34 protein-coding genes and 1 tRNA gene are annotated in these 45562 nt (G+C 43.6%); 17 read left to right on the forward strand and 18 right to left on the reverse strand.

Features of this window, described 5'->3' with window-relative positions; translation table 11 throughout:
• Positions 1–57: 57 nt before the first annotated feature.
• Together cytX and ahpC are read right to left on the reverse strand one after the other, a co-directional pair.
• Entirely contained in the window at positions 58–1257 is a 1200-nt protein-coding gene (cytX, locus tag RTL34_RS02085; protein ID WP_312114171.1) for a putative hydroxymethylpyrimidine transporter CytX, read from the reverse strand.
• 139 nt (positions 1258–1396) lie between these two features.
• Positions 1397–1963 carry an alkyl hydroperoxide reductase subunit C gene (gene ahpC / locus RTL34_RS02090; protein ID WP_076774574.1) on the reverse strand — a complete coding sequence of 189 codons (567 nt, stop codon included), beginning with the start codon at positions 1961–1963 and terminating at the stop codon, positions 1397–1399.
• Between the two features lie 570 nt (positions 1964–2533).
• On the opposite strand from ahpC, the gene RTL34_RS02095 reads away from it, so the two are divergent.
• The 10 genes from RTL34_RS02095 (at position 2534) to RTL34_RS02140 (ending at position 19313) form a co-directional block, all read left to right on the forward strand.
• Positions 2534–3499: a hydrogen peroxide-inducible genes activator gene (locus tag RTL34_RS02095; protein WP_312114172.1), complete on the forward strand. Its 966-nt coding sequence runs from the start codon at positions 2534–2536 to the stop codon at positions 3497–3499.
• Positions 3500–3505: 6 nt separating this feature from the next.
• Complete coding sequence (locus tag RTL34_RS02100; RefSeq protein WP_312114174.1) at positions 3506–5041, forward strand: exonuclease SbcCD subunit D C-terminal domain-containing protein; 1536 nt, start codon at positions 3506–3508, stop codon at positions 5039–5041.
• Positions 5038–8823 (forward strand): SbcC/MukB-like Walker B domain-containing protein, encoded by a 3786-nt coding sequence (locus tag RTL34_RS02105; protein ID WP_312114176.1) that lies wholly within the window; start codon positions 5038–5040, stop codon positions 8821–8823. The genes RTL34_RS02100 and RTL34_RS02105 overlap by 4 nt, the downstream gene beginning before the upstream one ends.
• A gap of 435 nt (positions 8824–9258) precedes the next feature.
• On the forward strand, positions 9259–10173 hold the full coding sequence (locus RTL34_RS02110) for a bifunctional enoyl-CoA hydratase/phosphate acetyltransferase (RefSeq protein ID WP_309593290.1): 915 nt from the start codon (positions 9259–9261) through the stop codon (positions 10171–10173).
• Between the two features lie 40 nt (positions 10174–10213).
• Entirely contained in the window at positions 10214–11443 is a 1230-nt protein-coding gene (locus tag RTL34_RS02115) for an acetate/propionate family kinase (protein WP_312114178.1), read from the forward strand.
• A gap of 310 nt (positions 11444–11753) precedes the next feature.
• On the forward strand, positions 11754–12350 hold the full coding sequence (locus RTL34_RS02120; RefSeq protein ID WP_312114179.1) for a phasin family protein: 597 nt from the start codon (positions 11754–11756) through the stop codon (positions 12348–12350).
• A gap of 199 nt (positions 12351–12549) precedes the next feature.
• On the forward strand, positions 12550–14688 hold the full coding sequence (phaC, locus tag RTL34_RS02125; RefSeq protein ID WP_312114181.1) for a class I poly(R)-hydroxyalkanoic acid synthase: 2139 nt from the start codon (positions 12550–12552) through the stop codon (positions 14686–14688).
• Positions 14689–14863: 175 nt separating this feature from the next.
• Positions 14864–15526: a 2-polyprenyl-3-methyl-6-methoxy-1,4-benzoquinone monooxygenase gene (gene coq7 / locus RTL34_RS02130; protein WP_312114183.1), complete on the forward strand. Its 663-nt coding sequence runs from the start codon at positions 14864–14866 to the stop codon at positions 15524–15526.
• 245 nt (positions 15527–15771) lie between these two features.
• A complete protein-coding gene (locus tag RTL34_RS02135) occupies positions 15772–16815 on the forward strand; it encodes a tetratricopeptide repeat protein (protein WP_312114185.1) in 1044 nt (347 codons plus the stop codon).
• A 182-nt stretch (positions 16816–16997) separates the two neighbouring features.
• Complete coding sequence (locus RTL34_RS02140) at positions 16998–19313, forward strand: esterase/lipase family protein (protein ID WP_312114187.1); 2316 nt, start codon at positions 16998–17000, stop codon at positions 19311–19313.
• A 104-nt stretch (positions 19314–19417) separates the two neighbouring features.
• Here RTL34_RS02140 and RTL34_RS02145 read toward each other — a convergent pair whose 3' ends face one another.
• The 5 genes from RTL34_RS02145 to ndk all read right to left on the reverse strand — a co-directional run bounded on the left by RTL34_RS02145 (position 19418) and on the right by ndk (position 24842).
• Positions 19418–20317, reverse strand: coding sequence for a LysR family transcriptional regulator (locus RTL34_RS02145; protein ID WP_007116438.1), 900 nt, complete (start codon positions 20315–20317; stop codon positions 19418–19420).
• A gap of 228 nt (positions 20318–20545) precedes the next feature.
• On the reverse strand, positions 20546–22636 hold the full coding sequence (gene dnaX / locus RTL34_RS02150) for a DNA polymerase III subunit gamma/tau (RefSeq protein WP_312114190.1): 2091 nt from the start codon (positions 22634–22636) through the stop codon (positions 20546–20548).
• A 64-nt stretch (positions 22637–22700) separates the two neighbouring features.
• Positions 22701–23039 (reverse strand): Grx4 family monothiol glutaredoxin, encoded by a 339-nt coding sequence (grxD, locus tag RTL34_RS02155; RefSeq protein ID WP_007116440.1) that lies wholly within the window; start codon positions 23037–23039, stop codon positions 22701–22703.
• Between the two features lie 171 nt (positions 23040–23210).
• Positions 23211–23711 carry a 2-C-methyl-D-erythritol 2,4-cyclodiphosphate synthase gene (gene ispF, locus RTL34_RS02160; protein ID WP_312114194.1) on the reverse strand — a complete coding sequence of 167 codons (501 nt, stop codon included), beginning with the start codon at positions 23709–23711 and terminating at the stop codon, positions 23211–23213.
• A 699-nt stretch (positions 23712–24410) separates the two neighbouring features.
• Positions 24411–24842, reverse strand: a complete 432-nt coding sequence (ndk, locus tag RTL34_RS02165; RefSeq protein ID WP_050323952.1) for a nucleoside-diphosphate kinase — start codon at positions 24840–24842, stop codon at positions 24411–24413.
• 299 nt (positions 24843–25141) lie between these two features.
• On the opposite strand from ndk, the gene RTL34_RS02170 reads away from it, so the two are divergent.
• The 3 genes from RTL34_RS02170 to RTL34_RS02180 all read left to right on the forward strand — a co-directional run bounded on the left by RTL34_RS02170 (position 25142) and on the right by RTL34_RS02180 (position 27105).
• A complete protein-coding gene (locus RTL34_RS02170; protein ID WP_284035234.1) occupies positions 25142–25957 on the forward strand; it encodes a phosphodiester glycosidase family protein in 816 nt (271 codons plus the stop codon).
• A 150-nt stretch (positions 25958–26107) separates the two neighbouring features.
• Positions 26108–26184: transfer RNA gene (locus RTL34_RS02175), tRNA-Ile, on the forward strand.
• Positions 26185–26496: 312 nt separating this feature from the next.
• Positions 26497–27105, forward strand: coding sequence for a TetR/AcrR family transcriptional regulator (locus RTL34_RS02180; RefSeq protein ID WP_312114197.1), 609 nt, complete (start codon positions 26497–26499; stop codon positions 27103–27105).
• Between the two features lie 220 nt (positions 27106–27325).
• Here the strand turns inward: RTL34_RS02180 and RTL34_RS02185 are convergent, their stop codons facing one another.
• The 3 genes from RTL34_RS02185 to RTL34_RS02195 form a co-directional block, all read right to left on the reverse strand.
• Positions 27326–27625 carry a DUF1330 domain-containing protein gene (locus RTL34_RS02185; protein ID WP_007116445.1) on the reverse strand — a complete coding sequence of 100 codons (300 nt, stop codon included), beginning with the start codon at positions 27623–27625 and terminating at the stop codon, positions 27326–27328.
• A gap of 3 nt (positions 27626–27628) precedes the next feature.
• Positions 27629–28312, reverse strand: a complete 684-nt coding sequence (locus RTL34_RS02190) for a type 1 glutamine amidotransferase domain-containing protein (RefSeq protein ID WP_050323949.1) — start codon at positions 28310–28312, stop codon at positions 27629–27631.
• Positions 28313–28993: 681 nt separating this feature from the next.
• Positions 28994–29296, reverse strand: a complete 303-nt coding sequence (locus tag RTL34_RS02195; RefSeq protein ID WP_007116447.1) for a putative quinol monooxygenase — start codon at positions 29294–29296, stop codon at positions 28994–28996.
• A gap of 541 nt (positions 29297–29837) precedes the next feature.
• On the opposite strand from RTL34_RS02195, the gene RTL34_RS02200 reads away from it, so the two are divergent.
• Positions 29838–30836 (forward strand): zinc-binding alcohol dehydrogenase family protein, encoded by a 999-nt coding sequence (locus RTL34_RS02200; RefSeq protein WP_312114200.1) that lies wholly within the window; start codon positions 29838–29840, stop codon positions 30834–30836.
• Between the two features lie 262 nt (positions 30837–31098).
• On the opposite strand, the gene bfr (RTL34_RS02205) is transcribed toward RTL34_RS02200, so the two are convergent.
• The 8 genes from bfr (RTL34_RS02205) to RTL34_RS02240 form a co-directional block, all read right to left on the reverse strand.
• On the reverse strand, positions 31099–31569 hold the full coding sequence (gene bfr / locus RTL34_RS02205) for a bacterioferritin (RefSeq protein WP_224053457.1): 471 nt from the start codon (positions 31567–31569) through the stop codon (positions 31099–31101).
• A gap of 35 nt (positions 31570–31604) precedes the next feature.
• Positions 31605–32084: a bacterioferritin gene (bfr, locus tag RTL34_RS02210; protein WP_007116451.1), complete on the reverse strand. Its 480-nt coding sequence runs from the start codon at positions 32082–32084 to the stop codon at positions 31605–31607.
• Positions 32085–32299: 215 nt separating this feature from the next.
• A complete protein-coding gene (locus tag RTL34_RS02215) occupies positions 32300–32503 on the reverse strand; it encodes a (2Fe-2S)-binding protein (RefSeq protein WP_007116452.1) in 204 nt (67 codons plus the stop codon).
• 76 nt (positions 32504–32579) lie between these two features.
• A complete protein-coding gene (locus RTL34_RS02220) occupies positions 32580–32981 on the reverse strand; it encodes an ExbD/TolR family protein (RefSeq protein ID WP_138018842.1) in 402 nt (133 codons plus the stop codon).
• Between the two features lie 47 nt (positions 32982–33028).
• The gene (locus tag RTL34_RS02225) at positions 33029–33694 is read right to left on the reverse strand and encodes a MotA/TolQ/ExbB proton channel family protein (protein ID WP_312114206.1); all 666 of its coding nucleotides are present in this window, start codon (positions 33692–33694) and stop codon (positions 33029–33031) included.
• 506 nt (positions 33695–34200) lie between these two features.
• Positions 34201–36225, reverse strand: coding sequence for a TonB-dependent receptor domain-containing protein (locus RTL34_RS02230; RefSeq protein ID WP_312114207.1), 2025 nt, complete (start codon positions 36223–36225; stop codon positions 34201–34203).
• 222 nt (positions 36226–36447) lie between these two features.
• Positions 36448–39219, reverse strand: coding sequence for a nitrate reductase (locus RTL34_RS02235; RefSeq protein WP_312114209.1), 2772 nt, complete (start codon positions 39217–39219; stop codon positions 36448–36450).
• 39 nt (positions 39220–39258) lie between these two features.
• Positions 39259–40584 carry an NAD(P)/FAD-dependent oxidoreductase gene (locus RTL34_RS02240; protein WP_099833569.1) on the reverse strand — a complete coding sequence of 442 codons (1326 nt, stop codon included), beginning with the start codon at positions 40582–40584 and terminating at the stop codon, positions 39259–39261.
• Between the two features lie 496 nt (positions 40585–41080).
• Between RTL34_RS02240 and RTL34_RS02245 the strand changes: the two genes are divergently transcribed.
• The 3 genes from RTL34_RS02245 to RTL34_RS02255 form a co-directional block, all read left to right on the forward strand.
• Positions 41081–42553, forward strand: coding sequence for an MFS transporter (locus RTL34_RS02245; protein WP_312114212.1), 1473 nt, complete (start codon positions 41081–41083; stop codon positions 42551–42553).
• Between the two features lie 132 nt (positions 42554–42685).
• On the forward strand, positions 42686–44617 hold the full coding sequence (locus tag RTL34_RS02250; RefSeq protein ID WP_312114214.1) for a bifunctional protein-serine/threonine kinase/phosphatase: 1932 nt from the start codon (positions 42686–42688) through the stop codon (positions 44615–44617).
• Positions 44618–44805: 188 nt separating this feature from the next.
• A partial coding sequence (locus tag RTL34_RS02255; RefSeq protein WP_312114216.1) for an FAD-dependent oxidoreductase occupies positions 44806–45562 on the forward strand: 757 nt, incomplete at its 3' end.

Consider the following 45562-nt stretch of genomic DNA (forward strand, 5'->3'; position numbering starts at 1 on the left):
CCCTACTATAAAAAAAATTGGACTGTAAAAAAACTGTTTTAAGCGTGGCTGACGGCATTATTTTTTTGTGAATACATTAACCAAGAAGCATAACAGCATCGTCACCATAATCACCGGCAAGGTATTGCCGATATCGAGTGGATGGGCAAGCCAATAACGGTACAAGCAAAAACCAATCGCCCAGACAATCAAATTTTTGACATTAAAACGCTGTTTGATACCGGTATTTTTTAAAATAAAAAAGTCCACAATTTGAATGGCTGCCATTGGCGCAAAAACTGAGCCTAAAAAGTATAAAAATTCAGTGATATCATCCATGGGAAACAACATAGCTGCGATAGTACAGATGAGGGTAATGCCAATTGCCAAGCCTTTTTCTGGAAGTTTTTGCCACAGCGAGACACCCGACACGCCTGCCGAGTACGCATCCAAAAACGTGGTTGTCACCGTCGCGAGCACAATCAACAATAACCCAGTCATGCCCAATCCAAGCTGTAACAGCATTTGGGCAAAATCCGACGTTTGGGTATACAACGCCATGCCCAGTCCAATCGCATACATCCACGCACTCATCACCCCATAGCTCACGGTGCTCACAAGTGTCGCTTGCAAAGGTCTTTGCGCATTGCGAGTATAATCACTCACCAGTGGCAACCACGACAACGGCATAATGACCGCGAGCTCCACCGCTGCCCCAAAGCTCATCGCTGCTGCCACGTCTTTTGTCGCTGCCACATCCCCAGCGCCTAACTTAAATAATTTAAACGACAAAATAAGCGTTAACATAAATAACCCAGCTACCGCCAACGCATTGATTTTGCCAAAGAAGCGGTTGCCCATCCACAGCCACAACACAATCAGCGCACCAATCACGCCACACCATGCCGCTTGTCCGATAGCCCAAATCCCATTGACCGCCAATGCCCCATCATAAATCATGATGGCTGTCCAGCCGACCAACTGCACAACATTTAGCAAAGCAAAAAGCATCCCACCTTGAAAACCAAAACTACCCTTCACCGTTTCCATGGCGCTTTTGCGTTGGGTTGCCCCAATATAGCCGACTAAAAAAAATAGCACGCCGCCTATCATATGCCCAATGACGATGGCTAACAAGCCACGCTCCCACCCCAATGGCGCAAGGTAGGTGCCCGTCAAAATCTCAGCGATTGACACAGCTGCCCCTGCCCAAAGCAAGGCATAATGGCTACTTGTGGTCTGACTGCCAGTTTGGTGAGTGGTTTGTGCGCTATCCATGGTTATTTTCTCAAGCTTCAAAGAAGCTGATTTTATCATTGTTAACAACAGTAGTTGAATAAAAAAAACCCCAAATCTTTCAATTTGAGGTTTTTAACTTTATCTAATTGTCAGTCAATAAAACATTAGACCATCAAGATTAGATTTTACCTACTAAATCTAGGCTTGGTTTTAAGGTTTCTTTACCTTTTTCCCATGCCGCTGGACATACTTCACCGTCGTTGTCACGCACGTATTGAGCGGCTTGGATTTTACGAATTAAGTCTTTGGCAGAACGACCGATACCTAAGTCATGAATTTCTGCCACTTTGATTTTACCGTCTGGGTCTACCAAGAAAGTACCACGAAGCGCAGCGTTGTCTTCTTCAATCATCACGTTGAAGCCGCGAGTGATTTTACCAGTACCATCGCCAAGCATTGGGTATTTTACTTTAGCGATTGCAGGTGACGCATCTGCCCATGCTTTGTGTACAAAATGGGTGTCTGTCGATACCGCATAAACTTCCGCGCCTAATGCTTTGATTTCTTCGTAATGGTCTGCCATGTCTTCAAGTTCAGTTGGGCAAACAAAAGTAAAGTCATGTGGGTAGAAGAAAAACACTGCCCATTTGCCTTTAACGTCATCTGATGATATTTCTTTGAATTCACCATTCACATATGCTTGAGTTTTGAATTCTGGAATGGTTTGGTTGATAATTGCAGCCATGGATTTTTCCTTATATAAGCTATTGTTGTGATTAAAATTTAGCAACATCACCACTTGGCAAAACCAAATCAGTGAGTGCTATATTGATAACACAAATTTGATGTCATTGGCAACCTAGCTTTTTAGGCTTCTAGCTTGTTAGGCTATAGTCGGTTGCTGTTTTTTACCCATCAAACGTTGTTATCGATGGGTTTATCTTAGTACAATTTAAGATTGAGTCTAGTTTAAAGTTTTTAATTTATTGATTAATTTTTTAAATTAACCTTGATAATTTTGCCTTATAGTTTCAATCTTTAGGCTATCTTGTAATTATTTTGAAAGACTCGATAATGAATTCAATACCAAAACCAAATTAATGATAGATTAAAAAATATTCCACTCGTAAAAGCACACAAAAATGGTAAACTAAATTTGAAATGATTCGGTTGATTGAAGTTTTTAGCATGCATCTTTTGCGTGTTGTTTGCTAGGGTAGCCGTCAGTTTTTTTACCTTTTTATCTTTTTATTTATCTTTAACTAAAACGCGTTAGCGAAAATTTTACGCTATTTTAAAGGTTAAAATTCAAACCATGATTACATTACGACAATTAGAATTTGCATTGGCAGTTGCCAAATACAAGCATTTTAAACGGGCAGCAGAAGAGTGTAATATCTCACAATCTGCGTTAAGCTTAGGGATTGCAGAGCTGGAAAAGCAGCTTGATACCCAAATTTTTGAGCGTAACAACAAACAAGTGCTAATCACCCCGATTGGGGAGGAAATTCTTGAGCGAGCCACGCGGATATTTGCCGAAGTCAATGATTTGGTGACCCGCGCCCAGACGCACCAAACCCCACTCGCCTATCCGATGACAATTGGTATCATCCCAACCATTGCGCCGTTTTTGCTGCCCAAGGTATTGCCGCTACTGCGCCAACAATTCCCACAGTTTCAGCTCAATGTGGTAGAAGAACAAACTGAGCGACTGCTTGAAAAAGTCCGTTATGGCGCGATTGATACCGCCATTATTGCGCTGCCTTACAATACTGACGGCATGCTATCATTTGAGTTTTGGTCAGAGACGTTTTTGGCGGTATTTGCTAAAGACAGTAAACACGCCAACTTACCCAGCATCAATGCTGATGAGTTAGCTAACAGTAACTTGATGCTGCTAGGCGAAGGACATTGTTTGACCGATCATGCGCTATCGGTGTGTCATCTGGATAAAAGCCGCGTCAAACACGCCTTTAGTGAAGCGAGCCTACATACGTTAATTCAAATGGCTATCAGCGGTATGGGCACCACGCTAGTCCCGCAAATGGCAGCTGGGCAAGTGCGCCAGCAAACTGCCAATGTGTCGTTAGTGCCGCTCAATGAAGCCGGTCCGCATCGCCGCTTGGCGTTTGTCACCCGTCTCAACTATGCGCGGGTCGATGATGTTAATCTATTGGGTCGCTTGTTTGCCCAAGGGTTACACGATAGCGAATCGGCGTCTGCGCTAGCCACCGCAGACTCTGAGTCCATGACTTCAGCGAAGCCCGCCACAGAGGCATAATTTTTTATGCTCACTTTATTACATACATCAGATTGGCATTTGGGGCGTAGGCTTTATGGTAAGCCACGCTACGATGAATTTAAGCAGTTTTTAGACTGGCAGTTACAGACGCTGCGTGAGCAAAAAGTCGATGTGCTACTGATTGCAGGGGATATTTTTGATACCACCGCACCCAGTAACCAAGCGCAAAATTTATATTATGATTTTTTAAGTCAAGTTTGCGATACCGATTGCCGCCATGTGATTATCGTAGCGGGCAACCATGATTCAGCCAGTTTTTTGGAGGCACCCAAACAGCTACTCAAAGCCTTTAACATCCATATCATCGGTAGTATGACAGATACGCCGACTGATGAAGTGATTACGTTATCAGATAAAGCAGGGCAACCTGAGCTCATTGTCATGGCAGTGCCCTACTTGCGTGACCGTGATGTGCGAACCGTCGGGCATGGCGAACGATTGGATGATAAAGAACGCAAACTTGCCCAAGGCATCAAAACCCATTATGCACAGATTGCCGATATTGCCATTGCGCAACAAGCGCAGCTGCAAGCCAAATATAAGCGTACCATCCCGATTGTGGCAACAGGGCATTTATTTACCGTCGGCGGGCAAACGATGGAAGGCGATGGGGTGCGTGATTTGTATGTCGGCTCACTCGGTAGTATCGGTGCAGAGATTTTCCACCCACAGATTGACTATGTAGCGCTTGGGCATTTACATATCCCGCAAGTGGTTGGCGGACAACCACACATCCGTTACGCTGGCTCACCCATTGCCATGGGTTTTGGTGAAAGTCGCCAGCAAAAACAAGTGCATTTGCTGCGATTTGATGCCAAGCCTGACTTACTGTCTCAGCCATTACAGACTTTAACCATTCAAAAAAAACCGCTTGTCTCTGCGCCAACCCCTGTCAAAAAACGCAAAAGTGTGAGCCATACGTCGATGGATTTATTTGCAGATGAAGCGTTGCCTGAACCATCCATGCTTGGCGCGATAAATACAGAGGCTGATATTGAAGTAGCTATTGACGCACAAGCGAGCTATAAAGCAGGATATGATACACCCAGTGCTCATCTAAGTGGGCAACCTAATGGACAAATTATTGGGCAACCTTACAATATTGCCAAGCTTAGCGATACTACCCTCTTGCAATCGCTGCCTGTTCCTGTGTTCCAACCCATACACACGCTCAAAGGCGATTGGCAAACCATCAAAACCAGTTTATACAGCCTAAAAAACGCCCAACAATCGGTTTGGCTTGAAGTGGTGTATGATGGGCAAGAAGTCGTGGGTGATTTATCAGAAAAAATTGCAGAACTGGTTAAAGACTCTAGGCTTGAAGTACTACGCATCAAAAATCAGCAAAAACGCGATCAAGTGATGCAAAGCCAGCGCATGGATGAGTCACTTGAAGAGTTAAACCCGACACAAGTATTTGAACGCTGCCTAATTGCCCATCAAGTGCTAGAAGAGCAAAAACCCATGCTATGGTCAAGATATACTGAAGTGCTTGAAAGCTTGCAAGGGGGGCAGCAATGAGAATCTTAAAGCTACGCTTTCAAAACCTTAATTCATTGCAAGGCGAATGGGAAATTGACTTTCGTCATGCCGCGTATGCCGATGAAGGTATTTTTGCCATTACAGGCTCGACAGGGGCGGGTAAAAGCACTATTTTAGATGCCATTTGTCTTGCCTTATACGGTGCGACGCCACGCTTGGGTGAGATTACCCAAAGCAAAAATGACCTCATGTCACGCCATACCGGCGAATGTTTGAGTGAAGTGATTTTTGTCACCAAAAGTGGCAGTTATCGCTGTACTTGGCTACAAAAGCGCGCTAGAAAAAACCCCGAAGGCAACTTGCAATCGCCGACGCACGAAATCGCCCCTTTTACCGATGATGCTGCAGATTTGCCACCGCTTGAAACCCAAACCAGAAAAACTAGAAAACTGGTCGCTGAATTCACCGGCATGGATTTTGACCGTTTTACCCGTGCCATGCTACTGGCGCAAGGCAGTTTTGCTGCTTTTTTGCAAGCCAATAGCGATGAGCGCTCCAACCTGCTCGAAGAAATCACCGGCACTGAAATCTATGGCGATATCTCAAAAAAAGTACACGAGTTTAAAACCCAATCAGATGCTGAACTTAAGACGCTTACCGATCGCTTATCAGGCATGACGGTGTTATCTGATGAAGAAGTACAAAGCCTAACCTCACAAAAAAACGCCCTAATTGACATCGTCAATGAAACCCAAACCGCCTTGACTAAAATCGAGTCTGATAAGCTATGGCGACAAAACCTTGACGCCTACACGCACCAAATCCATAAGCTTAAGCAGGAAGCACGCGACCTTGCCGAGCAAGAAAGCCAATTTGCTCCACAAAAAACCCGTCTACAGCGCGCACTAAAAGCCCTTGAAGTGTCGGGTGATATTAAAAAACTTGATTATCAGCGCGATTTATTGACTGCACAGCTCAGTGAGCTTGCGGGTTACCAACACCAACTACCCACCGCCGAACGCAATTACCAGCTTGCTCAAAAAAACCAAGATGAGCGTCAAGCACAAGCCCAGCAAACCGAAAACGACTGGCAACAGGCCCAAATGTTATTAAACCAAGTGCGCAAGCTTGACACTACCCTTGGGCAAAAAAATCAGTACGCTCAAGAGATTGCGCAGCAGTTGTCACAGCTTAGTGAGCAATTGGCGCATAATGCCCAAAGCATTGATAGTCAGCAGCAGCAGCTTGTTAGCCAGCAAACACAGCGTGAGCAGTTCATCCAAGCGCAGCAGCAAATCCCCCAGGCAACAACCTTGCCTCAAACATTGGCCTCCCTTACCCAACTACAGGAATCTAGCCAAGCACTCAGTGAACAAGCGCAGGCTTTAGTCAGCCAGCAGCAGCAGCTACAGGGTGATTTTCAGCACAATGAGCAGCAAGCCAGCGCTCTGCAATCACAGCTCACGCAGTTGCAATCACAAATTTCTGAGCATCGACAAAACTTAGAGAGCCAAACCAGTCACTTACATCATCTGACACAAGGGCAGTCGGCAGCAGCATTGCGACAGCAGGTTGAAATTTATTGGCAAACCGACCAGCAGCTTGCCGCCATGCAAAGCGATGTGCAGACTTGGCAAACCAACCTACAACACTATCAGCAATTTGTGCAGCAATTAGCCGATGGTCAAACTCAATTGGCTCAGATTGCTAGCCAACGACTAACTAGCGAGCAGCAGCAACAAGCCGCCGAGCAGACTGTCGAATTATTAAATCGCAACTTGATTTTATTGGCAAAAATTCAAAATTTAACCGAGGAGCGCGATAGATTACGCCATGGCGAACCTTGCCCGCTGTGTGGCTCAACCGCACATCCTTTCGCCACCCATAAGCCCTACACGCCCGATGATACAGAGCAACAATTAGCGATTGCCAAACAACGGCTTGATGACATCAATTGCCGATTACAGCAGTTATTGCTTGAAGAGCATGCACTCACAAATAACCAGCAACAGCTCAATGAGCATTTACAGCACTTAGAGGCACACAACCAACGTTTATTAAATCAATTACAGCTTGCCAGCCAATACCTTATACATGCTAAGCCTGTACAACAGGCAATTGAAACATTACCGTCCGTTACAGCCTCTAACGCTGATAATGATATAGACCACCAAGCCGTTCAAACATTGGCGACGACAATCCAGACTGAAAAAACCAACAATCAGCAGGCTTTGGTAGCACTGCAAGAGTCACTGACGCAAATCGAAGCCGTACAATCCGAGCAGCAGCAAACCCAGCAGCGATTAGCCACATTAACCGAGCAATACCATGATGTTTTGCAGCAACAAACCCTGCTACACAATCAGCAGCAACATCGCCAAGACAGAATCCGCGATATTGATGCCCAGCAATTGGTTATCGCCGATAAGCAACATCAAGTAATGCAGCGCATTGACACGTTGCTGATGCCGTTTGCAACGCGCGAACGCACTTTTAGCTTTGATACCACACAGGATGCGAATGCCCAATTAAATCAGCATATCGATACCCTTGCGCAACTTTTACAGCGCTATCAAGGATTAGAAACTAAGCTTAGCCATATCAATGACACCATCACAGGAATTGAGCAAGCGCTCACCCGATTGGTGGCAGACCAGCAACATCTAACCCAAAATCAACGCCAAGTCCGTCAACGACAGCAAGCATTGGCGCAAGAAATTAGCGAGCTACAGGCGCAGCGATATGCCTTGTTTGGCGAACAAGCGGTAGACATCGTCTCTCACGCGTTAATCCAAGCAAAAAATCAGGCTTTGCAGGATTATCAAGCCAGCCAAACCGCCTTTCATGAGCAGCTAAGTCAGCTGCAGATTTTGCAACAACAGATTGCATCTTTGACCACTAGCACCACCCAACTAAAAATTGCCCAGCAAACGCTACAAGCCGATATTCAGCAGCGTTTTGCGACATTGGGTTTTGTAGATGACGCCGATTATCGCGCTGCGGTGTTGGTTGATACCGAGCGAGAACGCTTACAACAGCTTGCCAGTCAACTCCATGATAGCCAGCAGCGCAATCATAACCTACTCTCTGAAGCCAAACGCATACAGCAGCAGTTACTCGATCATCCCCAAACTGCGCTGTCACTTGAACAATTGCTCGATGCGCTTGGGCAATTGCAACAGCAATTTAGCGAGCAGCAAAAACAATTGGGCGCCGTTGAACAGCAGCTAGCAGCCAATGAAGCCCTTAAACAAAACCAACAGCAACTATTAGATGCCATCAACCAACAGCGCAACCATACCGAAGAATGGAAGGTTTTGCATCAGTTGATTGGTTCAAGCGATGGCAAAAAATTCCGTAACTTTGCCCAAGGCTTGACCTTTAATATCATGGTTGCCCATGCCAATGAGCAGCTCAAAAAAATGAGCGACCGTTATTTGCTGATAGCTGATAGCGAGCAGCCCTTGATGCTCAATGTGATGGACAATTACCAAGGCGGGCAAATCCGCACCAGTAAAAATCTATCAGGCGGTGAGAGTTTTATTATCAGCTTGTCGCTTGCATTGGGACTGTCAAATATGGCCAGTCACCGCATGCAAGTAGATTCGCTGTTTTTGGATGAAGGCTTTGGTACGCTGGATGAAGAAGCACTCGATGTAGCGCTCGACACCCTAACCAACCTACAGCAATCGGGCAAGCTAATTGGGGTGATTTCCCATATTCAGGCGCTGAAAGATAGAATCAGCAGTCAAATCCAAGTAGTGCCGCAAATAGGGGGCATCAGTAAAATTATCGGTGCCGGTATTACCAAGATTAGTTGACGCAGTCTAGGTTTGGTTAAGCTAAATTAGAAGCTAATATAGTGAAAACTAAATTATAGTTAACAAGGACGTTCGTGGTAAGCTTATTGAACCTATAAAAAATGATACCTGAAGAGATAGGCTCAGGGCGAACAACGGTTATTATAGTAAAAACTGAATTATATCGAACAGGATCGTTCGTGGTAGGCCTGTCGAACCATAACGACCGTTACCCTTAGACAAGCTCAGGGCAAATGGTGCTTGTTATAATTTAGGATTCACTATATAATGTCAGATTCACTATAAGCTAAGCGGCGCGGCAAAACCATCATAACAACCGATTCATCTTGCTGTCATGTCATGGGTTCATACTACTGTTTAGATCAATATTTACCGCTCGCTTAATCAAAACCTAAGTGCGCAGTGTTATTTATGTCAACTCATAAGGGCAACACGATGTTAACCAAACTTTCGCAGCTTTTAGCACAAGGGCGCTTTGTTTCCCCTGTCCCTGCCGTGGTGGTGCACCCTACTACCGATATCATCTTGCAATCTTGTATCCAAGCACATCAGCACCACATCATCACCCCGATTTTGGTCGGTCCAAAACATAAAATCGAAAAAGCCGCTACTGACGCCAATTTAGATATTTCAGGCTTTACGTTAGTGGATGCTGAGCATAGCCACGACGCGGTTGAAATCGCCGCAAAAATGGTTCGTGAACAGCAAGCCGACTTTATCATCAAAGGTTCAGTGCATACCGATGAGTTAATGGGTGTGCTGATCGATAAAACCCAAAACCTACGCACCGAGCGCCGTATGAGCCACGTGTGGTTAATGGAAAGTCCCACGTATCACAAGCTTTTGACCTTGACCGATTGTGCACTCAACGTGGTGCCAGATTTGCTGACCAAAAAAGACATTTTGCAAAATGCGATTGATTTTGCGCACGCGCTAGATATTGAGCAGCCTAAAGTAGCCATCTTGGCAGCGGTTGAAGAAGTCAAACCGCAAATGCAATCGACCATTGATGCCGCCGCGTTATGCAAAATGGCAGACCGGGGGCAAATCACCGGCGCCTTGCTTGATGGACCACTAGCATTTGACAATGCGATTAGCCAACATTCTGCGGATATCAAACATATCCACTCACCTGTCACGGGCGATGTCGATATTTTACTGGTACCTGACTTAGAAGCGGGCAATATGCTAGGTAAACAGTTAATTTATTTGGGCGAAGCCAAAGCCGCTGGTATTGTCATGGGTTCAAAAGTGCCGATTGTGTTGACCAGCCGTTCGGATGACGAACTCGACCGCCTGTATTCTATTGCCCTTGGCGCCTACGTTGCGCAAAAGCGTAAACAAGCTTGATGTTAATTCAGGTTACTTGAGATTAATTGAGATTACTAGCATGAACGATTCTGTCATGAGGCATATTGACTTAACTCACCCGATCGCGGTGACTTTCAACGTGGGTTCAGCGACTATCAAAATGGCGGCGTACGACACGGCTAAGGCAGTCGACTCATCCCCCCTTGCGTGGTCCCCCTTGTTTGATGTCAATATCAACCTAAAAACCAAAAACAAAGTCTGGCACTCCATGCCACAATCTTTGTCTGACTGGGAACCCCAAGATAGCCTGACAGACACCGCGGTAAGCCTGTTTACTCGTGTTAGACAGGCCTTTCCCGCGCGTGACATTGTCTGTATCCACCGAGTGGTTCATGGTGGCAAACGCTATCATGTTCCTGTGGTGATCAACGAGACAGTGATGGCGCATTTGGTGGAGTTATCACCGATTTGTCCGCTACATCAGCCTCCTGCCCTATCTGTGGTCAACGCGCTGCAAGCCATGGATAAAAACCTGGTGCACATCGCTGCCTTTGATACCGCCTTTCACTACCATCGCCCAGAGATTTGGGCTAGCTATGCGCTGCCAAAATCTCTGCGCGATCAAGGCGTGCGCTGTTATGGCTTTCATGGTTTATCGTATCAGGCGATTATGCGTAAACTTGAAACTTATCTCCCAAAGATTGCCAAAAAACGCTTAATCATCGCGCATTTGGGTAGTGGCTGTAGTATCACCGCGGTCGACAATGGCGAGTCGAAAGACAGTACCTTTGGCTTTAGTGGATTAGATGGCGTACCAATGGGTACCCGTCCGGGTCATTTGGATTCTGGGGTGATTTTATATATGGTCGAGCAAGGTTGGACGCTCGAGCAAATGAACCAATGCCTATATAAAGAGTCGGGCTTGCTCGGTTTATCTGAAATTAGCAATGACGTGCGTGATTTGCTGGCTAGCGATGACCCACGCGCCAAATTTGCACTAGCGTATTTTGCCACGCATGCCGCCAAAGAAATCGCAAGCCTGATGGTTAGTATGAAAGGCTGTGATGCGCTTATCTTTACCGCAGGTATAGGTGAACAGTCAGCGATTATCCGTCGGATGATTGTCGAACAACTCGATTTTTTAGGTTTTAGTTTGGATGCGGATAAAAATATCGATGGCCGTATTGATGTTCCGATTTTACGAATCAACTCAGACGATGACAAACAAATTTATGTCATATTGACCGATGAGCAACTTGAATTAGCTTTATCACTTGAGCATGCAATCACGATCGAAACTGATGCGTAAAAGCTACTAACTCTTTACTTATGTCCACAATAGCGCATCAGATATAACCGATTTTTATCTATTCCCTACTTTCATTGTAGGTTTGATTATGTTATTACAAATATTAACATAAATTATGATTGTTTTTTACTTTTAAGCGAGTAATAAGGTTTAATTTAGCATTTTTTCATGATATTGTAATATCAAGCAAACATACTATGCTTAAAGCTTATCACATTCATTTTAGTGATATTTTTGATTAAAAGATGGATTGTAATTTGGTGGTGTTTAAACCTTTCTTGTTTTTTCTGATAGCCTAATGAGGTCAATTATGAACAACGATTTTATGGATAAAATGAAAGATAGTTCACGTCAACTGTATGCACCATGGTCACGCTTCAACCAAGCGATGTTACGAAATGCAGAAAAAATGACAGACTTTTCTTTAGAAACAATGCGTCATTACTCAGAAATGGGTTTGGAGCAACTTCGCAATGTTTCTTCTGTTGATTCTCCAGAAGCAGCTTCAAGCTTCAACCAAAAACAAACTGAACTGCTCAATCAATTGGGTCAAAAAATGTTGTCAGATGCACAACGTTTGACTGAGCTTGGCAACGAAATCCGTAATGAAGTCATGTCAGCGATGAACGAAATCTATAGCCAAAATGCATCCAGCATGCAAGATGCCATGCAAAGCGCTGCTAGCAACGCATCAAAAACGGCAGAAGACTTTAACCGCAAAGTAAACGAAAACATGCACAAAGCGGCAAACCAAATGTCAGAAGCGGTTAAACAAACCACCCAAAACATGAACAAAGCTGCGACTAACGTGACTGCTGCGGCAACTCGCACCGCTAATGATGTAGCACAAACACAAAATAGTGAAGCGGTAAAACCTGCAGCAAAAACAAACCCTGCGGCAAAATAATTAGTTTGATGCATCGTAGTCATTCTTAAAACTGTATCATTTATAAATAGCTATTTATGTTTTACCTGATAGATGAATGGCGGCTTATGAATCTATAAAAGTGGTGGATTAGACAGATGCCTAATCCACCATATTTTTAAGTAAGCGTGCGTATTCACAGCGAATTCTTATCAAGAACATTATAATAACGGGATTTATCATGGCAGACAATAAAGACACCCAATATCAAGGAGCGAACGCCCATTCCTCAAGCGACAATGCTTCAAATAGCGCTTCAAATAGCAATACTTCCAACACCCAAGGCGCAGAGAATAACAATACCAATGCTTTTGGCTACACGCCATTTGCCAATTTTCCCTTTGGCAATAATGTATTTGGTTTGGGTAGCAATCCTTTTAACAACTTTGGAACCAACGCCTTTAATCTGCCGCAAAATCCGCTGGATTTTTTGAGTAAAACCAATCCGTTTGCTCACATGGCCTCTAGTATTCCGCCTTACAATCCTGCGGTTGGTGAATTCTATAGCGAATTTTTTGGCAATATGACCAAACTGAGCCAACAGATTGCACAGCAATCGATGCGTGCCAACCAAGCGCCGCAGTATACCAATACCTCCATCATGATGGATTTAATGGATGGCTGGCGTAAAATGGGTCAAATGGTAACCAATCACCCAGGCACGATGGTCGAAGACCAATTGCAGTTGTTTAGAGACCAAATGCACTTGTGGCAAAACACACTGCAACAATTTGCCGGTAAAAAAATCGACCCAGTGGCAAGCCCGGAAAAAGGCGACAAACGGTTTAGTGATGAAGAATGGGAAGACAATCCTATTTTTAACTTCCTAAAACAGTATTATTTATTAACTACCCAAGCGATGATGGATGCGATTGATGGGGTTGAAGGCATTGATGAAAAAACCCGTCAACGTTTGGCTTTTTTTACCCGCCAATGGATCAATGCAGTAGCCCCAACCAACTTCTTATTGACCAACCCTGAAGTACTACGTTTGACCATCGAAAGTCGGGGTCAAAACCTGGTTCAAGGTATGAAGCAGTTGGCTGAGGACATGGGTAATAGCGCCGATACACTCAACATCCGTATGACTGACCAAAGCGCGTTCCGGGTGGGCGATAACATCGCTACCTCAAAAGGCAAAGTGGTATTTGAAAACCATATGATGCAGCTCATTCAGTACGAGCCTTCAACCGAAAAAGTAAAACAACGTCCGTTGTTGATGGTGCCACCATGGATCAACAAATTCTACATCATGGACTTACGTGAGAATAACTCGTTTGTGCGTTGGGCAGTCAATGAAGGTCATACGGTTTATGTCATCTCTTGGGCCAACCCGACCCCAGAGTACAAAAATGTTGGCATGAGCACTTACATGAAAGACGGTGTGCTTGCAGCGATGGACCAAATTGAAGCCATCACGGGTGAAAAAACCATCAATATCACAGGTTACTGTATTGGGGGTATGTTGACCGCATTGACACTAGGCTACCTTGCCGCGACCAAGCAAGAAAGCCGCATTGCCAGTGCGACACTTTGGGCCACCATTATTGATTTCTCAGATCCAGGTGATATCGGCGTCTTTATCGATGACAAAATCGTTGCGGCGATTGACAAGCAGAACGCCGACAAAGGCGTGTTTGATGGGCGAATGATGGGCGTGTCATTTAGCCTACTCCGTGAGAACAGCCTATACTGGAACTACTATGTCCAAAACTACCTCAAAGGTGAGCGTCCTGTACCTTTTGACTTGTTATACTGGAACTCAGACTGTACCAACGTGACTGCTGCCCTGCACCATTTTCTACTGCGTGAGTTCTATATTAACAACTTGCTGCGTAAACCGGGTGGGGTTGAAATTGACGGCGTGAAAATTGACTTATCAAAAGTTAAAACCCCTGTGTTTATGGTCGCAACCTTGCAAGACCATATCGCAAAATGGAAAAGCTGTTACCCAGGCACGCAAGTATTTGGCGGTGAAAAAGTATTTGTGTTGGGGGAATCAGGTCATATTGCGGGTATCATGAACCCCCCAGGTAGTAAATATGGCTATTACACCAATGATAACTACACTGCGGACGCTGACCAATGGTACAAAGACGCCACCTATGTTAAAGACACCTGGTGGACAAGATGGCATGACTGGATCAAACCGTTTGAGGGCAACGAACTCAATGCCCGTGTTGTCGGTCAAAATAGCCAAGGTAAAGAAATCCCAACCTATGGCGATGCCCCTGGAAGCTATGTCACGGTCAAAGCGACTGAAGCCTTAACCGGTCATAACTTTGCAGAAGCTTACCGTTCACAATTACCACCGGTATAATATCTCGTTATTACACAACATCCCGTGATTGCCTAGCCTCTCACGGGCTTTTTATAAAATAGTCAAATCGCCCATCAGCTACATAGATTTGCTAGTCAAAAGTTGTGATATTGAGTAGAATGAACGCCATATTCTGCGCATAATAGCGATTAGAAACACTTTGAATAGAGCGCCTATGTCGATTGAACCAGCACAAAACAACCTATCACTCAGTAAGCTAGACCGCAATATTGTCTTCTTTGATCGGGCGATTCGCTCGTTTATTCCAAACAGCAATCTTAGCACCCGTCCTTTGCCTGTCTCTAGCCCCGATGTGCCAAAACTATCCGTGGAAGAAACGCGTCATGTCGCAGGTCTCATGCGTATCAATCACACGGGCGAAGTATGCGCGCAAGGACTGTATCACGGTCAAGCATTTACCGCCAAACAAGCAACGGTCAAAAAAGCCATGCACCAATCTGCGCTAGAGGAGATTGACCACTTGGTGTGGTGTGAGACGCGGTTAAATGAATTGGGTAGCCATCCCAGTATCTTTAGTCCGCTTTGGTATGGGCTATCGTTTGGCATGGGTGCGGTAGCGGGATTGATTTCTGATGAGTTTAGTTTGGGGTTTGTCGCAGAGACGGAAACCCAAGTCAGCGAGCATTTGCACAGCCATCTTGGCAAGCTGCCTGCACACGATAAACGCAGCGCTGAGATTTTAAGCCAAATGGATAAAGAAGAATTACATCACCGTGATAAAGCAGTCGAGTCAGGCGCCAGCCCATTGCCACTGCCCATCAAAACCACGATGCGCTTTTTGGCTAATTGCATGAAAACGGTGGCGTATCATATTTAACTGAGAATCTTTAACTAAGCGTGCTTAACCGAGCGTGTTTAAATGAGCGCGACTGACAGCCTCAATCGTTGGCTGGCGTGTTTATTGCTATAACCTTGCTTAATCGCGCTTTTTTCGCGTAAAAATATAACAATAACTTTATTTTTTTTTGATAGTATTTTTACATTATTGCTTTACATTGTTGCTATGGGATAATCTGACTGATTTTTGCAATCCATCCCACCCAATTTTTTAAGGAAATTTCAATGACTCACATGGTAAAACCCCTAACATATACCTTAGCTATTTTGATGGCAACCAATGCCACTGTAGCGATGGCTGCAACGGCAACCGCAAAAACAACAACCAAGACGACCACCACCAAAACCACCACGGCAAAACCCGCTACCCAGACAACAGCCATTAAAAAAACCACGGTGACCAAAGCCAAAACTACCAACAAATCAACCGAAAAATCGGCTGATACGGTCAGTAATAGCGTGAAGAATACTACCCCGCAAACGACACCCCCGTCAGCCACCTCAAATACAGGTTCAGTGATAGTGCCTGTTTTGACCGCCCCAACGGTTGCCAACGTTATTTATCCATCTACCAACAGTGTACAATTGGTAGGCACGGATATTTCAGCGCAAAACTTTGCCAATATCCCGCTACCGACTTTAACGCTTAGTAATATCTCAACGGTAAAAACCGTTTTGATTCCACGAACCGCGGATAATAGTACACAGTTAGATGTCAGCGTGTTAGACGATTTTATTACTTATGTTACCCCAATGGCGCGTCATTACCCACCTGTTTTTTCGAGCCGTACTGAGCGCTACAATACCACTGAGCGACTCAAATCATTGACCGCATGGATTGAGACCTACGCACAAAATCCAAATGCCTCTTATGAGGTGCTACTGCGTGCAGCAAAACTCAATGCCATGGGTCGCAATCTGGATTTAGGTTCTGATTATGCCGTGCGTGCAGGCAATTATATCGCCCGTGCCGTGAGGCTCAATGACACAGCAGAAGCCAACTTCTTATATGGCGCAATGCTCGCTGAGGGTGGCGGTTTTAAAGAAGGTGCCAAATACTTAGAAAAAGCCGAAAAAATGGGCTATCTAGAAGCTACGCAAAGTTTGGCGCAAGCGGATTTATTGGATGACAAAAAAGACCGCGCCATTCAACGGTTAACGGAATTTAAAGCCAAAAACCCAGACAATCCGTATATCGATGAGCAATTACGCATCGTCAATAGCGGTAAATACTATATTTGGGATATCCCTGCAAAAGTCGTTCAATAATTTTTTGCGTTCATACCCTAGCCGTGGTTTAATATCACTGCTAAGTCACCATGCTAATTCACCATGCTAATTGCGTTTTAGCATGGTGATTTTTTTCATGCTGTCATTCAACGATATGTAACTTTTTTGCGCTAACCTTTTTTGCTGTCTCCCTTTTTGCTCTTTTAGCCGAGTAAATCATCATGCCGCTCACAAACCAATCGACTAGATTTTGTCAAACGCCTCTAATCACTGCAACGACATTGGTTGCTATCATCACCCTTACTGGCTGCGCCACCACCAAAATCGGTAGCCGCAATACTGCAAGAGCCATCATGGATCAGCGCGTCAGCGTGTTATCGGGCAGCCGCTTGAGTTCTGACACCAAAAGCCGTTTAGTGCAGGCAGGTTTAGATGAAGAAAAATGCTTGGCAAATATGCCTGCCTGTGTAGTGACGCTCAAGCAAGCAGATCTTAATACCGATAAAGGGATTTATGGCGCAATTAGTGAGCTGTTTTACGCCTCTGCCCAGCAGCGCCAGCAAGCCAAAACTTGTACCAATCCGCCAAAAGATTTGGCTACAGACTATGCCAAAGATTTGGTTGGCAAGACCGACGTTGTAGCGCCCAAACCCGATGAAATCTCTTGTACCACTGCCTTTCAAGACGATATGCTGCAATCGATTCGGTTTTCTTACATTTATTTGATGTACGATATCCTCAATCCAACTGTCGTCAATCAACAACCGTCACAATTGTATTATCTGCCAAAAGAACGCGACACCCAAATTCAGGATTTGTATTACGCTGCCATCGATGCGTTGGGGGAGCACTTGTATCATCAAAAAATAGCAGAAAATTATCAAATCACTCGCAACAACCTGCGTATCAATATCAATGGACAGCCGTTTACCCAAAGGTCAGCATCGATGAAGCTGATTTCAAGCTACCAGATTGATTTATCAAAATTTAATACCATCAGTCGCCGAGACGGCTTTGGCATCAATTACGTGGCGCTACTCAATAGTCGCATCAATACGGCGGTGATTATTGACTTGTTGCAACACTATGCCAATGATACACCGCTAGAAGAGCGTATCCACCAAACAGGACATTTGCCTATGACTGCGGTGATAGTGCCCAAAGGCAATACCATTGATGAGGTACAAAAAACCACCGATTTTTCGCTCAATATTTATGATCCCTATCAGTTTAAAAGCGTCTCTATACTCAACAAAGATTTTGCGCTATCGGCGAATTTTTCGGCAGCCTACGGCTTGTGGTCACAGGACAATCGCCTAGGCAATATCAGCTATTTTAGTATGTTTTCCTCGCCGTATCAGCAGACCCAGCCGCATTTATTTATGCTTGAGCCATACAATCCCAATAAACGCGTGATTATCATGATGCATGGGTTGGCATCGAGTCCCGAAACTTGGATTGGACTGACCAATGACATTTTTAATGACCCAAAACTACGCGAAAATTTCCAAGTTTGGCAGATTTTTTATCCAACCAATATCCCGATGCTGGAAAACCGCCACCAAATTTATGACTTGATTGAACGCGCTTTTAAAACCGTCGATCCTGAGCAGCAGGACGTTGCCAGTCAACATGCGGTGCTGATTGGTCATAGTATGGGTGGGGTGATTGGGCGTTTGTTGGTATCAAATGATGACTTGACGCCCAAAGTCGAATCGCTGGTTGCCAATTACTCACAGCTAAATAATTTTTCAGCGGACTACGCCGCATTTGTCCGTCATGCACAAAACAAAACGCTCAGTGACCGCTTTAAACTTCAAGCCCTGCCGCAAGTCGATCGCGCGATTTTTATCTCTTCACCATTTCGCGGTACCGATTATGCCGATCGCTGGTTTACTCGCAGTTTGCGCCGTATCATCTCGCTACCGGCAGGGTTTATCCGCACCGTGTATAGCAATTTAAATTCGTTATTTACTGAAGGGGTGGTTTCAAGCAATCCGCTGGCACAGCTATTTTTGGAAAATGGCGCCAGCCAGTTGAGCAGCCACTCTTACTTTAACCAATTAACGGCAGATGTCAAAATCGCGCCCAATGTTGCGGTCAATAACATCATCGCCACTGATGATAAGGATTTGTCCAATGCGCTCAATCAGTTTACCGCTAAGGCAGCCAATAGCACTACTGATGATGTATCCGCATCCATAACATCTTTGAAAAATGACAATACAACCGCGACCGTGAAACCCGCCACAGAGACCAATCTGTATAACACCACGAGTCTGGCGCAAGCCAAACAAAGTCTGGATGAGAAAAAGCAACTCTTAGAATCGGTGAAATATGGGGCAACCGACCGTGTCTCCGATGGTATTGTGCCGTACAACAGCTCGCATTTAGAAGGCGTGGAATCTGAAAAAGTGCTTACCGGTCGTCACAATGTCCATACCAGCCCGCAGGCGATTTTGGAGTTACGTCGCATCCTACATCAACAACTTACTCGCTATGGTGTCACCCAAGCGCCACCTGACAGACAGCCTTGATAGCCACTATCAGCATCAATAAAAAAGCGAATAGCCTTCACTATTCGCTTTTTTATTAAATTGTTTTTTGCTACTAATTATTGTTACTGCTGACAGTCCAACCGCTAAACTTTAGCAAAATACTTGGTCAACACTTCAAGACAGCGCGTCACCTTGGCAGGTTGTTGTTCATGTCTAGGTGTTACCGCATACAGCATATAACTTGGTAATTGGTAACCTGGCAATACTTCCACCAAATCGCCATTTGCCAATTCTTTTTGGATATCCAGTGACATGATGCGGGCAACGCCATGCCCTTCTTTAGCAAGGGTCGTGGCAAGCATAATGTTGTTGGTTTGAATACGCGTTGGCATACGCACGCGTGATTTTTTACCTGTTTCAACATTGATCATATCAACTTGATTGGGATCTTTGATAAGACTAATGCCAATCATATTGAGTTTGGCCAAATCTTTTGGCTCGGTCAATTTTTCATTTTGACGTAAAAAATGCGGTGAAGCCACCAGCAGCTGACGTATCTCGGTCAAAGGGAACGCTGATAAACTACTGTCATTAAGGTTTGGTGACATCCGAAGGGCGATATCGATACGCTCTTCAATCAAGTCAACATACTGATTGTCCGCTTCAAAATGGATGGTTAAATCATCATGCGCCGAAATCCAAGTCGACAGCGCCGGTAAAATATGATTCACACCCAATTCTGGCGTGGTCGCAATGCGTAAGTTCCCTGCTAACTCATCGCGTAATTGATTGACACGGATACGACCTTGTTCGGCTGCCGCAACCACATCTTTGGCACTCTCATAGAAACTAGTGCCTGCTTCTGTTAAGCTTAACTTACGAGTTGAGCGATGCAATAACACCACACCCATATCGTTTTCTAACGAGCGGATTTGTTGACTAACCGCACTTGTTGTTATGCCCAGTTCTTTTGCAGCACCACTAAATGAACCATGACGTACAACACTTGCAAAAACCGCCATGCCTCTTAAATTATCAAGCATATTTCACCCAATTTTATCACTTAATCAAAGTCACTTTTAAAAGCTGATGTATTATACGTTATTAGCAAGATAAATTAAACGACATCGGGATTTATTAACTAAAATTATTAATATTTTTTTCAATTATTTAATATTGTATTCTATTGATTTTCTTAACAAATATTGGTTTCCCTCAATTATTCGTCTGTTAAAAAAGTAAAAATTAGAATTTATATAAATTAAATTGACTTATTGAATTAACTTAACAGAGCTAATCGAGGCGTGTTGCTGCAACAGTGCCTGCGTAACTGCTTGTTGTTCAAGCTGGTGGGTAGCTTGTTGTAACGCTAGTTTTTCGCGAGCCGCTTGTAATGCTTCTGGTTTTAATTTCTCTAGCGCTTGAAAATTACTTGCCGACTCCGCCAAACGAATATCAATACCCTCAAAAAGCTGTCGAAGTTTTTGGCAAAAATTATCAAAAGTTGCGGTATGGGTCAAAAAGTTTTGTTCGGTGACAAATTGGCTGACCCCATGAATCTCGCCGGTCATGACTCCACGTTTGGCAAGCACTAATTCATCCTCATCGAGCCAGCCTTGCTCACGGGCATTAAACACCCAATAATCCCATTTGGCAGGTGTCCACTCGCCTTCAAGGGTTACATGAGTGGGTTTGAGTAATGCCAGGGGCGATACATTAGCAATATCACTCCCCTCTGCCGCCATAGTGTGGTGGGAATGGTCAACATTAACATTGGTAACTGGCGCTGGCGCATTGTTTTTTATCAATGCGCTATCTTCTGTGACAATGCTAGGCGTGTTGCCAGACGCTGCAACGATGTCTGGCGCAGTAATTTCATGATGACTATCGCTTGATTGCAAATCAGATAAGCGATTGGCATCGTCTAGTCTGGTTGGAGTTTGCCCTGCGGTGGTACTTGCCGCGGTTGTATCGTTAGATATTAAATGGGTATCATCAAATGTCTGTTGTTCAATGCCTTGTTCAATGCTTTCTTCAATGATTTGTTCAATGCTATCAACGTTTGGCGCAGATTTGAGCAGATTGTTATCCGATAAGTTGTTATCACTCTGCTCGGAGGTTACTTGTAAGCTATCTTCAGCCACCACTGAAGACTTTTCACCTTGCATGGATTCGCTAGGCGTTGTGTCAACAAGTTGAGAATCGGGACTTTGAGAATCAGGACTTTGAGAATCAGGGTTACTAGCGATTGGATGACGAAGCGGGATTTGATTACGATGCAGCGGCTTGAACGCCATCAAGCGGAGCAAACACATCTCTAGCGCTTGCATCGGCGTATTGGCTAATGCCAAGTTTTCACGGCTTTTTACCACAATGTCATAATATAGTTGTAATAGCTCTGCGGGTAACTGCTGAGCCAGTTGTTGCAATTGCTCGCTTTGCTGGCGATTGATTTGCAAATCAAAATTTGGCAAGGCCTGCAAAATAGCCAATTGATGCAGCGTCTCAGCCAACCTGTCAAATACGGCTTTGGCATCCACCACCTGCTCACGCAGAAGCTGAATGGCCTGCGTCAACTGTTGGGTATTTTGCTGATAAATATTGGCAAGGATAGCGATGACATCGGCTTGGTCAATTAAACCAAGCATCTGGCGAATCACTTCATCTGTGACATTGCCATTGCCAAACGCAATAGCTTGATCTGTCAGTGACAATGCATCGCGCACGGAGCCTTTGGCACTGCTCGATAGCTGCCATAAGGCATCAGGCTCGTAGCTAATTTGCTCTTTGTTCAGAATCGTGCCAAGATATTCAGCGAGCGCGACTTGCGGCAAAGGTTTGAGTACAAATTGCAGACAACGCGAGATGATGGTAATGGGCAGTTTTTGTGGGTCTGTGGTCGCAAGCAGAAACTTAACATGCGCTGGCGGCTCTTCGAGGGTTTTGAGTAGCGCATTAAAACTATGCGTCGATAGCATATGCACTTCATCAATTAGATAGACTTTGTAGCGACCTTGCGTTGGAGCATAGGGTACGTTGTCGAGTAATTCACGGGTATCTTCAACTTTGGTACGTGATGCCGCATCAATCTCAATCAAATCAATAAAGCGACCGCTATCGATAGATTGGCATACAGTACATACGCCACAAGGCTCGCTTGTCACCCCTGTCTCACAGTTAAGGCATTTTGCCAAAATACGCGCAATGGTGGTTTTGCCGACCCCTCGCGTACCCGTAAATAGATACGCATGATGCAAGCGCTGGTTATGGATGGCATTGATTAATGCTTTGGACACATGTTCTTGTCCCAGCAGCTCATGGAAGTTTTTTGGACGATATTTGCGTGCTAGGACTTGATACATGGTTATGGATACATGACAACAAAAACGTTAAAAAAGAAATAACCTTAACCCACTCGTAGTAAAACTAAACCGCTGGGCTATTGGCTTCAATTAGGGGTTGTAATTCACCGTCTTGGAACATTTGATAGATAATATCACTGCCGCCAATCAGCTCACCTGCCACCCATAATTGTGGGAAAGTTGGCCAGTTAGCAATTTGTGGCAAAGTTGCACGGATTTCTGGGTTTTCAAGAATATTGACAAACGCAAATGGGCGGCCAATTTGGGTTAGCACATCCACCGCACGCGCAGAAAAACCGCATTGTGGAAACTGTGGCGTGCCTTTCATGTAAAGCAATACGCTGTGTTGAGCGATTTGGTCACGGATGGTTTGTTCGATGTCAGTTTGGTTCATATCAGTCATATGAAATTCCTTTATCAAGCCCTTTAAAGTAGAGCGCTATCTTCGCAGCTAGAATTTGACTCACTAATAATGAGTGCAGGGTTGCTATTATACGCTATAATGGTTATTGAAAGTAAACATTCAAGATGCCCACCCCAAAAAAGTCAGCAGCAAAATCACCCGCAAATTCCATTAATTTGATGAAGTCACTTGTTCAAGCAACACCACACAGCTTACCATGATCCCTTCTTGACGACCGGTAAACCCAAGCTTTTCAGTCGTGGTGGCTTTGACGCTGATTTGGTCAATCGCGCAGCCCATGACACCGGCAATACGCGATTGAATCTCGGTACGATAAGGCAATAGTTTTGGACGCTCCGCCATGATAGTGATGTCGGCATTAATAAGCGCAAAGCCTTTTGATTGGATAAACTGGTACACTTGGTTTAGCAAAATGGTCGAATCTATATTGCGAAAACGCTCATCGGTATCTGGGAAAAACTGCCCAATATCGCCAAGTGCCAATGCACCAAGCAACGCATCACACAACGCATGTAGCACCACATCGCCATCAGAATGCGCAAGCAAACTGTGGGTATGGGGAATTTGTACCCCGCCTAATGTTATGAATTGGTTTTCTGTGCCGTCATTAACAAAGGCATGGACGTCAATACCCTGACCGATTCTTATCATGGTTAATCCTATTTTTTTATCTTACTGTCGTGATTTTGGTAGGCTATTCTGTTTGGTTTAATGGTGTCTATTTTATCGGTCTCTATTTTAACGGTTAAAGCATGATTTACAAGTAGCTAGGCAGCTTAGACTAGTAACTTAGGAATAGCAAATTGGGAAAAACAACTTGTGAATAGCAACTTTTAATACCCCATTGCTGGCGCTACCGCTACATAGCATAAAAATCGGCTATTAAACAAGTTAGCCTATATTATTTAAAAAAAATTGATAAATCCTAGTAAATTGCTATGGTATTTTATTATATAACGTTATATAATATAAAAATAAACCCATCAAGTGGGGAACTTGATGGGAGTGGGTAATGCACTACTTGTTTTTATTTTTATTGTTTCTTTCTTCTTCTTTGTCCTGCTTAGGTGAGCCATAATACTACATTATGGCTTTTTTTCTTTTTATCCTAATCAAAAAAATTTGTGTTTTTTATATCCTTCTGAATTTATTTTAGCGTATTTGCCCCGGTGCTCTATGTGCTCTTTGTTATGAATTGTTAAATTAAGTTTCTTTAGTTTCCTTAATAAAACTATTAATATTAATTTTGCATCCTTATTTTTGCATTGCTGCTTTTTAATGATAAATCATCTGAGTGATAGGCAATAAAAAAACGGCTTAAAATTTAAGCCGTTTTTTGTTATGTTAAGATTAACGCGTACGTGGGCAAACTTCATTGTCATTGAAAAAGTAGCTGATTTCACGGGCTGCAGATGTGGTTGAGTCTGAACCGTGAACCGCGTTTTCATCAATGCTGTTAGCAAAGTCACGACGAATCGTGCCTTCAGCGGCGTCTTTTGGGTTGGTAGCGCCCATGATTTCACGGTGGTGAGCCACTGCGTTTTCCCCTTCAAGTACTGATACCACCACTGGGCCTGAAGTCATGAAAGATACTAAATCGTTGTAAAATGGACGTTCTTTGTGCTCAGCGTAGAAACCGCCTGCTTTTTCGTTATCTAAATGCAACATTTTTGCTGCCACAACTTTTAAGCCTGCTTTTTCAAAACGGCTGTAGATTTCGCCAATGTGGTTGCCTGCGACTGCATCGGGTTTGATAATTGATAACGTGCGTTCAATGGCCATGTTAAATTCCTTTAAAATTGAAGGGGATTATGATTTTAAGTGTGAGAAAATGTAAAAACAGCCCGTACCCTGCCCGATGGCTCTGTCAAATCGCGATTTGAAGATTTGAATAAACGCGGGGGGCTGTTCTTAGTTGCCTATTATAATGATATTGAGGGCAAAAACTAGTTTAATTCATCACTGTTAAGTCGAAATTGCTAGAATATCAAGTTGAACAAGTTTTTTGTAATAAATGGCGGATATATTCTGTGATACGCAAATGGTATAATAGCCAATAGCTTAAATTTTTTCTCAATGGTATGACGCTCTCAAATATCACAAAAACACAAGTGGTTGTTGTCAGCCTATGCTTGGCGCTATTATTGGTGGCAAGTATCGGTTTGGCACGTCAGTTTACTGTCAAAGCCGTGCCAGATTGTCAGCGCAAAAACCAGCCGTTCGACTATAGTATCTGCGAGCTTGATGCTAAAAACGTGGCGAATTTTTCACTGCAGTGGCAAAATCCCTCGTCCACGAGCCACCCATTATTACTCACCTTTACTGCCCTGCACGATTATCTGGCAAGCCAGCAACCTGCCAAAACCTTGTTGTTTGCGATGAACGCAGGGATGTACGATGGTAACTTTGCGCCGATTGGGTACACGGTCATCAATGGCAAGCAAATCCGAGCCCTAAATCTCAAGCAGGGCGGCGGCAACTTTCACCTAATGCCCAACGGGGTATTTTGGCAAGACAGTCAAGGTTTTTATATCACTGAAAGTCAAAGCATGGCAAAAAAACTGGCAAGCGGTGCAAAACCGACCTTCGCCACCCAATCTGGACCCATGCTAGTCATCGATGGCAACATCCATGCAGCATTTGATGCCAATAGTACCTCGAGAAAGTACCGCAATGGTGTTGGCGTGTGTGGTCGCAATCCTAGCCGCGTCAAATTTGTGATAAGCGATACCCCTGTCAGCTTTTATGAGTTTGCCGATTTGTTCAAATCGCAATTGGGCTGTGACAATGCGTTGTTTTTGGATGGCGGTAGTGCCTCGGCATTGTATAGTCAGACGCTGTCACGCAATGACAATAAATATATGGGTGTGATGATTGCGGTGACACAAGACAAATAATGCGTATTCGGTGAGACAATTTTATGCTGATTTAATCAGCGTTTTGCATAAAATTATCCATTTCCACATTGCAAAAATAATTTTTTAAGGTATTATAATCAGCCTAGTTTTGACAAATTTGCTTGGCAATATTTGTGACACTACCCTTTCGGGCCTATAGCTCAGTTGGTTAGAGCAGAGGACTCATAATCCTTTGGTCCACAGTTCAAGTCTGTGTGGGCCCACCATATAAAACAACCACTTAGGTACATTAAACCTCAGTGGTTTTTTATTTTTTAGCTTGCAATGATTAAATAGCAATTAGCGTCAATCCCTATTTTAAAACCATACTTCTAAATCCATACTCATGTGATTGGGTTTTGACTGTTTGAATCAATCACCTAATCACTATCTAATTTTATATAAATACTTGTTTTATATTGAATTATTGATGTTAATAGTTAACACATTCAATGAAAACGTCTTTACATTCATTGTAGATAAGTTATAATAAAAACTATACGACTGGTCTATTTTTTATAATAGCGTACACAATAACTATGGAGTCTGCCCCTATCAAGAAGTCTGAAGCAAAACGCTTACACATTCTTAACACCAGTTCTGACCTGATTTTGCATAAAGGTTTTAGCGGTGTGGGATTACAAGAAATTTTACAAAGCTGCGAGATCCCTAAAGGTTCATTTTATCATTACTTCAAATCTAAAGAGTCTTTCGGCTGTGAATTGGTACAGTATTATGTAGATAATTACCAACGCCGTTTAGATGAACTATGGCGTAGCGACCAATCCGCTTATCAAAAACTAATCGGGTATTTTAACCTGTGGATTGAAGATCCTGATGCGCCATGTAGTTGGGCAGATAGCTGTTTAATTGTAAAACTTGCTGCAGAAGTCGCTGACCTATCTGAAGATATGCGCGCTATTATGTCCGATGGCGTCGATAAGTTAATTCAGCGGATTGCTGAAGTCATCGTTTTGGGCAAACAAGATGGGTCTATCCAAGCAGATACTGATGCCTTGACGGTAGCCCAAGTGACTTACCAAATGTGGATGGGTGCAGCGTTATTAAGTAAGCTGCAAAAAGATAAAACACCATTACATCAAGCGCTAAAAGCGACAGCGTTTTTATTAAAACGTGGACAGTCTTAAAAGTTAACTTTGCTGGCTCAATCCCACTAACCTAACCTCAATAATTTAGCTTCACTATCTTGGCTTCACGACAATGATAGCTGCAAAAATTGTAATGGTAGCCCAATCATTAGTATGACTGGGCTGCTATGACACCAACTTGATAGCAATGCGTATCACTCACGTACTAACTTGTAGGTTAGTACATCTGATAGCAGTGATTTTTCTTAAAGTGCTTTTTTTAAATAGCGTCTTCAACACCTTCAATGATAAAGGCACGATAATTCGCCCCTTTTAGGCGATGTTGTAATGCTTCTTGATAGACGGGACTGTTATACCAGTCTCGCGCGGCTGCCATATCAGGAAAGCGTAGAATAACAGCGCCTTCAATTTCATTGCCTTCAAGCACTTCTAATTGACCATAAAAAGCCAAGGGTGTTAGCTCACGACCTTCCCGAGCAAGCGGCGCTTTTTGTGCATATTGCGCCAGTTCCTCAGCGTCCGTAGTTTGCTCACGGGTAAATACCACATACGCAGACATGGGCTACTCCTTATTTAACAATTCAAGTAGTGCGCTGGCGGTTGCAGCAGAAGAGGCAGGATTTTGTCCAGTAATTAGCAAGCCATCTACTTGGACATACACTTGCCAGTCACCCGCCTTAGAATAATGACCACCTTTTTCTTTGAGCATATCTTCGACTAAAAACGGTACAACTTCGGTCAATCCTACCGCTTCTTCTTCAGTATTGGTAAAACCTGTCACAGATTTACCGCTGACCAAAGGCTTGCCATCACTGGTTTTTACATGACGAAGAACCCCTGGGGCGTGACAAACTGTAGCAACGGGTTTTCCTGACTCAATCGCTTGTTCAATCAGAGCAATTGAAATCGGATCTTCTGCCAAATCCCACAATGGACCATGCCCGCCTGGGTAAAACACGGCATCATAATCAGCGATAGAAATTTCGCTAAGTTTATGGGTCTGTGCCAATGCTTGCATAGCTACGGGATCTGCTTCAAAGCGATGCGTGGTTTCAGTTTGTGCATCGGCTAAGTTACTTTTTGGGTCTAGCGGTGGCTGCCCACCTTGAGGTGATGCTAGGGTAACTTCAACACCCGCATCAATAAAGGTGTAATACGGTGCTGCAAGTTCTTCTAGCCAAAAACCTGTTTTCTTACCAGTATTGCCGAGTTTGTCATGTGAGGTCAGAACAAGTAAAATTTTCATGTTATTTTCTCTGATAGTTTTTAGAATTCGGGTTATTGCTACATGAGCACAGTAGGAATTCGTGTGCGCAATGTACAAGATGCCGAGCAAATCAATCCTTTATTTAATAGCATTGATTGGTAGCATTGACTAATAGCATTGAAAAAGATTGCGCGACTGATATCTAGGCAAACATTATCCGTCCAACAAACTTAAAAAATTACTCAATACTGCAAACATTGGTCAACGCTAGTCAACACTGGGATTTTGCTGTCATCATGCCGTCACTATACACAAAAATAGACCAGTCGTCTATTTATTTGTAGTGTAGATTTATTGATAGTGTAAATAATAAAATTTAATCCATCGGGAAAAGCAGTTTTTGTAAGTAAGATAGTTAGCTTAAAACCTGATTTAAACCTTGGTAATGACTAAAACAACAAAGCGGTATGATTAATTGCAGGGTAAATAGTTAAATAGCGCAAAGTCTAAATTTGCACATTGCTTGCTATCAGCAAGTTAAGAAAATATTGTAATTGAATATATATAGTCAAATAATCGTCAATGACACAGTATGGGATGACCGATTAGCTAAGTGACTGATTTAAGTGAAGTGATATAATCATAATAAAGAGCTGCTTCTTAATTAATATTTTAGGCAGCTCTTTAAGAGGCTTAGGCTCAAGAGAATTGGGCTTCAATCTAAGCTGGTAGTTTACTTGCCAATACATCTACTTTTTCAATAGAAGGCGGTTCTGAAAATAGTTCATCTGCTTGGGCCATCAAAGCGGCGGCAACCTTGCCCGATAAATGAGCCTCGCGACCTGCTTCATCAGGGAATGCATCAAAAATACCAAAGGTTGAAGGGCCAAGGCGTAGACCAAACCATGCAACTGTGGCAGGTTCTTCATTGACGATAGGCAGACCAGCTTTTAGGAAATCTTCTACTTGTTGTTCTTTACCTGGTTTAGCTTCAAGACGGACATATAAAGCGGTTTTAACCATCACTAATACTCCAATATTGACTAGCCGACATTGACTAGCATCAAAATTGAGTCTAAACCACTGTTATATTCATGTCAAACGGCTTTAGCGCATAGCTTTGTTGTATAAAGGTTACATAAACATTTATGCTTTAGGTCGTGGGGAATGTCTGTATCAGCTTAAATTTGATACTGATATTACTTCCTTTATGCTTGTGCTTTAACTATAACCTTGCTTTAACCATAACAAAGAAACAAGCATAAGTGATAAGGTGTAAATGATGTTGCACTCGCCACCTTTGATTGGGTACACTGGTACAACAATAAATGACGGCATTTTACCAACGGCTATTTTTGGCGAAAACACAGGCGCAAAAGCTATGACCTTAACTAGCGCCCTTGACCTTGCACCTTTAGCATAGACTCAGAATATCGACTATCTTTCATTAATTCTATCAGATTAGACTGACTGACCCAAGCCAGCCTATCTGCAATACACTAAAAACACTGCATTTAATTAAACTAACCCGCTATTAAATCCACTATTACAAAAGGACAAATCTATGAAAGCCGTATCGTATGTTATAAATAACCATGATGATTTTAAAAATTCATTGGTAGATATTGAAAAAGCGAAGCCTACGCTTAAGGAACGTGATGTACTGGTAAAAGTTCAGGCAATCTCTGTGAACCCCGTTGATACCAAAGTGAGAAAAAATTCGTCTGAAGCAAATAATCGTATTTTAGGTTGGGATGCCGTTGGGGAAATTATCGAAATTGGCTCAAAAGTTACCTCGTTTAAAGTAGGAGATTGTGTTTGGTATGCGGGCGATTTAACCCGAGATGGTAGTAATGCTGAGTTTCAAGCAGTCGATGAGCGCATCATCAGTCTTAAACCCATTACAGTATCTAATGCAGAAGCCGCAGCATTGCCATTAACTGCTATCACCGCATGGGAAATGTTATTTGATCGGTTTCAAATTTCAGAAACAGAAGTTGGCAGTATTTTGATTATTGGTGGTGCAGGCGGTGTAGGCTCAATCGCTATCCAACTCCTAAAAGCAAAAACCAATCTGACCGTGATAACCACAGCGTCACGTGAAGAAACGAAATCTTGGGTGGAATCACTGGGTGCCGACCATGTCATCGACCATAGCAAAGATTTAAACGAACAAATCGAAGCACTAGGCATTGAGAAACCCAAATATGTCTTCTCTACCAATCATACAGACACCTATATCAAGCAAATATTTTCTCTGATTGCACCCCAAGGTAAGCTTGGATTGATCGATGATCCACAAACCTTTGATATTATGCCGTTTAAGACTAAATCTATTTCTATCCATTGGGAGTTGATGTTCACCCGTTCAATGTATGAAACCGATGATATCGAAAAGCAAGGTGAACTGTTGCAACAGGTTGCCCAATTAGTTGACCAGCAAAAAATTAGAAGTACCCTCAACCAAAATTTAGGCAAAATTAACGCTGCAAACTTGGAGAAGGCACATAAGCTACTTGAATCAGGCAAGTCAAAAGGCAAAATTGTACTAGAAGGTTTCTAACACGCATTTTGTAGAACATATCTTGGGTAAAAAAGCCCCTTAAAGTAACTCACCAAACGGCTGGCAAAACGAAAACTGCTAGCCGAAATCACCCATCATCTTGGCTATGCTAATATGCCACACTCGACAACTAAAACGATAATCAATAAATCACTGCCACTAAGATGATGATAAGCCATGCCATCAGTATAGAGATGACAGAAATCAACGCGGCTTGGGCATATTGATGGTTCATACAGTTATTCCGACACGCTGAGACGCTTTATGAATCTAATAAACTTTGCGTATAATTTTCGATGCCCATCGAGGTCACTAGTTCCATTTGCGTTTCTAGCCAATCAATGTGCTCTTCACTCCCGTCTTTGAGTTTGACCAATAATTTGCGAGAGACAAAATCACGCTGCTGCTCACATAAAGCAATCGCATTTTTGATGATGTCAGTTTTTTGATACTCTAATTGCAAATCACAACGCAAAATTTCAGCGACATTTTCACCGATTAAAATTTTGCCAAGCTCTTGCAAGTTTGGCAGACCATCTAGCATTAAGATACGCTCAATGAGGTCATCTGCCCATTTCATCTCATGAATCGACTGATGATACAATTTTTCGTTAAGTTCACTTAGTCCCCAGTTTTTGGCGATACGCGCGTGTAAGAAGTATTGGTTGATAGCAATCAGTGCTTGACCCAAAACTTGGTTTAGCGCCCTTAGAATTTCTTTATCGACTTGCATAATGTTTACCTTAGTTGCCTTAGTGCTTGGTCGCCTTATTCAGAGATATCACCGAGCTGAGATTGCAGATAATTAGGTAGTCCCATCATATCAATCAGTCTTAGCTGCTGCTCTAACCAATGCGCATGGTCTTCTTCGGTATCGACCAATTGGGCGACCAAAATCTCACGGGTTACATAGTCTTGCTCTTGCTCACAAAGCGCAATGCCGTCTTTAAGATGTTGACGAACCGCATACTCAAGCTGAAGATCGGCTTTTAGCATACTTGGCACATCATGACCGATGTTGATATCGGCAACTTTCATATTGGGTGTGCCTTCTAGCATCAACACCCGATTGATTAAAGCACGCGCATGATCGCTTTCTTCTTCCATTTCATGATGCATACGCGTATGAAGTTTTGGATAATGCCATTCATGATACATTTGCGCATGAATAAAGTACTGGTCACGAGCCCCCAGTTCACCACTAATTAAGAAATTTAGATAATCAATAACAGCTTGGCTGCCTTTCATGGGTATATCCTTGAAAAATGAACAGAAACAAAGGTTGGGTATTATCTGAAATACTAAATTAAAGTGACGTTAAAAACAATTCACCGCAGCAAATAATTTACATTATTTACCAGACGCTCATGGACTAATCTAAGTTAATGAGCTTAATGAATAAGCTTGGGTGTGTACGCTAACAGCGCATTAGGCAACTTAATAAACTAGGCAACGTTAATACATTAGGCAACTTCAATAAATAGGTGCGTATAGTTATTGATGCTCTGGGCGTACTCTTCGAGATAACCTTCAATCATTGGCTGACAGCCGCCACAACAAGTAGCCACATCAAGCTCAGCTTGTAATGCCTCTAAGCTGTCATGACCTTGTTCAATGGCTGTTTTGATTTGACTTTCTTTGACAGCATTACAGATACACACAAACATACGCACCTCGTTGATAGATTTTCTTATATAATAATGATAATTATTCTTATTATCAATAAAAATTTTATCAATCAGGTTATTCACTGACAAACGCAATCTTGGTTAGCTTGTTTTCGCTCGCTGTTGCTAGGATTTGCGCGACGTTATCATATCGACTGTCTTTATCGACGCGCAGCTGAATGCTTGGGGTCTCGCTTAATTTGCCTTGTTCGGCAAAGCGCGTGTTTAATTGCGCCAAACTGATACTGGCATCATCCCAAAAAATCTTGCCATCTTTATCAATGCTTACTTGTATCACTTTGGGCGGGGCTTCATTGACTTGTGCTGAGGTTTTGGGCAAATTTAGCGGTACACTGGGATTGATTACCGTTGCCGTCACCAAAAAAATAATCATCAATACCAGCATGATATCAATCAGTGGAATCAGATTGATTTCATTCATGCCCGTCGAAGCGTCATCACCGAGTTGAAATGCCATAAGTTATTCCCTGTTTATTCATTTATCTGTTTAGCGATGGGTCAAGGTTAGGCGTTTTTCAGCATTAAGTCAGCGGCGTTAGTTTGTTGCTTGGGCTGCGAGCTGGTTTGCAAATGAGGTTGAGCGGCTAAACTAGTTTGCGTAACTTGGCTGGAAGAATTCATTAACACATTGGCAAGCAAGGTATGCGCCGTGTCATTCGCTTGGTGCATGGCTTTGCGATTGATTCGTACTATGACATTGTACATAATGACCGCAGGAATCGCTACCGCAAGCCCAAGCCCAGTCATAATCAAAGCCTCCCCAACCGGTCCTGCGACTTGACCAAGTCCGGCTTGACCTGATTTAGCAATGCTATCTAAGGCATGAAAAATCCCCCACACGGTACCAAATAGCCCAATAAAAGGGGCAATGGCAGCGGTCGTGCCAAGGATATTTAAGCCCTGCTCACTGGCAAAACGGTAGCGATTGAGCTGTTGCAGTAACTGCTGCTCAGTGACCAATTTTTGATTGTCTAGAGATAAGGTGGCGAGTTGAGATTGCTGTTGGTCAATTTGCTGAGTCAAATCTTGCGACACTGTCTTAGCAATTTTTTGGCTATTTAAGATACGTAAAATACCTGTAATCCAAGACAGCATCGATAAAACAATTAACACAAAAAATAACGTCTTGGTCACTACATCTGTATATTGCCAGTAATTTGCAAAATCCATAATCATTCCTATAACACGATAAATATAAAAACTAACTTTAAATGTTAGTATAAATGATAATCATTATCAACAAAAATATTAAAAATTAGGCTTAATTTAACCAGCGACTTTACAATAAAATCCAACGACTTTAATTTAAGCAAATTTAAAATCTAATAATTTTAAAATCAAATGACTTTAAGATAAAGTAACTTTAAAATTAAGTAACTTTAAAACCTCATACTTTTTTATCTTCGCTTTGTGTTAGCTTTACCTTGGGCAAAACTAGCACAAGGTTATTGATAACCTACAGTATCGAGTAGGATGACTACCTTACGCAAAATGCCGTTTTCGGTTACACCGATGAAGACCCTAGGCAATTGTCTTGATACCCCGCCAAACCTTGTGGAAGTAGGGCGAGTAAAAAATTGGATTTTAGACATAATTAAAATTTTTCTGCAATATTTTATGAAAATATTAAACCGCAATGGGCAATCCATCATGCTGATGGTTATCACCCATTGAGTTTAAAACTGATAACTTAGCGCTACTTTGACATTGCGTCCCATGGCTTTATCACCGGTATTGGATACGTGCTCATAGTAGTAGGCATCTGTAAGGTTATACACGCCAGCATCCACAGTTAATTGTGGTAAAGTGCTTGGACGATAGCTACCAAATACATCATAGGTGGTAAAACTTGGCAAATCAGCGACGGCAGTAGCGCTGGTGCGACGCGTTAAACCTTTGACATGGCGGATGGCGCTTCCAAGGCTGAATTTATCATTAATGTCATAATTAAAGCCAAGGTTTAACTGATCGCCTGAGTCTTTGTTGAGTTGGTATCCTTGCTCGGTGTCACTTTTGGCATGGGCGTAGCCTGCATTCAAGCGCATATTATTTAGCCGATATTTTGCGCTCAGCTCGTAGCCTTTGATGGTAGTTTCACCGGCATTGATGTAGCTAGCACATTGCCCGTCTGTCACTGAGTTACCTGTGGCACAGTCAACGCCTGTTATGCGGTCGATTTTATTGTCATACTGGGTATCAAAGACTTTCGCTGTCAGCGACATACTGTCTTGACTGTCAAACACCCCTCTAAAACGGCTACTAATCCCCAGCTCTGCGTTTGCGCCTGTTTCTGCTTCGAGGTCTTTATTGACGAAGGTTTGCCCAGATTGGTGAATGGTTTCTGGCAAGGGTGGTCCATTAAACAATTGGGTATAACTGGCAAATAAGCTGTGGTTTGGCGTTAGTTTAAATTCCCCTGCTATTGCGCCCGACAGTTGATTATAGTCGTCACTGCTTAAGCGCTCTGATGGCTTATAGTGGTCAAAGCGCACGCCAGGCGTCAGCGCAAATCGTCCCAATTCGATTCGGTCTTGTAAGTACACCCCTACGCTGGTAGCGTCTTCTGTGATATCACTACTCTCTAAGGTCGCTGATTTTTTATAGCCTTCTACCCCATAGTTGAGCGTATGGGTCAAAGCATGATCACCATGATGTTGCGTCAGTTGCTGTTTGATACTTGCCGTCATGCCATCGGTTTTGCCTGACGTGGCTATACGCATGGGGGTCGTTCCGCGTAGTCCTTGTGACAGCGATTCATTGGTTAAATGATAAATTTTGCTGTTTAGCTCAAAATTGCTATGCGGTTTATATTCATAGCCGAGTGCATAGGTTTCATTATTGGTGTAGCCAGGATGAATATTATCGGGTAAATTGGCTTGGTAGCCGATATTGGGGCGAAACGGATAGTTGCCGTCATTGTCATAGCTTTGGTAACTGGCAGTAATTTTGTGACCTTCTGCCGGCATCACATTGACTTTGGCTAGTATACTTTTGATAGTAATATCATCACCTTGGATATGGTTGCCTTTGCCATCTTCGCCGCCATCGCTGTCACGCTCACTATAAGACACAATCATGTCCAATTGCTCATTGGGTTTGGCATAGGTCGTTAGGCTTCGCTGAAATTGCTGATCGTTACTGGCATAGCCCAGTTTAACTTTTGCCCCCATTTTTTGATCTGGTAGTAGCAAGTCCTGTGCATCCACCGTGGTAAACGCCACACCGCCACCGATGGCATTATTGCCCAAAGTCACCGAGTTATTACCCACTGACACTTCTGTTGTTTTATACAAATCTGGGTCAAGTCCACTAATTCCGGCATGGTGAAAGCCGCGCGTTTCCGGTTGGCGCACCCCATCCACGGTAATTTTTAAGGCACTGCCTGCATTGTCTGAGCCCAAACCGCGAATATAAATATGCTGATCCATCCCCGAAGTGCCACCGACATTCACCCCAGCAACCGTCGGTAAATATTGATTGAGTAAATCAGCTTGCTGTACCTTGACTGAGCTGTCATGGCGGACGTTCTCAGTTTGTTTGGCTGGGGTATATTGACGGGCATTAAAAGTAATGGTCTGCAAAGTAGTGACGGGTTCTGGCTCACTCGCTGTTACCAACGGTGAATAAAGGGTGGTTAATACACACAGACTTAAATAGCGCAAAGCACCGCGCGGCGGTAAACTAGCATTGGCAGTATTCATAAAATCACTCAAATATAAAAAAAAGACAATTGTTACAAAGCAGCAAGAATAATAATATAAATGATAATCATTATCAATTAATATTTTCAATTCTTCTCCTCTTTTTTTGAATATCTAACGCTAGTTATCAATAAGTAACCAAGTAAAATCAGGCAACATCAAGCGAAATGATAAAGTGGCTCAAAGTTCGCCCAATAATCCTTTCAATAAGTTATAACAATGTCACCCCGCCAAAATCTTGCTAATCTCTCCTAGACAGGAGCCACAATTGGTGCCTGCTTTGCAATGTTTGCCAACCTCAACGACGGTTTTACAGTGATATTTTTTTATCGTTTCAACAATGGTATTTTCACCCACTGACATACAAGAGCAAACAATCCGCCCTGTATCAATAAAACCCGTGGCAGGTTTGCCCATTAGTAGCCATTTACGCGTATGGCTATCGAGCGTTGTGCCAAATTGGCTATTAAGCCAGTTATGGGTAGGTAGTTTGTGCTCGTGGGTGCTCAAAAATACTAGCGCATGGACTTGCCCGTTTTGCAATATCGCAAGTCGTAAATCTTGGCTGGTGTTATCGGTATCAATATGTTGATAATGGATAATATCAAAGTTGTAGGCTTGCGCTGGTTGATTGAGCCATACACTTAACTGCTGTTGCCAATATTGTTTATCAAACCAAGTGGTCATAAACGCAGACTGATTATCAATGGCAAAAAAATACTGGCTACTGTTTGACTGGCGATTACGCACCCAATAAGTCATATCTGGCGATTCGAGCCAAGTTAGCAGGTTTTCATCACAGTGTTTATCAATCAATAACCATCCAAATGCTTGCATGGTTAGCTTTTGCAGCCTGACAGGTTGGTGCTTGAGCTGCGGTTGCTGTGAAAAGGGGTCATGATGATTGCTGATAAGCTTACCGACACGCGCATTGGCGGCAAAGTGTTGATTCCAGTGCATAGGTATAAACACATCGCCTTGGCGTTGTTTTTCAGTCACATCTGCCCGCACTAAGATAGTACCATTGGGACTGTTAATTTGCACAAAATCGTTATTTTGTACACCCAAAGGTTTGGCGTCACTCGGGTGAATCGCAACCAGTGGGTGCGGTAAATGCTGATTGAGCTGTGGGGCAATCCCTGTACGGGTCATGGTATGCCATTGGTCACGCGAGCGACCTGTGTTAAGCACTAGTGGATATTGCTCATCAGGCAATGACTTGGGTACCGCAGGATTAACGGTGACAAAATGCAGTTTTTGGGTATCAGTATAAGTTGTGCCGATAGTGGTGTGTGCGTCTTGTTTTTGTAGTCCAAAATAATGCGGTTGACCCCATTGAAACGGTGCCAAATTATCATACTCGTTTTGGCTAATATTGGCTAAATGACTGATATTAAAACTTCGACTATCTGTATTTTTTTCACCGCCATTCTTCTCGCCACTAAGCCGAGCGTGTTCGGCAAACACTTGGTAGTCGTGGGTGTAATCAAAACCCACAAAACCCATTTTCTGTGCCACTTGGCTGACTATCCACCAGTCGGGCTTGGCATCAGCAAATGGGGTGACTAAGCGGCGCTGGCGAGAGATACGGCGTTCGCTGTTGGTGACCGTGCCTGATTTTTCACTCCAGCCTTGCGCGGGCAAAACCACATGAGCAAAGTCGAGCGTGTCGCTGTCTTTTGAGCAGTCAGACACGATGACCAGTGGGCATTGCTGTAACGCCATGGCAAATTTGTCTGCTTCTGGTAGACTGACTACAGGATTGGTCGCCATAATCCAAATCGCTTTAATTTGCCCCTCCAAAATAGCATCGGCACATTGGGTTGCCTTGATACCATCTTTACCACTAATACTAGTCGGTGCTTGCCAAAAGTTGGCTACTGTTTGACGATGGTCGCTGTTTTTGAGCTCAAAATGACTGGCAAGCAGATTGGCTAACGCCCCGACCTCTCGCCCACCCATGGCATTGGGCTGTCCTGTAATTGAGAATGCCCCTGCCCCTTCAAAACCCAGTTTGCCTGTATAAAGGTGGCAATTGATAATGCTATTCACCTTATCGGTGCCATTACTGGCTTGATTGACACCCATGGAGTAAAAACTCACGGTTTTCGTGGTAGTGGCAAACAATTGGTAAAACTCGGTTAAATCACTTTCGTTGACACCGCAGATTTTGGCAACTTTTTTAATCGTCCAACTGTCACTGGCTGCAAGCGCATCAGCAAGATTGTCACAATGCCTGAGATAATCGTGATTGGCATAGCCGTTTTGGTGCAAGTAATTGAGTAGTCCGACAAATAAATGGGTATCTGTGCCAGAGCGAATCGGCAAATGCAAGTCGGCAATCGCGGTGCTGTCAGTGGCTCGTGGGTCAATCACCACGATTTTTTTATTGGGATTGGCTTGTTTGCTGGATTTTAACCGACCAAATAAAATCGGATGACACCACGCCATATTCGAACCGATAATGATAAATAGGTCGCTGTTTTCGATGTCTTCATAATTACAAGGCACAGTGTCCGAGCCAAATGCTCGCTTGTAGCCAGCCACCGCTGATGACATACACAGTCGAGAATTGGAGTCCAAATTATTGGTACCCAAAAAACCTTTAGTAAATTTGTTTGCCACGTAATAATCTTCGGTGAGCAGTTGCCCCGATACATATAGCATAACGCTGTCGGCGCCATATTCATCAATGATCTGTTGCAATGATTTGGCAACAAAGTCGGTGGCGGTATCCCAATCGACTGGCTCGCCATGAATCATCGGATGTGCCAAACGGCGGTCACGATCAAGCGTATCGCCCAACGCTTTACCTTTGGAGCATAATTTGCCAAAGTTGGCAGGATGGGTTGGATCACCGTCAATGCTGACGTGTTGGGTATTCTCATCAATCGTCGCCAACACGCCGCAGCCAACACCGCAATAGGCACAGGTGGTTTTGACTTGGGTCAGGGGGGATTTTTGTGATGCTAAATGTTGTATAGTTGTTGTCACACGTTAACCTTTTACTATTTTTAATTTCTACCAGTCAGATCAGCCCGCCAGCAACTCTTCACAAAACGCTTTGCCAAACAGTAATTTATCTTTGATGGCTGAAATATCTTGTTGATTTTGAATCAGTTCAAAAAACCAACCGCCCTCTTGTACATCACCATATAGCACTGCAGATAAAATACGGTTGTCTTTTACGGTGATTTTTTGATAGATGCTATGGCTAGGGTCTTGATAAATCAATTGCTCGCAGTCGTGACTCACATCGATATCACCTGCCGAAAATAGCGCCACGCCCGAGACCTTTAGCTTGGTTGCCGTTGGTTGTACGCTAAACACGGGCGAGGTGCTACCTGGCTGCTCGTTTAAGGTATGTAGCAGAATATTGGCTTGCTCATACACAGGTGCGACTAGCCCAAATAGCTGGTTGTCAAACTGTACACACTCGCCAATCGCATACACGTCTGGGGTATGGGTTCGCATTTGGTTATCAACCAAAATCCCCCGCTCGCAACTGATACCGACCTGTTGCGCAAGGGCAATATTGGGTCGCACGCCGACGGTCATGATAATGCAATCGCTGTCAATGGTTTTGGCAGGGATGGATGTGTCGACATTATCCGTGTAAGTTAGTCCAGTAACCTGGTTATCCTTATCTACACAAATCGCTTGGGAGTTGGCATTGAGCACAAACTCAATACCTTTGTTTTCAAAGTAAGTTTGCAGTAAATCGGCAGCGGTTTTATCCAGTTGGCGATTGAGTAAATAGCCTGCCCCATGCACCACAGTGACTTTCGCTCCCTGTTGTACCAAAGCATTAGCAGCCTCAAGACCGAGTAATCCACCGCCGATAACCAGACATTTTGGAGATTTTTTGCCATTATGATTGTTTTTTGCGATATCTAGCATAGCATCCACATCGGCTTTGGTACGAAAGCCCATGACGCCTTTTGCGGTATGGTTGGGCAATGGCAAAATAAATGGCGTTGAACCTGTGGCAAACACCAATTTGTCATAGCCGATAGTTTCGCCACTGTCGGTGATGACCTGATGAGCAGCAAGATTGATATCGCTAACAGTGCAACCTGTCTTTACAGTGATGTTATGGTTGGCGTACTCCTCTTGAGAAAATAGATAAATCTCAGCGAAGCGTTTTTCCCCTGCCAATACAGGCGATAGCATAATACGGTTATAGCCTGCATATGGCTCGCTGTTGATAAGCGTGATGGCAAACTCATCTTGACTTTGTTCGCCTTGGCTATCAATCCCCAGTCCGCTGTGGGCACTCAGTCTGCTTTTGGCATACTGCATAGCAAAGCGTGTCCCTGCCATCCCTGCCCCTATGATAAGAATGTGTGTATGTTGCATTGCTTGGCTGACCTTGCTTATCCGACCCGATATTTAAATACTTTAAAATTTAGCACTTTAGAATCTAGCACTTTAAAATTTAATAATTCAAAATTTATGCCAACCGTTTTAAGCGGTTGTTTTTTACTGTTTTCTATGATGTTTTAAATTTTGGCTTTTATTTGCCGGACAGTGTGATGGATGTTAACCACTCTTTGAATTTAATCTCTTTAACTGTGCATGACTGTTTGACGGTTTTTAAAATATTTTTAGACATTTTTTTGCCTATTTATTTGCATTATTTTTTCACCTTATCGATTACTTACCAAAATAGTGCAGTACGGCGTCAAATTTTTATGATTCATACTAATCGGTGAAAGTTTTATCACAGCAAAAAATAGCTAATTGATGGGTCATCAAAAAAATTATTGTAAAAACAAAAGTTTATGATAATGGCATAAATATTGCTTTTGCCTTGTTACCGTGAACCGTACAGGCTTACTTAAAGGAGAAGCAGATGCCCCAACGTTTACCGCTGTTTGCTATGAAATTACCCCGTATCAAGGTGTTACATTACACCTGGTTTGCTTTTTTCGTCACCTTTTTAATTTGGTTTGCTCATGTGGCATTGATGCCAACTATCAAACAATATTTTCATTTGAGCGATGGACAAGTCAAAGCGATCTTGATGCTCAATGTGGCTTTGACCATTCCTGCCCGTTTGCTAATCGGCGCGATGGTCGATAGATACGGCCCCAAGCGTTCGTATAGTGCTGTGTTGTTGATTAGCGGTTTTTTGTGTTTTGTGTTTGCTTTTGCTCAAAGTTTCCAAATGCTGGCGATTGGGCGGTTTTTGCTAGGTTTTGTCGGTGCAGGATTCGTGGTTGGGATTCGTTTGATTTCAGAATGGTTTCCTGTCAATGAAGTCGGCTCGGCAGAAGGGGTGTACGGCGGTTGGGGCAATTTTGGGGCGGCAGTAGCGTCGATGTCGATGCCGATTCTTGCCTTAGTGTATGGCGGTGCAGATGGTTGGCGGTATGCGATTGCGACAACAGGCGTGATTGCGATTGTTTATTCGGTCATTTTTTATCGTGGTGTCAGTGATACACCCAAAGGCGCGACTTATTTTAAACCAAAAAAATCAGGCGGTTTGGAAGTATCAAACAAAGCAGACTTTTACTTTTATGCGGTGATGATTTTACCGGTTTATGCGATTTTGTTTTTGTTGGCGTGGCGTTTGTCACCTAGCGGATTAAAATTATTAACTGCTAATCAAACCATGCTGGCATATGCGGTGGTGGCGGTGCTTGTAGTCTATCAATATATCAAAATCTGGTCAGTCAATAAGCATTTATTTGATACATCTCGCCCTGCGGTAAATCCAGAATATGGTTATCAGTTCAAACAAGTGGCGATTTTGGACATGGCGTATTTGGCATGTTTTGGCTCTGAGTTGGCAGTGGTGTCGATGTTGCCGCAATTTTTTATTACCAACTATGGTGTATCGCATACTTTAGCAGGGTTGACTGCAGGCTGTTTTGCGGTGATGAATTTATTTGCTCGTCCTGGTGGTGGTTTTATGTCCGATGCGGTCGGTCGTCGTAAAGTATTGATGATTGCATTGGCAGGGCAAACGGTGGGTTATCTGCTAATGACGCAAATGACCAAGTTACCATTGGTGGGTGCAGTGGCAATCGTGCTGCTTACTTCTGTATTTGTGCAAGCAGCATGCGGTGCAGTGTACTCAGTTGTTCCGCTCATTCAACGCCGTATGACAGGGCAAATTGCTGGTATGGCGGGTGCCTATGGTAACGTAGGTGGGGTGTTGTTTTTGACTATTTTCTCTATGGTATCGCCAACAGGATTCTTTATTACCCTCGCGATTTTTGCAGGGATTGCCTTTATTGGCGCGACCTTCCTGAGCGAGCCACAAGGACATATGGTCGAGGTGCACGAAGATGGAACGATTGAGCGAATTGCGATAGCCTAATCGCTCTTTAAATCCAACCAAAAAACAGTCGACCAGCGGACAAGGAAGTCTAGTTAGTAAGGCAAAAAAGGGTGTATGCCCTTTTTTCATTTTTGCACAATGCGTAGCAACCGTGCTAGTAAGGAAAAACCCATGTCAAAAGCCATTCAGCAAAATCCCCCCAGTTTGCAATCCTTACCGCAACTGCTGACCCGTGCTGCTAGTCATGCAGGGCGCAAAGCGGAAAATCAAGATACCTTGACAATGCAAACGCTGGTACCAACAGGGGATAGCAGCGCCGCTCAGCTTGCATGGCAAGTCACTGCTTTAGCTGACGGCGTCAGCAGCTGCGGACAGCCAAAGCTCGCCAGCCAATGGGTGATTGATACGCTGATCGACCAATTAACCATGCACCAAGCTGACATGGTAACAACCACTGTTACTAGCCCTGTGACTAGCGATTCATTGAATAACAACAGTGCCGAAACGCTGGCGCAAATGCTCACCAAAAGCGTGCATATTATCAATGATTTTTTGTATTTTAGTGATCACCCTGACAGCTTTGATTCAGCCTCGCAGCGGTATTTGCCCAAATTACTTTCAACCTTATCGGGGCTGCTGTTTACCGAGCCTTTATTATCCGAGCACTCGGCAGTGTTATTTCACACGGGCGATAGCCGTATCTATCGGCTACGACACAACAAACTGCGCATACTCACCCAAGACCACAGACACAAACGAGGGAGAGACAAAGGCGCGTTAGCCGCTGCACTTGGCGCAGATGCCCATGTAGAATTACAACTTGCCCAAATTGATGTGTTGCCCGAAGATGTGTTTTTGATAATGACCGATGGGGTGTATGAATTTATCGGTGATGATGAATTATTGTTACTCACCCAATCGGCATTGGGCAAATTGTTGGCGCTGGATAATTCCACTACCCTAGACTTAGAAAATTTGCCAGAAACCTTGTGCCAAGTGGCATTGGAAAATGGCAGTAATGACAATGTCAGTTGCGTGATGATAGCCGTCTTACCAAAAGTTGCGAGAATTTTGGCGAATGCAGATTTTGACAAAGCTGACCTTGCTGAACATACAGACAGTCGTCATGCGGTTACCCGTTTACGCATTCCGCCTGTGCTGACGGCCGGTGACAAGCTTGATTATTTTACCATTGATAAAGTGGTGCAAAACACCCCACGCAGTAGCGTGTATTTGGCTACCGACAGCACCGCTGACACAGCCGATAATCAGCGTATTATCAAAGTGCCATCTGCCTATTATGAAGACGATAGCGGATTTTTACGGCTGTTTTTAAAAGAAGAAAAAATAGGGTTAAGCCTCAATCACCCAAGCTTACTAAAATTTTACCCCAAGCCAATAAATAGCCAATATCTGTACCATGTCACCGAATTTTTGCAAGGCATGAGCTTGCGTGAATTTATCGACACTCAGCCGCCGTTATCGGTTGCCCAAACTTTTGCTATTGTCAATCAAATCGGTATGGCGCTGCGAGCCATGCACCGTAATTATCTGCTCCATCAAGATATTAAGCCCGAAAATATCATGCTGCTGCCATCGGGTCATATCAAGCTCATTGACTTTGGCTCGGTTGGCTCCTTACTCCTAAAAACTGCACATACACCGCCTGTGGGTGATTTGCACTATATTGCCCCCGAATATTTTAGCGATGCACCAAAAGGGGTGTATTCCGATATTTTCTCGCTGGGTGTGGTGACTTATGAGATGCTGACAGGGCTACAGCCGTTTGATGTCGATACCTTGACCACTGCGATGACCGCCCAAACCACCCAAAAACTGGCGTTCAAAAACGTGCGACAATTGCGCGCGGATTTGCCATTTTGGGTCAATGACGTGCTGATTCGTGCATTGCAAGCAGATAGCAACCGCCGTTATCAGAGCATTGGTGATTTTCTCACCGACCTTGACCCCAAAAGCCATGCCGACGATAAAGCCAAACAGCCGCTGATTGACAAACACCCTGTGCTATTTTGGCAACTGGTCAGTGGCATATTAACGGCGCTATTGCTCCTCACTTGGCTACTGGTTGCGTTAAATCACTAACAATGTAATTTATTTTTCTTGATAGACAATTAACCTATATATTTTAACCCATTGAAATTTATAGTAAATTTAAATATTGGCATAAAGTTTGCTTATATAACAGTATAGAAAAACTTGGGATAATACACGCCAAAAGCCAATCATTATCCTAGTCAAAAAGCCAATGTTTCGTTAGAAGGGGTAAATACATGAAAAATCTTATCGTCGTCGGTAATGGGATGGTCGGGCACCACTTTATCGAAAAAGCGATTGAAAAACGCCTACACCAAACTTACCAAATCCATGTGTTTAGTGCTGAGAGTCGCCCTGCCTATGACCGTGTCTATTTATCCAGTTATTTTGAACATAAAGACGCCAGTCAGCTTAATTTAGTGGATCTGGCAAACTATGAGCAAGCGGGCATTACTTTGCATTTGGGTGAAGGCGTCGCAAGTTTTGATGCGCAAACCAAAACCCTTATCACCAGCAAGGGCAACACCTTAGAATTTGAAAAATTGGTGTTAGCAACAGGCTCGTATCCGTTCGTACCCCCAGTACAGGGCAATGACCATGCCCACTGCCATGTGTATCGCACCATTGATGACTTAGACGCCATCATCGCCACCGCCGCCAATTCTCGAGTACAGCGTGGCGTGGTTGTGGGTGGCGGTCTGCTCGGACTTGAAGCCGCAAAAGCCTTGGTCACTTTGGGGTTAACCACGTATGTGGTCGAGTTTGCTCCACAATTGATGGGCGTTCAGCTTGACGCTGCCGGTGGTGAGCTGCTGAAAAAGAAAATCGAAGACTTGGGCGTCACCGTTTTGACAGGCAAAAACACCCAACAAATCATCGACAACCATGATGATGATGCCAGTTTTTTAACCATGCAGTTTGCTGACGGCACTTTGCTCGATACCGATTTGATTCTATTTAGTGCTGGGATTCGCCCTGAAGATACTATGGCAC

It is taken from the genome of Moraxella sp. CTOTU47915, assembly GCF_031986685.1.
Taxonomy (GTDB): Bacteria; Pseudomonadota; Gammaproteobacteria; order Pseudomonadales; family Moraxellaceae; genus Faucicola; species Faucicola tetraodonis.

Bases quoted from the DNA above. Each gene is read 5' to 3' on its own strand.
- cytX (WP_312114171.1), bottom strand. From the start codon at position 1,257: ATGGATAGCGCACAAACCACTCACCAAACTGGCAGTCAGACCACAAGT.
- ahpC (WP_076774574.1), bottom strand. From the start codon at position 1,963: ATGGCTGCAATTATCAACCAAACCATTCCAGAATTCAAAACTCAAGCA.
- RTL34_RS02095 (WP_312114172.1), top strand. From the start codon at position 2,534: ATGATTACATTACGACAATTAGAATTTGCATTGGCAGTTGCCAAATAC.
- RTL34_RS02100 (WP_312114174.1), top strand. From the start codon at position 3,506: ATGCTCACTTTATTACATACATCAGATTGGCATTTGGGGCGTAGGCTT.
- RTL34_RS02105 (WP_312114176.1), top strand. From the start codon at position 5,038: ATGAGAATCTTAAAGCTACGCTTTCAAAACCTTAATTCATTGCAAGGC.
- RTL34_RS02110 (WP_309593290.1), top strand. From the start codon at position 9,259: ATGTTAACCAAACTTTCGCAGCTTTTAGCACAAGGGCGCTTTGTTTCC.
- RTL34_RS02115 (WP_312114178.1), top strand. From the start codon at position 10,214: ATGAACGATTCTGTCATGAGGCATATTGACTTAACTCACCCGATCGCG.
- RTL34_RS02120 (WP_312114179.1), top strand. From the start codon at position 11,754: ATGAACAACGATTTTATGGATAAAATGAAAGATAGTTCACGTCAACTG.
- phaC (WP_312114181.1), top strand. From the start codon at position 12,550: ATGGCAGACAATAAAGACACCCAATATCAAGGAGCGAACGCCCATTCC.
- coq7 (WP_312114183.1), top strand. From the start codon at position 14,864: ATGTCGATTGAACCAGCACAAAACAACCTATCACTCAGTAAGCTAGAC.
- RTL34_RS02135 (WP_312114185.1), top strand. From the start codon at position 15,772: ATGACTCACATGGTAAAACCCCTAACATATACCTTAGCTATTTTGATG.
- RTL34_RS02140 (WP_312114187.1), top strand. From the start codon at position 16,998: ATGCCGCTCACAAACCAATCGACTAGATTTTGTCAAACGCCTCTAATC.
- RTL34_RS02145 (WP_007116438.1), bottom strand. From the start codon at position 20,317: ATGCTTGATAATTTAAGAGGCATGGCGGTTTTTGCAAGTGTTGTACGT.
- dnaX (WP_312114190.1), bottom strand. From the start codon at position 22,636: ATGTATCAAGTCCTAGCACGCAAATATCGTCCAAAAAACTTCCATGAG.
- grxD (WP_007116440.1), bottom strand. From the start codon at position 23,039: ATGACTGATATGAACCAAACTGACATCGAACAAACCATCCGTGACCAA.
- ispF (WP_312114194.1), bottom strand. From the start codon at position 23,711: ATGATAAGAATCGGTCAGGGTATTGACGTCCATGCCTTTGTTAATGAC.
- ndk (WP_050323952.1), bottom strand. From the start codon at position 24,842: ATGGCCATTGAACGCACGTTATCAATTATCAAACCCGATGCAGTCGCA.
- RTL34_RS02170 (WP_284035234.1), top strand. From the start codon at position 25,142: ATGACGCTCTCAAATATCACAAAAACACAAGTGGTTGTTGTCAGCCTA.
- RTL34_RS02180 (WP_312114197.1), top strand. From the start codon at position 26,497: ATGGAGTCTGCCCCTATCAAGAAGTCTGAAGCAAAACGCTTACACATT.
- RTL34_RS02185 (WP_007116445.1), bottom strand. From the start codon at position 27,625: ATGTCTGCGTATGTGGTATTTACCCGTGAGCAAACTACGGACGCTGAG.
- RTL34_RS02190 (WP_050323949.1), bottom strand. From the start codon at position 28,312: ATGAAAATTTTACTTGTTCTGACCTCACATGACAAACTCGGCAATACT.
- RTL34_RS02195 (WP_007116447.1), bottom strand. From the start codon at position 29,296: ATGGTTAAAACCGCTTTATATGTCCGTCTTGAAGCTAAACCAGGTAAA.
- RTL34_RS02200 (WP_312114200.1), top strand. From the start codon at position 29,838: ATGAAAGCCGTATCGTATGTTATAAATAACCATGATGATTTTAAAAAT.
- bfr (WP_224053457.1), bottom strand. From the start codon at position 31,569: ATGCAAGTCGATAAAGAAATTCTAAGGGCGCTAAACCAAGTTTTGGGT.
- bfr (WP_007116451.1), bottom strand. From the start codon at position 32,084: ATGAAAGGCAGCCAAGCTGTTATTGATTATCTAAATTTCTTAATTAGT.
- RTL34_RS02215 (WP_007116452.1), bottom strand. From the start codon at position 32,503: ATGTTTGTGTGTATCTGTAATGCTGTCAAAGAAAGTCAAATCAAAACA.
- RTL34_RS02220 (WP_138018842.1), bottom strand. From the start codon at position 32,981: ATGGCATTTCAACTCGGTGATGACGCTTCGACGGGCATGAATGAAATC.
- RTL34_RS02225 (WP_312114206.1), bottom strand. From the start codon at position 33,694: ATGGATTTTGCAAATTACTGGCAATATACAGATGTAGTGACCAAGACG.
- RTL34_RS02230 (WP_312114207.1), bottom strand. From the start codon at position 36,225: ATGAATACTGCCAATGCTAGTTTACCGCCGCGCGGTGCTTTGCGCTAT.
- RTL34_RS02240 (WP_099833569.1), bottom strand. From the start codon at position 40,584: ATGCAACATACACACATTCTTATCATAGGGGCAGGGATGGCAGGGACA.
- RTL34_RS02245 (WP_312114212.1), top strand. From the start codon at position 41,081: ATGCCCCAACGTTTACCGCTGTTTGCTATGAAATTACCCCGTATCAAG.
- RTL34_RS02250 (WP_312114214.1), top strand. From the start codon at position 42,686: ATGTCAAAAGCCATTCAGCAAAATCCCCCCAGTTTGCAATCCTTACCG.